The following is a 57,045-nucleotide window of genomic DNA, read 5'->3' as shown; positions in this document are numbered from 1 at the left end:
ACGGCGAGCGGCATGGCCGCGGTGTTCGTGGCGCTCGGTGCGCTACTGAAGGCGGGCGATCGCCTCGTCGCGGCGCGCAGCCTGTTCGGTTCGTGCTTCGTGGTGTGCAACGAGATCCTGCCGCGCTGGGGCGTCGAAACGGTTTTCGTCGACGGCGAGGACCTCGACCAATGGGAGCAGGCGCTGTCGACGCCGACCGACGCAGTGTTCTTCGAGACGCCGTCGAATCCGATGCAGACTCTCGTCGACGTCGCGAAGGTTTCTGAGCTTGCTCACGCTGCGGGCGCAAAGGTGGTGTTGGACAACGTCTTCGCCACACCACTACTGCAACGTGGGTTCGACCTCGGCGCCGACGTGATCGTCTACTCGGGTACCAAGCACATCGACGGCCAGGGCCGCGTGATGGGCGGTGCGGTGTTGGGAACCAAGGAGTACATCGACGGTCCGGTGCAGACTCTGATGCGTCATACCGGTCCCGCGTTGAGTCCGTTCAACGCGTGGACGCTGCTCAAGGGGCTCGAGACCATGCGCCTGCGCGTCGACGCATCGGTGGCGTCGGCGTTGCGGATCGCCGAATTCCTCGAGGCCGACCCACGCGTGCGGTGGACCAAGTACCCGTTCATCACATCGCATCCGCAGTACGACCTCGCGACCAAGCAGATGTCGGGCGGCGGCACCGTCGTGACGTTCGAACTCAATGACCACGACGGCGTCGACGGCAAGAAGCGGGCATTCGAGGTGCTCAACGCGTTGCAGGTCATCGACATCTCGAACAATCTCGGCGACTCCAAGTCGCTCATCACCCACCCCGCCACGACGACGCACCGCGCGATGGGTCCGGATGGTCGGGCGGCGATCGGGCTCAGCGACTCGGTGGTGCGACTATCGGTCGGGCTCGAGGGCGTCGACGACCTGCTCGGCGATCTGGATCAGGCGCTGGGCTGACTCGTCGCCCGTAGGTCGCGCAGCACTTCTCGAACCATGCGCACCGATGCGTCGTCGAGGACGTTGCCGAACTCGATGACGCGTACCCGCTGCGAGAGCCGGTCGGCGAGTTCTGCTGTCTCGCTGGGGATCACGACGACGTCGAGTCCTGCGAGCTCGTCGTCGGAGGTCCCGTCGAGCATCGTGACGTCTGTGATGCCCGCGGCTGAGAGCGAATCCCGCACGCTCGCAGCCTGATCGGCGGTGTTGTACCAGAGCCCGACCTTCTGCTCGGGCGGGACGTCGGCGATCTGCATGAGCGTGCGGACGTGCGGCGCGACGACAATGGCCACCACCTCGGCGCGATCACTCATCAACCCGCGGACCTGCGCGAGGTGGAAGAACGTGGTGAGTACCAGGTCTGCTGGGACGGCGTCTGGGTCGAAGTGGTCGAGCACGAGCGGAGTGACCCGAATGCCGAGCTTCTCGGTGAGTTCGTCTGCGAAGTAGTCGGCGCGGTCGTCGTTGCACTCGACGAAGTACACGCGAGGTGAATCGGATTGTGTGACAGCGAGATTCAGCGCGAGATCGCCGATTTCGGTGGGGGAGAGCCCGAGCTGCAGGCACTCGTCGACCGCGAGTTGCAGTGTCTCGCGGGCGGTATCGCGTGCTTCGGACCGCGGCTGCGTCGACGTCGCGGCGAGCACGACCATCCCGCCGCGGCCCCGCGATTCGACAAGCCCGGCCGCGCGTAGGTCGCCGTAAGCCCTGGCGACGGTGTTCCGGTTGATGCCGAGATTGTCGGCGAGCATGCGGGAACCGGGTAGGCGGTCGCCGGCGCCGAGCTGGCCCATCTCGATCATGAAGGTCAACTGGGTGACGATCTGCCGATAAATGGGCATGTCAGAGTGCTCGCTGACGCTGATCGGCGGTTGAGGTCCCATCGGGGTCGTGTGCTCCTGAAAGATGAATGTCCTAACCGACTATGCCATAGTTGGATGATCCGCACGACCGATCTGAGGACGACCATGACAGACGACGCCTTCTGGGATGCCGCCCAGCGACACCTGATCCGCTACATCCCTGCGTTCACTCCGCGCATCATCGAACGCGCCTCGGGGTCGTACGTCTACGACTCCGACGGCAACGCGATCCTCGACTTCACGTCGGGTCAGATGAGCGCCGTGCTGGGCCATTCGCATCCCGCGATCGTCGAAGCGGTATCGAATTCGGTTGCCACGCTTGACCATTTGTTCAGCGGCATGCTCAGCAGGCCCGTCGTCGACTTTGCTTCGCGGCTATCTACGACGCTGCCCGACAACCTCACGCGCACAGTGTTGTTGACCACGGGAGCCGAATCGAATGAGGCGGCGATCAAGATGGCCAAGCTCGCTACGGGACGCTACGAGATCGTCTCGTTCGACCGGTCGTGGCACGGAATGACCTCTGGCGCAGCGGCTGCCACGTTCTCGGCGGGGCGGCGCGGCTACGGCCCGACGCTGCCGGGCAACTTCACGCTTCCCACCCCGAACGCCTACCGCTCGCCGTTCCGCAACGCCGACGGGTCCTACGACTGGGAAGCCGAACTGGAGTACGGGTTTGCGGCCGTCGACACGCAGTCGAACGGCTCGCTCGCCGCGTGCATCGTCGAACCGATCTTGTCGTCGGGTGGCATCATCGAACTGCCCGACGGATACCTCGCGCGGCTGCGGCAGATGTGCGACGACCGGGGCATGCTGTTGATCCTCGACGAGGCGCAGACCGGACTCGGCCGCACCGGCACGATGTACGCATTCGAGCGCGACGGAGTTGGGCCGCACATTCTTACGCTCTCGAAGACTCTCGGCGCGGGCCTACCCGTCGCGGCCGTCGTGACGAGCGCGGAGATCGAAGACCGTTGCGCAGAGCGAGGATTCCTGTTCTACACCACGCACGCGTCCGACCCCCTCGCCGCGACCGTTGCCCTCACGGTGCTCGACGTGATCGAACGAGAGGGACTCGTCGAGCGTGCAGCCAAGCTCGGAGATGTTCTGCGCGAGAGGCTGATCGGGCTGCGCGACGACGTCGAGGTTGTCGGCGACGTCCGCGGCCGCGGACTACTGCAGGGCGTCGAGCTCGTGACCGACAAGGCGTCGCGCACACCTGCGGATGCGTTGGGCGCCAAGGTGACTGCCGCCTGCCTTGAGCGCGGACTGCACATGAACATCGTCCAGCTACCCGGCATGGGCGGCATCTTCCGCATCGCTCCGCCGCTGACGACCAGCGACGACGAACTCCACCGGGGCCTCGACATCCTGACCGACTCCCTCGCCGCGTCGCTCTGAGTGCGGGTGGTTCGGCGCGGGGGTGTGGGCTCCACGACGCGGGCACGCACCCACTACCCCGACGTCAACCGAGCTCGTCGACGCCGAGCGCGCGCAGGACGGTCGCGAGCTTCGCCGACGTCTCGTCGAGCTCCGCCTGCGGCTCCGACCCGGCGACGATGCCGCCGCCGGCCCAGGTGCGGACATGGCGACGGTCGTCGGACAGTTCGAGCGAACGGATGGTCACCATCCACTCGCCGTCGCCCGCGGAGCCCGACCATCCGACGGCGCCCGCGTAGAATCCACGACGCTCCTCGTGATTCGAGATGAACTGTGCTGCAACATCTCCCGGTGTTCCGCACACCGCTGGTGTTGGGCTCAGCAGCAGTGCGAGGTCGAGGGCGGTGATCGTCGGATCGGTCAGTACCCCGCGAATCGGTGTTGTCAGGTGCCACATCTCGCCGGTCGAGACCAGCGACGGCTGGTCAGGCACGTCGAGTTCGCGACAGATCGGCTCGAGCGCGTCGCGGAGATGGTCGACGACGAATGCGTGCTCGGCCCGGTCCTTCGTCGAGGCCAGTAGTGCCCGGCCGGCAGCATGATCGACGTCGGGGTCTGCTGAGCGAGCCGCCGATCCCGCGTAGGGGCGGCACGTAACCTCGAGACCTTGCTTGCGCAGCAATACTTCTGGGCTCGCTCCGATGAGCCATCGAGCTCGCGGGTCGGTGTGCTCGTCGACGCTGAGGTCGACGAGAAACGCAGAGTGCTCGGCGTTTCCGTACGCCAGGGCTTCGAGAAGTCGGTCCGGGTCGACGGGAGGTTCGACGTCGAATTCGACGGCGCGCGCGAGCACGACCTTCGACAACGCCCCCGCGTCGATCTCGTCGATGGCACGTGCGACCCGGTCCCGATGCGTCGCGGCGTCGGGAATCAATGTGACGCACTCGGCGTGAGCAGGCTCCGGCGCTTGCCCCACGATCGCCGAACCGCTGTGCGTGATGGTTTCGGGAACCAGCAGCGCGGCGTCGTCGGCGGCTGTGAACCCGATCGCCCCGGTGACGGCGCCGATGCGCCCGGAACGCAACGCCTCGGCAGCCTCGGTGGCGTCGGTGAATCCCGCGGACGCGCCACGTGCTCGAACGGTGCCGTGCGGCCTGGACAGGACGAAGACCTCCGAAGCTGGCATGGATTCACGCTACCGGTTGCGTGGAAGCGCAACCGCGCACAGACCGGCGAGGCCGGCGTACAGAATCGGAGTCATTAGCGCGCTCGGTGATCGCGCCCTCGGCGGCCTTTCGTGCACGCTGAGTGAAAGTTGACAGCTCAGCGTCGCGTCGGTGATCCTTGGAACAGGTCATGAGTGCCAGCGACAAGCCCCGGCTAGCTGGTCGGCAACCCTCCTCCGCGGTGGGGTGCTCCGGGTGACGACCTGGCCGTGTCCAGGGTGGGTACGGCAAGCGTGGATTCCAAGGAGACTATTCGATGACTGCTGTCGTCACCCGTTCGCACACCGAGTTTTCGCAGGCCAAGGCTGTTTCGCCTGTGCAGACCCCAACTATCGCCCCACTTGCCGACGTCGTCGGAGCCGCCGAATGCGCGCCGCTTTCCGACGGTACGACGGTGCGCTACGCCAACTTCGACTACGCCGCCAGCGCCCCGGCGCTCACCGCGGTGGCGCAGGCCGTTGCCGACTCGCTGAGCACTTACGCCAGCGTGCACCGTGGTGCGGGGCATCTGTCGCAGGTCACGACGCGTCGCTACGAGGAGTGCCGCGAGACAGTTCGACGCTTCGTCCGTGGTCGCGCCGACGACGCCGTCGTGTTCACTCGCAACACCACCGACGCGATCAACCTCGCGGCGCATGTGACGCCCGGCGACGTTGTCGTTCTCGACATCGAGCACCACGCGAACCTGCTTCCATGGGTCGAACGCAAAGACAAGTGGACGCGCATCGTCGAAGTTGCATCGACCATCGACGAGACTCTCGCCGCCGTCGAGCGTGAACTCGCGGCCAAGCCCGCCGCGCTACTTGCGGTGACCGCGGCGTCGAACGTGACCGGCGAGGTCCTCCCGATCTCGCGACTCGCGTCGATTGCGCACCGGCACGGCGCCCGAATCCTCGTCGACGCCGCGCAACTCGTTGCTCACCGCCCGGTGTCGATCGTCAGTCACGGCATCGACTACCTCGTCTTCTCGGGCCATAAGCTCTACGCGCCGTTCGGCGCGGGTGTGCTGATCGGACGCACCGACTGGCTCGACGCCGCGCAGCCGTACCTGGCGGGCGGCGGTGCAACTGCAGACGTCGACGTCGAGGCCGGTTGCGCGTCGGTGTCGTGGCACACGGGTGCAGCGCGTCACGAAGCGGGATCTCCTAATGTGTTGGGCGCCATCGCGATCGCCGCCGCATGCGACGCGATCACCGACCTCGGACACGAGTGGATCGGCGCACACGAGGCGTACCTGTGCGCACAACTCGACGCCGGACTCGCCGAGATCGACGGAGTCACCCCCTTGCGTGTCTTCGACGACGACCTCGAGCGCGTCGGCATCGCAGGCTTCACCGTCGACGGCCATAGCCCGCGCGAGGTGGCGGAGTACCTGAGTTCGGAACACGGCATCGGTGTGCGCGACGGAAAGTTCTGCGCGCACCCGTTGCTCGACCGACTCGGTTATCCCGACGGCGCTGTACGCGCGAGCTTCGGACTCGGCAGCTCGTCCGACGACGTCGACCGCCTGCTCCACGCGCTGCGCTGCCTGAGCGATCGCGGCGCCGACGCCCCCGACATCCACCACCGAAAGGCACACTCGTGACGATCCAATCGAGTTCTCCGACAGACGTTCTCGCCGACCAGCTCCTTGCTGCCGACACCGGCGTCATCACCATCGGCCGCCCGGCACTGCGGGTTGCGATCGTCGGCGACGCCGGTGCCGCCGAACTGCCGATCGTCGTGCGACGTTCGACGCTGCGCGACGCCCAGCGCACTCGCTCGCTACTGCGGGCAGGCACCCGTGACACCGCGAACTTCTCGGTAGCACTGGCAGTCGAGGTTGCGATTGCACCGCATCCGGGGTCGGCGCGCGCGTCTGTCGCCTCGGTGTCGGTTGCGGGCTCGGCGGTGACGTCTGCCGGCGATCCCGCAGAAACCGTGCGTTACGTCGGCACCCCGCACGGCCTGGCCACACTGATCCGCGACATCTACGCGGCCGAGGTCGCCGACGCCGTGCTCATCGTTCCGATCGACGGCTCGGCCACCGAGCACCGCGTGCGCGCAGAGGTGCTGCCGCAGTTCGAGTCTCGCCGCGCTGCGTGATCTCGACAAGCTCGATCAGCGGGTAACAAGCTGATCAGCGGGTGGTGATCTCGACAAGCTCGATCAGCGGGTTGGGCTGGATCGGCGGGTTGGGCTCGGTCGGCGGTTGGTGATCTCGACAAGCTCGATCAGCGGGTGGGGCTCGGTCAGCGGGTTGGGCTCGATCAGCGGGCGGCGTAGGCGCGGGCCAGGTCGAGGCGCTGCCACGACTGTGCGCCGGGGTGCTGGTCGTCGAGTGGGTATCCGGCCGGGTAGGCGGTGCGGCTTAGTAGGTCGGTGGCCTGCGCGCGGGTGAGGCGAGGATGTGCGCGCAGCACGAGGTCGACGGCTGCGGGCGGTACGACAAACGCTGCACTCGGCGAGCCGATGCGCGAGAGTCCGTAGGACATGCGCGCGTCGTAGTCGGCCAGGGCGCCGGGTGTGCTGCGATACGGTGTGTCGCGCGCGATGCACGTCGATAGTGCTGCGCGGCAACGCCATTCGAGTTCTGCGCGGAGTTCCTGCCCGGCGGCCACGATCAACGGTCGGAAGCGTGGGTCGGCGTATCGGTCGGCGACGGCGGCGTCGGCGACCATGCGTCCGGCGATCACGTCGAGCGGGTAGTGCACGCCGAGGACGACGCGGTTGTACCCGGCCTCGCTACCGCGCGCAAGAAACTGTGGTGCGAGTTCGGGAATCATCAGTGCGAGCAGCCCGGTGCGGATCATTGCCGAGGCGGTGTGCCCGGACGGGTACGACGAGCCGTCGGATTGCACGTCGCTCTTGGACCTGCCGGGCCGGTTGTACACCGTGATGCGGTCGGGTTCGGCCACATACGGACGGTCGTTGTCAGACAGGGCCTTCTCGACCGCCGTGGACGCAGCGATGCCTTGGCCCCGGGCGAATAGTGTGTCGAGCAGAGCCGAGACCTTGGGCAGTCGTTTGTCAGCAAGGGCCTGACGGAAATCGCTACCGAGGTTGGCGCCGAACGCATCCGACATTGTGTAGAGCTGTGTCTGCGACAAGCCGTCAATCGCGTAGCCGTCGTCGAGTGCCCGTTTCTGACGTGCCGGATCGTTCTTCGCCGACTGATTGATCGCTGCGGCCCTGTCCGAGTTCTCGGCGATCGTGTCAGGGTGATTTTTGCGAATGTCGGTGAAGCTCGAGATCACCGGCCAGTAGATGATGTCAGAGCCGTGGACGTCGGACTGGTACACCGTCGCGATCGCACCCGCGGGGAACGGCGTCGGGTTGGGTCGAGGCGGCGCCGCGACGGCCGTGGGTACCTGTGCGCCGAGGAGTGCGCAGGCGGTCAGAGCGGTGGCTGCGACGACGCGCCTGAGCGATCTGACGGGAATGTGGATCGATGACATCGAGTGTTTCCTCACTTGCCCAGGTAGACGGTCTTGTCGGCGCCCGGGTAGGGCTTACCTTCATCGGTGGTGCGGCACAACGCTTTTGTAGCACCCTGTGCGCTCGCAAGCGCCCATTCGGGTGTTGATTTGAAAGTTCGGAGGTCGTTGACGGCACGGCCCCCGTTGAACACCGCGTTGACCGAGACATCTGACAACGGGATGTAGTGGTTGAGTTCGCCGCCGGCCGTGAGGTTCTGCAGCACTCCGGCAGCATAGGTGAGGCCGGGACCGCCGATGACGGGCAGACCTGCGACCGTTTCGAACACGCCGATCAGCTCGTCCTTGTCCTTCGGGACGAAGGCGTTGCTGAGGTACACCTTGTGTAGGTTGGCTCGGACGCTCTTGACGCTCGCCGCAAACGACGCCTGTTGCGATTTCGGCAGCGTCGAACCATGCGTCGCGCCGACGTAGACGATGGCCTCGTCCAGGCTCAAGCCCGCCAGCGGGCGACAGTCGCCACTCGACGGACTCAACGACTTCGCGAAGGTGGTCAGCTCAGGGCTGACGTTCACGGCGAAGGCGTTCTTGACCCTCTCCCGTTGGACCGGTTTGGTGCCGTCTCCGGCCGCCAAACACGTGCTGTCTGCCTTGTCTCCGAGGGCGTTTCCGCCCTTCTCGGCTGCGGTCCCCGGCAGCTCGACGACCGTTTTCACGATCTTTCCCGCGATGGAGCCGATGATGCTGCTGACGATCGGCACACCGACGGCACCCGAGACGGCCTTCGATGCGACCTCGTCGAGGATGGTCGCGATGTTGTCGAGGACGATCGCGTCGTTTGCCTCGATCCCTACGAGAACGGTCTCGATCGCGTCGTTGAGCGTGATCGAGGAGAGTCGGTAACCGTCACGGTAGGTGCCGTTCTTGATCGACAACACCTGCTGGACCAGCGCATTGGCGCCGTGGGTGGCCTGGACGCCTTGACCGGGACTCACTTCCGACCCGCGCTGAGTTACCACGAGCGTGCTGACGGTGCTGTTGTGCAGTTGCGTGGAGAAGCGGCCGGCGGCGCTGTTGATCGTCGTTGCGGCTCCGGGCGCTCGGGCGTCGAGCGACTTGGCAACGATCGGCACGAGTTCACCGAGCGTCAGTGTGCTACCCGACCTGCATTCGGTGGGGAACGGCGCAGACGGTTGGCCGAGGGGTGCGGCATGCGCGGACGTCGCGCCGACGGTTACCGTCGCGGCCACGGCAACCGCCGTCAGCCCCGCAGCGAGGGCCAGTGTGCGCCGTGGAGTAACGGCGGAGTGCTCAGAATGCATGAGAGTCCAATCGTTGCGGAAAGTCGGCCGTCGTGAGTGTCGGTCGGGTTGTCAGAGATGGCGAATAGTTCAGGCGCGCCGTAGTTTTGGCTGTCCGACGCGCGTGTACCAACTGAAGGCGGGGTACACCGACGACGCCGGGTTCGTCACGTCCTTCACGTAGAACCAGTTCATCTGCGCGCGTGACCTGTCGATCTCCATGACTCCGAAACCGTGTGTGGTGAGCTCGACGTCCTTGATCCAGGGGTTCGCGGTCTTGATGGTCTCCTGGGCGACGTCCATGGTCGTCGTGACGGGCGCCGCGAGTGCCCTGTTGATGGCGATGGTGTCGTAGCCGCTGGCCGCGGTGATGCTCGGCGGGGTGAATTCGCACGCGACCACGCGCCCGCTCGCATCCTTGCCGTAGTGGGGCGCGTTGAGGGGAATCTCGCTGGCCCACGAGCTGTGGATGTCGCCGGTGACGAGCACGACACTCTTCTTGCCCGCCTTGTCGATCGCCTGCAGCAGCGCACGACGTTCGGCTTGATATCCGTCCCACTGGTCGTTGTTGATCGTGATCCCGTCGGCGGGCAGGCCGATCTGATTGTGCAGCCAGTCAGCGACGCGCGGGTCGGTGGTCTCGGGAATCACCAGCGGAGCCATCATCACCTCGTTGCCGATCACCTGCCAGCGCGCTGACGACGTCGTGATCGAGGTCTCGAGCCACTTGTATTGCGTCTTACCGGTGATGCTCTGGTTGGGATCGTCGACCTTGAGGTAGGACTGCTTGTCGCGGTAGGAGCGTAGATCGGGGATGATCAGCTCGGCGAGCTGACCGAAGCGGAACCGGCGGTAGAGGTGTTCGCCGTTGTCGATTGAATTGGGGCGCACCGGCATCCACTCGAAGTACGCCTTGTCCGACGCACGTTTGCGAGCGCTCCAGCTGCCCTGGGTGAGAGTCTTGTGGTTCTCGGCGCCGTCTCGGTAGGAGTTGTTGGCGGATTCGTGGTCATCCCACATGCAGATGAAGGGGTGAGCGGCATGTGCGCGGGCGAGATCGGGATCCTGGTGGTACTTGCCCTGCCGGATCCGGTAGTCGTCGACGGTGACGGTCGCGTGGACCGGAGCGGTGGTGCGGACGGTCTCGTTGTAAGCGCCGGGATATCCGCCGGTCTCGTATTCGTAGGTGTAGTCGCCGAGGTGAAGCACGAAGTCGAGGTCATCCCGCTGAGCCATGCCGCGGTAGGAGATGAAATGGCCCGCTTCGTAATTCGCGCACGAACAGACCGCGAACCGAAGCTTGTCGATGTCGGCCGACAGCGCTGGTGCGGTCTTGGTGCGCCCAGTCGGTGAAACAGTGCCTGCCAGTGGGCCGTCGGCCACGACGAAACGATAGAAGTACCGGGTCGACGGTGACAGGCCGGCCGCGTCGACCTTGACGGTGTGGTCGCGATCGACAGAGGTGGTGAAGACGCCTGACGACACGATGCGCGCGAAGCCCGGGTCTTGGGACACCTGCCACCGGACGTTCGTCGGTTCGCCGAATCCCGACCCGGGTGTTGCCCGCGGCTCAGGAGTGACCCGGGTCCACAGGATGACGCGGTCAGACAGCGGATCTCCGGATGCCACCGAGTGCAGGAAAGCCTGATGGCGCGGTGCGGCAACCGCTTCGGATACACCGGATGCGAGCGCGGCCGCTGTGCCGGCCGCGGCGGCAGCGGTCTGCATGAGCCGCCGACGCGACATCGACGGAACAGCAGAGGTCTTCGAATCGGGCAGGCTGTGAAGTTCGCGGGTCACGAGAAGTTAGCGAAGCGGTCTTTGTTGTCCAATAGGCGAACAGCAGGCAAAGAAGACCTCATGAGACGCGTATGTGAATCCCCACTCAGTTTGTGCCGCAGCGAGTTGCCGGACGGGCGCGCGACTATGTGCTTGCGACCACACGATCACGTGGCCGTGCCGATGAGCACCGCGTGGGCGCAGAGGCGTTGCCGCAGTTTGGGTCTCGGCGGGGTTGGTGATCTCGACAAGCTCGATCAGCGGAGTGGGCTCGATCAGCGGGTGGGGCTCGATCAGCGGGTGGGTGATCTCGACAAGCTCGATCAGCGGGTAACAAGCTCGATCAGCGGGTAACAGTCTCGATCAGCGGCTCGGGCTTAGCCAGCGGCTCTGGGTCTCAGCGGGCGGCGTAGGCGCGGGCGAGGTCGAGCCGCTGCCACGACTGTGCGCCGGGGCGTTGGTCGTCGAGCGGGTATCCGGCGGGATACGCGGTGCGTCGCAGCAGATCGGTGGCTTGCGCGCGGGTGAGGCGAGGATGTGCGCGCAGCACCAGGTCGACGGCCATCGGCGGTACGACAAACGCTGCACTCGGCGAGCCGATGCGTGAGAGTCCGTAAGACATGCGCGCGTTGTAGTCGGCCAGAGCGTCGGGCGTGCTGCGATACGGAGTATCGCGCGTAATGCACGTCGAAAGTACTGCGCGGCAACGCCATTCGAGTTCGGCGCGGAGTTCCTGGCCTGCCGCTACGATCAGTGGGCGGAAGCGTGGGTCGGCGTATCGGTCGGCGACGGCGGCGTCGGCGACCATGCGTCCGGCGATCACGTCGAGCGGGTAGTGCACGCCGAGGACGACGCGGTGATAGCCGGCCTCGCTACCGCGCGCGAGGAATTGTGGTGCGAGTTCGGGAATCATCAGTGCGAGCAGCCCGGTGCGGATCATTGCCGACGCGGTGTGCCCGGACGGGTACGACGAGCCCCCGGAGAGCACGTCCTCGTCGGTCTTGCCCGGCAGGTTGTAGACCTTGATCCGGTTCGGCGCCACCTTGTACGGCCTGGGGTTGTCGGAGATTTCCTTCTCGACGAGCGTCGACGACGCGATGCCTTGGCCGCGTGCGGCGAGTGTGTCGATGAGTGCGGTCACCTTCGGCAGGCGCTTCTCGGTGAGCGCTTGGCGCACATCAGCGCCGAGCTCGGTCCCGAACGCATCGGTCATGGCGTGTAATTGCTTCTGCGACAACCCGTCGATCGCGTACGCGTCGTCGAGTGCGCGCTTGCGCAATGCCGGATCATCCTGTGCCGCATTGTTGATCGCGACCGCCTTCTCCAGGTTCTCCGACATCGTGACGGGGTGGTGCGCACGAATGTCGGTGAAGCTCGAGATCACCGGCCAGTAGATGACGTCAGAGCCGTGGACATCCGACTGATAGAGGGTGGCCAACGCTCCGACCGGGAATGCGGTGGGTGTCGGTTTCGGCGGCGCTGCCTGCGCGGTCGCGGGGGCGCCGAACACCGCACACATCACCGCTGTTGTTGCGACGAGTCCGCTGGCGAGTTGTCGCGGGAGTCTCATGTCGTGGTTCCTGTCGATAGAAGGTCGGGGTCGGGTTCCGGCGAAACGAGTTATGTGCGAATCAGTTTCGGGGTACCCGCCCGCGTCGACCAACCGAATGCTCGCCGAGTCGTCGAACGCGGGTCGAATACATCCGCGACGTAGAACCATTCCATTGTGGCCCGCGCGGGCGTCACGGTCATCACCCCGAATCCGTGTGTCGTCAGTTCGACATCCTTGATCCACGGGTTGGCCAATTTGATGGCCTCCTGACCGGCGGACAGCACCGCGACCGTCGGGGCGTCGAGTGCGCGGCTGACCGCGATGCTGTCGTGCGCACTCGCGGCCGTGATGCTGGGGACGGTGAACTCACACGCGACGGCACGTCCCGAGCGGTCTTTTCCATAGTGAGAAACGTTGAGCGGCAACTCACTTGCCCACGAGCTGTGGATGTCTCCCGCGACCAGAACCACGTTTCGCTTGCCCGCCTTGTCGATCGCGGACAACAGTTGTCGACGCTGCGCCGCGTACCCGTCCCACTGATCGTTGTTGACCGGGAAGCCGTCTCGGGGGACTCCGACCGTGTCGTGTAACCACTCGGCGAGTCTTGGATCGGTCGACGCGGGAATCGTCAGCGGCACCATCATCACTTCGCTGCCGATCACCTGCCAGCGGGTCGACGACGTCGTGATCGAGGTCTCCAACCAGGTGTACTGCTGTGCTCCGGTGATCGACTGCTTCGGATCATCAACGCGCGCAGTCGATTGCTTGTCGCGATACGAGCGGAGATCGGGAATGATGAGCTCGGTCAGTGTGCCGAAACGGAGGCGTCGATACAGGTGCTCGCCGTTCTCGAGCGAGTTCGGACGTACCGGCATCCACTCGAAGTACGCCTGTGTTGCTGCACGTTTGCGAGCAGTCCAACTGCCCTGCGTCCGCGGGTCGTGGTTCTCCGCACCGTCGCGGTAGGAGTTGTCGGCCGATTCGTGGTCGTCCCATATGCAGACAAACGGATGCGCGGCATGGGCGCGGGCAAGGTCGGGGTCCTGGTGGTACTTTCCCTGCCGGATGCGGTAGTCGGTCAGGCTCACCGTCGCGTGTCTCGGTTCGACCTTGCGAACAATCTCGCCGAATGCTCCTGTGTAGCCGCCGGATTCGTACTCGTAGGTGTAGTCGCCGAGGTGCAGGATGAAGTCGATGTCGGTGCGCTCGGCCATGGCCCGGTACGAGATGAAGTGTCCTGCTTCGTAATTCGAGCACGAGCAGACTCCGAACCGCAGACGGTCGATGTCCGCCGAGGCCGCGGGGGCTGTCTTCGTTCTGCCCACTGGTGACACGGCGCCTGCCGCGGGACCGTCGAGCACGGTGAAGCGGTAGAAGTATCGCGTCGCGGGAGCAAGTCCCGCGGCGTCGACCTTGACCGTGTGGTCGCGCTGGGCCGTGGTCGTCACGCTTCCGGACGCGACGACACTGCCGAATGCGTTGTCGTGCGCGACTTCCCAGCGCACCGCGGTCGGGTCGCCAAGGCCGGAGCCGGGTGTCGCGCGTGCGTGGGGTGTGACGCGCGTCCACAGGATCACGCGGTCGGGGAGCGGATCACCCGAAGCCACCGAATGCGCAAAGACGCCGGAGCCTCCCGGGGCCGCCGCTGCCGACGGAATCGCCGCCGACGCGACGGCGGCGGTGCCCGCAGCCACCGTCGCCGACTTCAGGAACGTCCTGCGCGTCACATGTGACATCTGCGAAGACTGTGTCAACTGCGGAGTCTGTGACAACTGCGAAGGCAATGGTGTACTGACCGGTTTGGGAAGTCTGTGAGCCACGAGGAGTCAGTCAAAACCCGCCATGTGACCGGATTGGGTGTTTCAGGTGAACGGCGGGTGTCGACGCTCAGGCCTCGCCGCGCTCCCACTGCTCGATCAGGCCCGCCTGCGACTCCTCGGTCAGCAGTCCGTAGAGCTTGAACCGTGCCATGCCGCCGTCGGGGAAGATGTCCATCCGCGCTTCGGTCATCGGCCGGTCGAGATCGATGACGAAGCGGTGGCGAGTGTCGGGTTGCAGCTCGGTGCGCGGCAACACATCGAACCATTCACCGTCCTCGCCGTCTCTGCCACGCACCGTCGCTGCTCCCGGCGCGTTGCCGATGAAGTAGCTGGTGTCGAGTTCGACGAGACTGACCCTGCCCTGGCCCGCGAGGCGCACCTGCACCCAGTCGTTGCCGGAGTCACGACGGCGGCTGGTCTCCCATCCCTCGCCCATGTGCCGTGCGCGACCGGGCATCAGCAGGTTGTTCGGTGAGCTGTAAAACATGTTCGAGCATGCCGTGATCAGTCCGCCGTTCTCGAGGGCGGCGAGATCGAAGTGGCCGTAGCGGAAGAAGTGCGGATTCGGCACACCGCGGCCGTGAACACGGAAGCGTGCGACACCGCCGTCGGGATGCATGGTGAGTCGGACGTGCGTGAAGCGGCCCTTTGCGTCGACCTTGAACGGATTGCGGGTGTCGCCGTCGACCTGAGTCCTCTCGACGATCGTTGTCCACTCGGCGTCGTCGACGAGCTGTTGCGCCGACACGACGCCTTCGACCGCGGTGGCCTCCACCGAGATCTCGGGCGGATAGTTGCCCTTGAACCACGACGTGTCGACGACGACGCCGTAGATCACGCCGGGCGCCCCGAGTCGGATGATCGCCTGGTCGACGCCGTCGCGGCGTCGACGTCGTGTCTCCCAGCCGTCGTAGACCTGGCCCTTGTGCCCGAACGTCGCGGGGCGGTACTCGGCCGGACCGGTCTTGATCAGGTTCTGGACCTCAGCGAACAGATCGTCGTTGGTCCAGACCACCGCGCCGCCGAGATCGCGCAATGCGAGGTCGGGCATCGAGGTGAAATGGGGGCGGCTACCTGACGGTGGTGGAGGCTGAGGAGTCACGAATGTCCATGTTAGTGGGCTGTTTGCGTACCGCAGAACTCGAGCGCATACTTGCGCTCGGCATTTGCTTGCAACATGCAACTACTTGCAGTAGGCAACATCTGTCGGCTTTGTCCGTTAGGTAGCGAAAGGCGGTGACCCGTGCTCGAACCGGAGTCGATCGACCAGCTCTTCGATTCGCTCAGCCGATACATGCGTGTCCGGGATCGCGCGGTCCACACCACGTTCCGCACGAAGGATGGAGAGTTCGAGACCGCAGCATTCCGCGGGTTGTTCCACCTCGACCGTGCGCCCATGCGGTCCAGCGAACTCGCCGCAGCGCTCAACGCCGATCCGTCGACCGTGTCGCGGCACGTCGCGCAACTCGTCGACCTCGACCTGGTGCGCCGCGAAGCCGACCCGGCCGACGGACGCGCGACGCTTCTCGTGATCACCGACGCGGGACGTCGACGCGTCGAGGGCATGCGAGCGATGCGTCGTGAAGCGTTCGAGTCCGCGATGACGGACTGGAGCCAAGACGAACTGTCGACGCTGGTGGTGTTGTTCGACCGCTTCGTCGACGCCGCGGAGCAGTTAATTGCGCCCGCAGGCGAACATTCCGGGAAAGGAACGAGATGACAGACGAGACGCAGGTGTCCACGCCATCTGACGAGGTGGCGGGCGCCGGTCTGACCCACCGGCAGATCCTCACGATCCTGGCCGGCTTGATGCTGGGCATGTTCCTCGCGGCGCTCGACCAGACCATCGTGTCGACCGCGATCCGCACCATCGCCGACGACCTGCACGGCTACGACATGCAGGCATGGGTGACCACCGCCTACCTCGTCACGTCGACCATCGTCACTCCGCTCTACGGCAAGCTCTCCGACCTCTACGGCCGCAAACCCTTTTTCCTGCTTGCCATTTCGATCTTCATCGTCGGATCGCTGCTGTGCTCGCTCGCGACGTCGATGTACGAGCTCGCGGCGTTCCGCGCTCTGCAGGGGCTCGGCGCAGGCGGTCTGTTCACCCTGGCGCTGACGACGATCGGCGACATCGTCCCACCGCGTGAGCGCGCGAAGTATCAGGGCTACTTCCTCGCGGTGTTCGGCACGTCGAGTGTGCTCGGTCCGGTACTCGGTGGTTTCTTCGCCGGTCAGTCGACGATCCTCTGGGTGTCGGGGTGGCGCTGGGTCTTCTTGGTGAACGTTCCGATCGGCATCCTCGCGCTGATCGTCGTCGCCAAGGTGCTCAACTACGACCAACAGAAGGGTCGGGGCGGCCGTACCGACTACTGGGGTGCGTTCGCGCTCGCCGTCGGCATCGCGCCGCTGCTGATCGTGGCCGAGCAGGGCCGCGAATGGGGCTGGTTCTCGGGTTGGGCATGGCTCTGTTACGGCGTCGGAGCCTTCGGCATCGCGCTGTTCGTCTGGATCGAACACAAGATGGGCGACGACGCGCTGATCCCGTTGCGCGTCTTCAAGAATCGGGTGTTCGCGCAGGGCATCGTGATCTCGATGGTCGTCGGTGCGGTGATGTTCGGCGGGATCTCGATGTTGCCCCAGTACTTCCAGGTGCTGCGCGGCTCGAGCCCGATGGTCGCGGGCCTGCAGATGCTGCCGATGGTTGTCGGTCTGATGATGGGTTCGATCGCGTCGGGTCAGATGATCTCGCGCACAGGCAGATACAAGGTGTTCACGATCGTGGGTGCGGTGCTCATCACCGTCGCCACGTTCCTGTTGCACCTGGTGAGCACGTCGACACCGGTTTGGATCGTCATGCTCATGGCGTTCCTGCTCGGCTTCGGACTGGGCAACCTGATGCAGCCGATCACGCTCGCGATGCAGAACATCCTGCCGCCCAAGGACATGGGCCTGTCGACCGGCACCGCGACCTTCTTCCGCCAGATCGGCGCGACTCTCGGTGTGGCCGTGTTCTTCTCACTGCTGTTCAGCATGATGGGACCGAACATCAAGGACGAGATGGTGTCCGCGGCGCAGACTCCCGAGTATCGCGCCGCAGTCGTGCGGGCAGCGGGCAGTGATGATCCGCAGGTCAGCGAGTTCGCCAAGGGTCTCATTGCGGCGTCGCAGAATCCAGGGGGAGCGTCGGGGTCGTCGGACGCGGTGATGAGCGACACGTCGATCATCGAGGAGTTGCCCGCCGAACTGGGCGATCCGATCAAGGAGGGCTTCGCGAACTCGATGGACACGGTGTTCTTGACGGTGTCGATCGTCTCGCTGCTCGCGATCATCGGCACGGTCACGTGGAAGGAACTCCCACTGCGTCGCGGGAAGCCGGCCGCCGAAACTGTGGCTGCCGAGTAGGGCAGCGACTAGTACCAAAGAAAATCCACCTCATCTGTGCCGGTTCACCTTCGGCAGTGCCGAAGGTGACGCGCAACAGATGAGGTGGATTTTTCAGTATGTAGCGGCAGGGGCGTCGATCAGTGTCCCGGGAAGCGCTCGACGGCGGCCTGTGCCACCTTCTCCGCCTCGTCCTTGCCGACCCAACCGCCCGGTGTGACCGACTTGCCGGGCTCGAGATCCTTGTAGTGCTCGAAGAAGTGCGAGATCGCGTTCAGCTCGAACTCCGACACGTCGCCGACGTCCTGGATGTGGTCCCAGCGCACGTCCTTGGCGGGCACGCACAGCAGCTTGTCGTCGCCGCCTGCCTCGTCGGTCATCGTGTACATCGCGACCACACGAGCCTTGACCACGACGCCCGGGTACACCGACTCGGGCAGCAGGACCAGCGCGTCGAGCGGGTCGCCGTCTTCGCCGAGTGTGTTGTCGATGTAGCCGTAGTCGGCGGGGTAGCCGAATGCGGTGTAGAGATAGCGGTCGAGGAATACCTTTCCGCTCTCGTGATCGACCTCGTACTTGTTGCGACTTCCCTTGGGGATCTCGATGGTCACATCGAATTCCACGGTTCCTCCTTGATCGTGGCGCCTCGGACGGGATCGGTGCGCCGTCGGCAGGTGTCGACAGCCGCGGTCCGGCTGTGCGAATCGCCTCAACGATACTGTGGGGCGTCGGAAGAGATGGGTCGAGACCGGAGGTCGAGTGGGCGCGAGGAATCAGGACGGTCGGTTGCGCGGTCGACGTCGCGCGGTTGTGTGGACCCTGGTGTCGGTGATCGTGCTGGCATTGGTCGCATCGAGCGTGCTGTTCGTGGCGTTGCGCATGAACAAGTCCGACGACCTCCCGGCAGGTGTGCCGCCAAGGCCTGCGCCGATCGCCGCGACGCCTGAGATCAACGCGGTGTCGGCGACGGCGCCACAGCCGACGGCATCCGGCGTGACCAGGCAGATCGCCGCAGCGGCCCGCGCGCCGCAGCTCGGCGAGTTCACCGGCCAGGTCAGCGACTCGTTGACCGGCGCAATCCTGTGGTCGAAGAGCCCGAGCACCCCACGGGTGCCCGCATCGAACACCAAGATCCTGACCGCGGCTGCCGCGCTGCTCGGACTCCCGCACGATGCGCGCCTGACGACGACTGTCGTGGTCGGAACCGACGGCCAGGTGATCGTCAAGGGCGCAGGCGACCCGACGCTATCGGCCCAGTCGAAGCGGTCGCAGACGTTCTACACCGATCCCGGTCGGATCAGCGACCTTGCCGACCAGGTCCGTAGATCGGGGGTTCCGGTCACCTCCGTCGCCGTCGACACCAGCGCGTACACCGGTCCGACGATGGACAGCAGTTGGAGCCGCGACGACATCAAGGGCGGCGACATCGCTCCGATCGAGGCATTGATGACCGACGGCGCGCGCATAGATCCGCTCAACGAATACTCCCCGCGCGTCGACAACCCTGCGATAACCGCCGGAGAACAACTCGCCAAGGCGCTCGACGTCGACGCCCCGGTCACGAACGTCACCGCTCCCGCTGGCGCGCGGACCGTCGCGACGGTCCGCTCTGCACCGCTCGTCACCAGGGTCAACGACATGCTCCGCTACTCCGACAATGTGCTCGCCGAGGCGCTCGGCGTCGAACTGTCCGTCGCTCGTGGTGGACCCGCAACGCTTGCGGGCGGTACGTCGGCGGTGAAGCAGACGCTCGCCGACAACAAGTTCGACGTCTCGAACGTGACGCTGCGCGATACGTCGGGGCTGTCGTACCGCAACCTCGTGCCCGCAGCACTGCTCGACAAGCTGATGGCCGCTGCCAGCGGACCGACCGGAAGCGATCAGCCGATCGATTCCAAGATCCGCCCGATGCTCGACGGACTGCCGGTCGCAGGCGGCACCGGCACACTCGCCGACCGTTTCACCGTCGGCGAGAACCCCGGCGCGGGGTGGGTGCGCGCGAAGACCGGAACACTGACCGGCGTCAGTTCGTTGACCGGCATAGTTCAGACGGTCGACGGTCGGGTGCTGTCGTTCGCGTTGATCTCGGGAGGCACATCTCCCGCGGACGCGCGGCCGGCCCTCGACAACGTCGCGGGCAAGTTGAGGGAGTGCGGGTGCCGATGACCGAGCCGACCGACGTGGGAAGTGGTCTCGACAAGCTCGACCAGCGGGGTGGAGCTGACCAGCGGGGTGAGCTCGACCAGCGGGGTGAGCTCGACAAGCTCGACCAGCGAGACCAGCAGGAGGAGCGCGGCGAGTCGATCGGTGCGCGCATCGATTGGTCGCTTGCCGCGACGGTCGGCAAACGGCTGGTGCGCCCGGGACCCAAGGTCACCGAGTACACGCTCGGCGCCGCGCAGGCCGAACTGGCCGACGCCGCAGTGCGGGCTGAGGGACCGGTGCGCGAGGTCACCGGACTCGCGGACGGGCTGCGCGTACCGAGTGCACTCGTGGTCGATCGGCGCGGCTGGGTCGACGCCGCGTCGCAGTCGATGCGATCGATGCTCGACGGCGACGACGACGAGTCCGGTGGCGGCCTGTCGGGGAAGGTCGGCGGCCTCCAGGCAGGCGGTCTCCTCGCGTTCCTCGCGGGCGCCATCCTCGGGCAGTACGACCCGTTCACGCCGAGTGGTTCGGACGCGAGCGGGCCGAGTGACCCCGGCGTGCTCATGCTGGTGACGCCGAACATCATTGCGGTGGAGCGCAGTCTGCGCGTCGTGCCGTCGGATTTCCGTCTGTGGGTGTGTCTGCACGAGGTGACCCATCGCGTGCAGTTCTCCGCCAACCCCTGGCTGCGTCAGTACATGCTCGACAACATCGCGGTGCTGACCTCCGATGCCGGAGAGTCGGTGGCAGACGTTGTCGCACGGATCAATTCGGCTGTGCGCGGTGGTGCCAAGCGGGAGAAGGGCGTCATCGGTGTGATGCAGATGTTGCAGACGCCCGAGCAGTACGAGGCGTTCACCCGCATGATGATGCTCGGCACCCTTCTGGAGGGGCATGCCGACCACGTCATGGATGCCGTTGGCCCAGCACAGGTTCCGACCGTCGAGCAGATCCGCGCATCGTTCGACAAACGACGCACCGCACCGCGAAATCCCGTGCAGCGCATCATCAGAGCGTTGATCGGTATGGATGCCAAACTCGCGCAATACATTCGGGGCAAGGCTTTCGTCGACGAGGTCGTCGGGACCGTCGGAATGGAGCGTTTCAACACCATCTGGACCGATGCGGAGACGCTGCCCCGGCCAGACGAGATCGACGAGCCGTCGCGATGGATTGCACGCGTGTTGTGACCCGCGCGGTCGCAGATTTTGCGACCGCTCACCTGGCCGGACGCACCGAGGTGTGCGTCGGGTTGTCCGGAGGGCCGGACTCGTTGGCGCTCACCGCAGGAGCGCTTCGTGCGGGTCTGACGGTCCGCGCGCTCATCGTCGACCATGCGCTGCAGCCCGGCTCTGATGCTGTTGCGGCCGATGCGGCGCGGACCGCCGTGGGCCTCGGTGCGTCGGCGCAGGTGCTGCGCGTGAGCGTCGGTACCGCCGGCGGCATGGAAGCGGCGGCACGAGAGGCCCGGTATGCGGCACTCGACGCCGCCCGCGACGGGCTGCCGGTCCTGCTGGCCCACACCATGGACGATCAGGCCGAGACTGTCCTCCTCGGCCTCGGGAGGGGTTCGGGATCGCGTTCGCTGGCTGGTATGCGTGCGTGGCGTGAGCCGTGGGGTCGGCCGCTGCTGGCTGTACGTCGTTCGCAGACGGTCGGAACGTGCACAGAGCTGGCACTGCCAGCGCATGCCGATCCGCACAACCGCGACCCGAGATTCACTCGCGTGCGGCTACGAGCAGAGGTGATCCCGTTGCTCGACGATGTCCTGCACGGTGGGGTCGTCGAGGCGCTGGCGCGCACCGCGACTTCCCTGCAGGCTGACGTCGACGCTCTCGACGACGTCGCGGACGAGATCTACTCGACGTCGTCGCGGATCGGCGATCACGCCGAACTCGACGTTGCTTCGGTCGCCGACCTTCCCGCCGCGGTGCGAACCAGGGTCGTGCGGCGCTGGCTGCGGGAGGTCGGAGCGACAGAACCCACGACGCGGGTGATCGAGGCCGTCGACGAGCTACTTCGGGGTGTTCGGCCGGGCCAGGTGGCGATCGGCGGAGCGCCTGATCACCGGCTGGCGGTCGAACGGACAGCCGATGGGATGAGGGTGACGCGCCTTCCGCGGTGACCCGGTCACCAAAGCGTGGCCGGGTCACCGCGGAGGGATCGCTTTTAGCCGTCCTAAACGGGTGAGTTGATGGTCTGGAAGTACTGGATCGCGGAGAGGATCAGCGTCCCACCTCCGCCGAGGATGATTCCGACGATCGACCCCACTGCTGCACCAATCTCGATGCCGGGGAAGAAGCACCCGATTATCGCGCCAATGGCGCCCACCAAGCACCCGATCGTGCCCCCGATGATTGCGCCGATGGTGAGTCCGACCAGAGAAGAAATGGTCATTCCGGCCGACAGCTGACCGTTGAAGCGGGTGAGCGCCTCGTTGTCGCGTTGTTGCTTCGTCTGCTTCGGTGGGGCTTCCTTGGCGGCGACCGCGCGCGTCGCGTTCACCTGCGCCGGGTCGGCGAGATGTGCACGTAGTTTGTCGCGGGACGGCACCAAAGTCGCGGATGTCGGGGTCACTTGCGCGTCGATGGGCAATTCGAGAAATTCATCCCGATACCACAAAGCCATGCGGAAAAGGGGCTTTCCCGCGCCGTTCTTGATGACCAGGTCAGAGCCCTCACGAGCTATCGTGCCGTCGGTGACGGAGAGGCTCACCGACGACGGTCCAGCGGAAAGGCGGTAGTGAACCGATTCCGACGACGGCGCAGCGTGGGCAGTTGCCTGCAGCAGGGGGATCGCGAGCACAGCGGCGGCGAAGATTGCAATCGCACGTATCAAATACTTTGTCGGCAAATATGTTTCGCCAGGCAAATGTGCTAGTTGAGAGGGTGGCTTCGGGTTGTATCGCCGCTGTTGGTTCATTGTCGTCCTCGTCCTTGATCCGACGTTGAGTTTGCTTGTCATCGGCGATTACGCCGCTCCGTGATCCTCAAATAAAATCCGAGAATCGTTAGTGAGTGATACCGATCACTACGATGCCCGAAAATAGATAGTGGCTGCTTTTCTTGGGGCGTGGGCACAACCGCGCCCGCGGGTGACGCATGTTTCGATCCGTTATTCTCTTGTGATGGATTCGTCCTGTTTTCAGACGACATTTCCTTGGGTGGGTAATGGTGTTCAGACGCAGCGGACGGCACCGCGGGCATCGGCCGGTTCGGTGGACGTGTCAAGCTGGTATCCGTGCATTCCGAGATCGAGATCGAGCACCACTACGGCGACGACATCGAAGCTGTCCTCATAACGGAGGAACAGATCAAGGCGCGGACCGCGGAGCTGGCCCAGTCGGTGGCGCAGCGCTACACGGATCTGCAGGACGATCTGGTCCTGATCGGCGTCCTCAAGGGCGCGATCATGTTCATGACCGATTTCGCCCGCGCGCTGCCCATTCCCTCGCAGATGGAGTTCATGGCGGTGTCGAGCTACGGGTCGGCGACGTCGTCGTCGGGCGTGGTGCGCATCCTCAAGGACCTCGACCGCGACATCGCAGGTCGTGACGTCCTGATCGTCGAGGACATCATCGACTCGGGGCTGACGCTGTCGTGGCTGATGAAGAACCTCGCCACCCGTCAGCCACGGTCGTTGGCGGTGTGCACCCTGCTCCGTAAGCCGGAGGCGGTCCGCTCGCCCGTCGACGTCGCCGATGTCGGCTTCGATATCCCCAACGAGTTCGTCGTCGGCTATGGCCTCGACTATGCGGAGCGCTACCGCGACCTCCCCTTCATCGGCCGCCTGCGCGCGTCGGTCTACGAGAACTAGCCCGCACAGCGCGCGAGGGGAGCCCGCGCAGATAAACAGGGAACGGTTTCACCTGCGTGATCGTTGACCGGTAGCCTCAATGTGTACGACCGAACCCTTGGGTGGCGTTCACATCGTTCACGAACCGATGGGAAGGACAGTGGTAACGGCGCCGGGCGGCCCCACGTAGCCTGGACCTCCACCAATGCGCATGAACCGAAAGACAGTCTTCCGTAACCTCGCGATCCTCGCGGTGCTGGTGCTCGCCCTGTGGGGCTGGAGCGCGATGCGCGATGGTGATCGCGGCTATACCGGGGTCGACACCTCTGTCGCGTTGACGCAGCTCAACACAAAGAACACCAAGTTCATCCAGATCGACGATCGCGAACAGCAGTTGCGGATCGAGACCAAGGATGCAATCAAGGTCGACGGCCAGGACGTCACGAAGATCTCGACCAAATACCCGGCTTCGGCGGGTGAGCAGGTCTTCGACTCGGTCAAGTCGACCGGGGCCGGCTACCAGACCAACGTGACGCAGCAGTCGGTGTTCTGGCAGATCATGATCTTCCTGCTGCCGATGCTGCTGCTGTTCGGACTGTTCTTCTTCGTCATGAACCGCATGCAGGGTGGCGGCAAGGGCGGCGTGATGGGCTTCGGCAAGTCCAAAGCCAAGCAGTTGTCCAAGGACATGCCCAAGACCACCTTCGCCGACGTCGCGGGTGCCGACGAGGCCGTCGAAGAGCTCTACGAGATCAAGGACTTCCTGCAGAACCCCGCGCGCTACCAGGCTCTCGGCGCCAAGATCCCGAAGGGCGTGCTTCTCTACGGTCCGCCGGGAACGGGCAAAACGTTGCTCGCGCGGGCAGTCGCGGGCGAGGCGGGCGTGCCGTTCTTCACCATCTCGGGTTCCGATTTCGTCGAGATGTTCGTCGGTGTCGGTGCGTCGCGTGTGCGTGATTTGTTCGAGCAGGCCAAGAACAACAGTCCGTGCATCATCTTCGTCGACGAGATCGACGCCGTCGGCCGTCAGCGTGGTGCTGGTCTCGGCGGTGGTCACGACGAGCGTGAGCAGACGCTGAACCAGTTGCTCGTGGAGATGGACGGCTTCGGGGACCGCTCGGGTGTGATCCTGATCGCGGCGACCAACCGTCCCGACATCCTCGATCCGGCGCTCCTGCGTCCCGGACGTTTCGACCGGCAGATTCCCGTCGGCAACCCCGACATCGCTGGTCGTCGGGCCATCCTCAAGGTGCACGCCAAGGGCAAGCCCATCGCCGAGGATGCCGATCTCGACGGTTTGGCCAAGCGCACGCCAGGAATGTCGGGCGCCGACCTCGCCAACGTCGTCAACGAAGCCGCACTGCTCGCCGCGCGCGAGAACAAGACGCAGATCACGGCGGAAATGCTCGAGGAGGCGGTCGACCGCGTCATCGGCGGACCGCGTCGCAAGAGCCGGATCATCAGCGAACACGAGAAGAAGGTCGTCGCGTACCACGAGAGTGGACACACGCTCGCCGCGTGGGCGATGCCCGATCTCGACCCGATCTACAAGGTGACGATCCTCGCTCGTGGACGAACGGGTGGTCACGCGCTCGCCGTGCCCGAGCAGGACAAAGACCTGATGACGCGTTCGGAGATGATCGCTCGTCTGGTGATGGCCATGGGCGGTCGTGCATCGGAGGAGTTGGTCTTCCACGAGCCGACGACCGGCGCGTCGTCGGACATCGACCAGGCGACCAAGATCGCTCGCGCGATGGTCACCGAATACGGCATGAGCGCCAAGCTCGGCGCGGTGCGCTACGGGCAGGAGCAGGGCGATCCGTTCCTCGGCCGCAGCATGGGCGCGCAGAGCGACTACTCCGCCGAGGTCGCGAGCGAGATCGACGACGAGGTGCGCCGACTGATCGAGGCCGCACACACCGAGGCGTGGGCGATCCTGTCCGAGTACCGCGACACGCTCGACGTGCTTGCCAGCGAACTCCTCGAGAAGGAGACGCTGACCCGTAAGGATCTCGAGAACATCCTGTCCGACGTCGAGAAGCGTCCGCGGATCACGACGTTCAACGAGTTCGGCGAGCGCACCCCGAGCGACAAGCCCCCGGTGAAGACCCCGGGCGAGTTGGCCATCGAGCGCGGCGAGCCGTGGCCTCCGCCGCCGCCGGAGCCGGTGCGCGAGCCGGTCGGTGCAGGCAGTGCGCCCGCCGCCCCGGGTTACCCCGGTGGGCAGCAGCCCTACTACGGAACCCCTCATCAGGGTCAGGGTTCCTATCCGGGCCAGGGTTCGTACCCGGGTCAGGGTTACGGACAGCCCTATCCGCAGCAGGGCTACCCGCAGGGTTCGCAGGGTGGCGGCACTCGCCCCGACTACGGTGCTCCGCGTGACTGGTCGGCGCCGGGTTGGCCGCCCCAATCGCAGGGGAATCCACCGTCGCAGGGATATCCCCAGTCGCAGGGATATCCGCAGTCGCAGGGGTACCCGCAGAACGGAAACCCGAACGGCGCCAACGGAAATCAACCAAACGGAAACCAGCCCAACGGGTATGGCTATGGCAACGGTTCGTACGGCGGCCAGCACGGCGCGGGCAGCAACGGCGGGCAGCATCGCGATGATGCCGGCGACGGGTCGCAGCGCAACAGGTCGCACGGGGATACCGGCTCGCACGGAGACAACCGTTCACCCGGAGACGGAGCCTGAGGGCCGGATCGATGACAATCAGCGAGGGTCACGACATCGCGACTCACGACGACGCGTCGCGTGAATTGTCGACCGGTGGTGGGCGCTTCTTCGACCAGGAGCGAGCAGAGGCGGCTGTGCGGGAGTTGCTGATCGCGGTCGGTGAGGATCCCGACCGCGAGGGGTTACGGCGCACACCGACCCGCGTGGCGAACGCGTACCGCGAGATGTTCGCCGGTCTCTACACCGACCCGTCGGAGGTGCTCGCCACCATCTTCGACGAAGATCACGACGAGTTGGTGCTGGTCAAAGACATCCCGATGTACTCGACGTGCGAGCACCATCTCGTCTCGTTCCACGGTGTCGCCCACGTCGGCTACATTCCCGGCCCGACCGGCCAGGTGACCGGGCTGTCGAAGTTGGCGCGCGTCGTCGACCTGTATGCCAAGCGTCCGCAGGTGCAGGAGCGGTTGACCAGCCAGATCGCCGATGCCCTGGTTGAACGGCTCAATCCGCGCGGCGTGATCGTCGTGATCGAAGCAGAGCACCTGTGCATGGCGATGCGTGGTATCCGCAAGCCGGGCGCTCGCACGACGACGTCCGCGGTGCGCGGCATCTTCAAGACAAGCGCCGTTTCGCGCGGCGAGGCACTCGACCTCATCACCCGGTGACCGCTCACCCGGTCGCCGCCGACACGGTCGATGCCGCACGCACGAAGGTGATGGGCGTCGTCAACGTCACCGCCGACTCGTTCTCCGACGGTGGTCGCTACCTCGACCCCGACCGCGCCGTCGAACACGGTGTGCGTCTCCTCGCCGACGGCGCCGACATCATCGATGTCGGTGGTGAATCGACCCGCCCGGGTGCGGTGCGCGTCGATGAGTCCGTCGAGATCAAGCGCGTGGTTCCGGTGATCTCCGCACTCGCTGCCGAAGGCGTGCAGGTCTCGGTCGACACGATGCGCGCAGGCGTGGCGGCGGCCGCCATCGAGGCCGGGGCGACGATCGTCAACGACGTCTCGGGCGGTCGTGCAGATCCGGGCATGGCAGCGCTCCTCGCCGACGCCGGACTGCCCTGGATTCTGATGCACTGGCGTCCCGCGGCAGCCGAATCGGATGCCGGTCGACGATTCACCCACCGGGTCGACGACACTGGTGGATACCGCGACGTTGTCGCAGAGGTGAGTCGTGAACTGCTCGGCCAAGTCGACGCCGCCGTCGACGTCGGCGTCGATCCCGACAACATCATCCTCGATCCCGGTCTCGGATTCGCCAAGACCGCACAACACAATTGGGCGCTACTGAACGCGTTGCCGACGCTGGTCGATCTCGGTTTCCCGGTGCTCGTCGGGGCGTCGCGCAAGCGCTTCCTCGGCACGCTGCTCGCCGCGGACGGCCTAGATCGTGCGCCGGAGGGCCGCGAAATCGCCACGGCGTCGATCAGCGCGCTCGCCGCGGTGCACGGTGCGTGGGGGGTTCGGGTACACGACGTGGCAGCCAACCGTGATGCGGTGACGGTCGCTGCGGCGTGGCGCACAGGTGGGCGCGACCGGCACGCCGTCCGACGGGAGCATGGAGATGGCTGACCGCATCGAACTGCGCGGTCTGCGCGTGCGCGGCAACCACGGCGTCTTCGACCACGAGCGCCGTGACGGGCAGGACTTCATCATCGACGTGACGCTGTGGGCCGATCTGCGTGCTGCTGCGGCGTCGGACGATCTGGCCGACACCATCGACTACGGATCGCTCGCACAGCAGGTCCACGACGTCGTAGCCGGTGACCCCCGCAATCTGATCGAGGCCGTCGGTGGGGAGATCGCCGAGAAGGTCATGCTCGACGACCGCATCCACGCCTGCGAGGTGGTGGTGCACAAGCCGTCCGCGCCGATCCCGCTGGATTTCGCCGACGTCGCCGTCGTGACCCGACGCTCTCGCAAGTCGGCCGGTGGTGTGCGGTGACTCGCGCCGTGCTGTCCGCAGGTACCAATCTCGGCGACCGCGAGGCCCGGCTTCGCGAGGTCGTCGACGCCTTCGCCGATGACCTCGTCGCGGCGTCGAGCATCTATTCGACGGCCCCGTGGGGCGGCGTCGAACAACCCGACTTCTACAACATCACGCTGATCGTCGACGCCCCGATTTCGGCGCGCGACTGGTTGGAGCGGGGCTTCGAACTCGAACGTGCTGCCGATAGGACCCGTGACATTCGTTGGGGGCCAAGGACACTCGACGTCGACGTGATCTGTGCGACCGACGCAGACGGACAGCCGGTCATCAGCGACGACGAGGTGCTGACGCTGCCACATCCGCGTGCCGCGGACAGGGCCTTCGTACTCGTTCCGTGGCTGGAGATCGAACCCGACGCGACACTGTGGACGCCCGACGGTGTCCGGTCGGTCGTCGACCTGGTTGCGGCGCTACCCGCGAGTGAACGCGCGGGCGTGCATCGACTGTCCGCGCGTCCCGGGAACTCGCAGCCGGGCCGATCTGGGAGTGAGGTGTCGAGGTGACCGTCCCGCAGCCGTCGACGCCACCGGAGTCCGACGAACCCGGCCTGGGTCCGACGCGACCACGCGATCTGTTGATCATTGCGGTCTTCGTCGCCGTGGTCTCGTGGATTCTGGTGCGTTACAACTACTCGGCGCTGCCCCCGCTGCCGCTGCTTGCCGGAATCGTTCTCTACGTGCTCGCCGCGATCGAGACGGCGATGGCTTTCGTGGTGCGCGCACGTGTCGCCGACCGTCAGGTGGGTCGGGCTCGCGGGCAGTTGCACCCGCTGACGGCCGCGCGTGTGCTCGCCCTGGCGAAGGCGTCCGCGATCCTCGGCGCTGTTGCCGTCGGCGTGTGGGTGGGGATGCTGGTGTTCCTGTGGAGTCAGCACGGCGTGAATGCCGCCGAGCACGACAGGCCTGGCGCGATCGTGGGCGCCTTCGGCGGACTCGCGCTCGTCGGTGCGGCGCTGTGGCTCGAGTACTGCTGCCGGGCACCCGATGACCCGACCGACCAGCCGACGCAGCCGCGGGCCGACGGTCATCCCGGACCCGCGTGACTTGCGTGTGTGACGCGATCGGACGACTTCTTATGGGTCCAATCGTGACTCTCCGCACCAGCCTGGCGGTCGTGGCGGCTGTCAGAGGGTAAGTTCACGATCATGACGACCTCGACTGGCCGTGCCGCCGACACACGCCGTTCCGGTCGCGTCGGGCAGTGGTTGGTGGGTCTCCTGATCGTGCTGGCCGTTGTGGCCAGCGTGCTGATGCTCTTCACTGATCAAATCTCGGTGCTCGGATCGCTGGCGGTGATCGCTGCGCTGTGGGCGGCGGTGATCGCGGCGATTCTAGTCACGCGCTACCGCAGGCAGGCCGAAAGCGCCGAGAGCAAGAGCCGCGACCTGCGCCTGGTGTACGAACTGCAACTCGAGCGCGAGATCGCCGCGCGCAGGCAGTACGAGCTCGACGTCGAGTCGACGATCCGCAAGGAGATCAGCGACGAAGCGGGCGTCGAACTGGCCGAACTCAAGGCGCAGGTGCTCGCACTTCGATCGAGCCTCGAGATGCTGCTGGGTGAGTCGCTGCCCGATCAGCGCGCGGCTCTTCCCAACGAGAAGCTGCGTGAGCTGGCTTCGGGCCTCGGTGGTCTCGGCGCCGAGTCGGGTCAATCCCATACCGGGTACGGCAACGGGGGTTACGGCGACTCGGGCTATTCCGGCGGGTACGGCACGACCGACTACACCGCTCACGACGACGGCGCCGTTGCCGCGCGCGACTTCGAGCAGACCGCTCCCGGCGCTGAGCATCGTCGACGCGACTCCCGCCCGTTCGACGCTCCGCGACGCTTCGGGACCGACGTCGACCCCAACGAACTGACCGAAGTGCTCCCGGTGGTTCCGGGTGACGCCCCCATCTCCGGGCGGATCGCCGCCGAGGTTCCGCTCGACGACATCCACGCCGAAGACACAGCCGTTGAGTACGGGGCGGTTGAGTATGGCGCGGTTGAGTATGCGGCCGTCGAGGACGTACACGCCGACGAGGTCGAGACGGTCGCTGTCGACGAGGGGCTTGCGGCGCAAGCTGAGGCCGAGCAGCAGAACGTTGGCACAGAAGGATCGGGCACAGAAGCATCGGGCGCAGCGGGATCGGGCCCAGAATTCGGCCCGGAGGATTTCGGTGCAGAAGAGGTGAGGGCTGACGAGGTCGTCGTCGATGTGGTCGACGAACAGCCACGGGCGCCCTACACCTCGGGATACGACGAGGAACCCCCTGCAGGATCGACCTCGGCGTCACCGTTCTCCGGCGGGTTCTATGTCCCCACCGCGGAGACGACCCCTTCAGCCGCCGACACCGTCGCGGCGCCGGAGCAGGACGCCCAGGCTGAGACGGCAACGTCGGCGCCCGAGTCCGGTGACTCCGAAACGGTCGACACCCCGGACTCCACGGCGGGTCGTCACGAGACCGGCGACGGTGCGCCCGCAAGTACCTACAGCGGTGGCCGACGACGTCGTGAGGACGACGAGGACCACGACGCCGCGCACACCGCTGGACTGCCCGTCGCAGAGCTGCTCAATCAGCTTCGCCAGTCTCCCGGTGGCAGTGGCGGCGGACGTCGTCGTCGCGAGGACTGACTTTCCCCTTCGGCCCACCTGGTCAGAGCCGTCGAGCGTCTCACCCGTGTCGTCGACGATCCGCTTGGGTGACCCGCCTCACAGGCATTGGCCCGACGATGCGTCGAGCGCCTAGCATTGCGGTGCACGTCCGGTACCCACGCTGCAGTTGGGACTGGAACGATCTGGGAGGACACCGGTGACCTCACCGAACGGCGATCCCGCCGTGTCGAATCAGCCACCCCGCGACGCGGGGCGAGCAGGCCATTCCGGATCCTTCTCCGCCGAATTCGCAGGGGTCAGCAATCTGCCTACGCCCGCGCGCCTGACCATCGGCATCATTTCGGCGGGACGTGTCGGAACCGCACTCGGCGAGGCACTCGAACGTGCAGGCCACGTGGTCGGAGCGGTCGTGGCCAGGTCGCCGCAGTCTCGACGCCGCGCCGCGCAGCGCCTTCCCGAATCGCAGATCCTCGACCTTCCCGACGTGGTCGCCCGCTCGGAGCTCCTGATCATCGCCGTACCCGACGACCGCATCTCCGACGTGGTCGCCGAGATCGTGGACAGCGGACGGCTACGTCCTCGGACGCTCGTCGTACACACGGCGGGCGCGCACGGCGTCGACATCTTGACGCGCCTCACCGCGCTCGGGGCGCTTCCGCTCGCCATTCATCCCGCGATGACGTTCGTCGGAACCGACGACGACACCGCCCGGCTGCCGCAGGCTTGCTTCGGCGTCACCGCTTCCGACGAGGTCGGTCTCGCGATAGCGTCGGCCCTCGTGCTCGAGATGGGCGGTGAGCCTGTCCGGATCGCCGAGGCCGATCGCACGCTTTACCACGCCGCACTCGCGCACGGTGCCAATCATCTCGTCGCACTCGTCAGTGATGCGGTCGTGGCGATGAACGCGGCCATCGAGGGTGGTGCGGGGGAGTCCGGTCGGGACGCGGCAACAGTCGACGGATCTTCGGAACGGTTGGCCGAACGCATTCTCGCGCCGCTTCTGACGGCAGCTCTGCACAATGTGCTCGACCTCGGTCCCTCCGCGCTGACCGGCCCCGTGGCGAGGGGCGACGCGCAGGCCGTCGCAGACCACCTCGACGCTCTCCGAGCACTACCCGGCGGTCATCGACCGGACGCGATCGCCGAGGCGTATCGCATCCTTGCGCGTCGGGCAGCCGCATACACCGACGCACCCGCACCACTCCTCGACGTATTGGAGCAGTGAGTGAACACCGAACAGATGTCGACAGATGTTGTGATGCACGGCCTTTCGCGCCGTATCGGAGGAGAACGATGACCGCGCCGCTGAGTCCAGACGCCTACGCCCGAGGTGAACTGACGGTGCATCGCGACCCTGCGACGCTGCACCGGGTGAGCCAGGCGTTGCGTCGCGCGGGTAAGCGCGTGGCGTTGGTACCGACGATGGGTGCGCTCCACGCGGGCCACTTGCAGTTGATCGACGCCGCCAAGAGCGTCGGCAACGTGGTGGTCATCGTGTCGATCTTCGTCAACCCGCTGCAGTTCGGCGAGAGCGAAGACCTCGACGCATACCCGCGGACCTTCGACGACGACGTCGAGCTGTTGCGTTCCGCCGGTGTGGAATTGGTGTTCGCGCCGACCGTCGACGACATGTACCCACTCGGTCCGCGCACCACGATCGTGCCGGGACCGGCGGGCGACATCCTCGACGGCGCCGTGCGCCCGGGACATTTCGCGGGGATGCTGACCGTGGTGTGCAAACTCCTCAACATCGCGGCACCGCACGCCGCGTTCTTCGGGGAGAAGGACTACCAGCAGTTGGTGTTGATCGCGCAGATGGTCGCCGACCTCAACCTCGACGTCGACATCGTCGGGGTGCCGACGGTGCGCGAGGCTGACGGCCTGGCGCTATCGTCGCGCAACCGCTACCTGACACCGGAGCAGCGTGAGATCGCCACCACGCTGTCCGCGGCGCTCACCGCAGGCGCGCACGCCGCTCCCGGCGGCAAGGATGCGATTCTCGCTGCCGCACAAGCAGTTTTGGCGACATCGCCGGACATCGAACTCGACTATCTCGCGCTACGCGGCCGCGCCCTCGGCGAAGCGCCCGACAAGGGCGACGGACGCCTGCTTGTCGCCGCCCGCCTCGGCGCCGCGCGGCTGATCGACAACGTCGGCGTATCGATCGGCATCGAGCCCGAGGACATCGGGAATCCCGATGCGTACTGACCCACACCGGCTCTCGTTGGTCGAGCGTCGTTCCCCGCTGATCGAGCTTGTCGAGATCACGCCCCCACAGACTCTGCAGCCCGCCCGCAATGCACGCCAACACAGAGGAATGACAGCATGTTTCGCACCATGATGACGTCGAAGATCCACCGGGCGACCGTCACTCAGGCCGATCTGCACTACGTCGGATCGGTGACCATCGACGCCGACCTGCTCGACGCCGCGGACCTTCTCGAAGGCGAACAGGTCACCATCGTCGACATCACCAACGGCGCCCGTCTCGAGACGTATGCAATCGCGGGCGACCGCGGTACCGGCGTCATCGGGATCAACGGCGCGGCAGCACATCTCGTTCATCCCGGTGATCTGGTGATCATCATCGCCTACGGGATCCTCGACGAAGCGGAAGTGCGTGCCTACAGCCCGCACGTGGTCTTCGTCGACGAGGCCAACCGCGTCGTCGAGAACGGTACAGATCCCGCGCACGCACCAGAAGGATCAGGACTACTCGACCCCCGCCACCCCGAAACTGACTCGGCGCGAACCGACTTCGCAGATTCAACGGTGTAGGTCGTCGATGCTGCTCGCCGTCGAGGTCGGGAACACGAACATCCATCTCGGGGTGTTCGCGGGGTCGGGTGAGCACGCCACCCTGGTGCGGGACTGGCGGATTCACACCGACCCACACCTGACCGCCGACGAACTCGCGATGGCTATTCGCGGGCTACTCGGCAGCGACATCGAGCAGATCACCGGCGTGGCCGCGTTGTCGACGGTGCCGGCGTTGTTGCGCGAGCTCCGCGTCATGGTCTCGCGCTACTACGACGGCGTCCATCACGTGCTCCTCGAACCGGGTGTGCGCACCGGGGTTCCGCTGCTCGTCGACAATCCCAAAGAGGTCGGCACTGATCGTGTTGCCAATTGTCTTGCCGCGCACCATATCTACGGCGGACCGTGCATCGTCGTCGCATTCGGCACGGCCACAGTTGTCGACGCGGTGTCTGCGAAGGGCGAGTTCCTCGGCGGTGCCATCGCACCCGGAGTGAACCTCGGCGTCGAGGCCCTCGCCGAGCACACGGTGACCGTTCGCCGCGTCGAGCTCATGCCTCCGCGCAGCGTATTGGGCAAGAACAGCGTCGAAGCGTTGCAGTCGGGAATCCTGTACGGATTCGCCGGGCAGGTCGACGGACTCGTCGACCGGGTGCGCGGCACCGTCGACGGCTTCGACGGCCGGGATCTGACTGTCGTAGCCACCGGGTCGCTGGCGCCGCTGATCTTCCCGGAGAGCCGTACGCTCACCACGCACCACTCGTATCTGACTCTCGTGGGGCTCCGGTTGGTGTCCGAGCGGGCCAAACAGCAGGGCCGTGGGCGCGGGACCCGCTGACCTGGCACTCCCAGCGCGGCGTCGAACTTCTTCTTTTTGCGCGCCGGAAGCACAAAACTCCCGCAGGCCTGGCCCGCGGCGGTGCACTGTGGCAAACTTGTCGCCGTGATCAAGAGCTGTCAGGAGTGTTGTCAGGGCTGAGTCCGCATCATGCGGCCGCCCTTCGTCGACGCCCCCGCTCGTTTCGATCACTCTCGAGGTTTCTCTCATGACCGCATCACCGCTGGTTAACGCACTGGTCCAGGTTCACGCATTCGCACAGGCGCCGGTCACACAGCCCGTCTCCGACGTTCCGCTCTCGCTTCAGCCCACGGCCTACCGCGCCGCGATCGCTGCAGGAGCAGTGCCGGTCGACATCCGTAGTCACCGCAAGCGCAGGCTCGACGGCGCGCTGCTCGGTGCGCTGGCGGTCGACGCCGCGGAAGCGCTCGACCTGCTGACCCCTGGCTCACCGACCTCGCTGCGCACGGCAACCGCCGATCGGCGCTGGGTCGTCGTGAGCGACGACGGCCACGAGGCCGAGTGGCTGGCCTGGCACCTGCAGGCACGCGGTGTCAGTGGTGCTGTGTTCGTCGTCGGCGGGTTCCGCGGCCTGCGTCGCGACGGCATCAACGGCCAGATCAGCGCGGGCGAACTGGCGGTCTTCTCCGCGCACTGAGGGCGCAGGCCCGGCGATTTTCCCCTATCCCACCCCGGCCGATAGTCTTCGAGGTGTGAGCGAACCCCTGACCACGGCGAATACGGCTGCAACGACCACGGCTGGCGACAACGACGACCAGACGCCCGAGCAACTGCGTATCCGTCGGGAGAAGCGCGACCGCATCCTCGACGAGGGACGCGAGGCTTACCCGGTGTCGATCGGCCGTACGCACAGCCTCGCCGAGATCCGCGAGGCACACCCCGACCTCGAGGCGGGCACCGAGACGGGCACGATCGTCGGCGTCGCCGGGCGTGTGATCTTCCTCCGCAACAAGGGCAAGCTGTGCTTCGCCACGCTGCAGGAGGGCGACGGTACGCAGCTCCAGGCGATGATCAGTTTCAACGGGGTCGGCGAGGAGTCGCTCGCGCGATGGAAGTCCGACGTCGACCTCGGCGACATCGTCTACGTCCACGGTGAGGTCATCAGCTCGCGCACCGGCGAACTCTCCGTGATGGCCGACGACTGGGCGATGGCGTCGAAGTCGTTGCGCCCGTTGCCGGTTGCGCACAAGGAGATGAACGAGGAGACGCGCGTCCGTCAGCGCTACGTCGACCTCATCATGCGTCCGGAAGCACGTGAGACTGCGCGGACCCGGATCTCGGTGATCGCCGAGCTGCGCAAGGCACTCGTGACCCGAGGATTCCTCGAGGTCGAGACCCCGATGCTGCAGACGCTGCACGGCGGCGCGGCGGCACGGCCGTTCGTGACGCACTCCAACGCCTTCGACATCGACCTCTACCTGCGTATCGCGCCGGAACTGTTCCTCAAGCGGGCCGTAGTCGGCGGAATCGAGCGCGTCTTCGAGATCAACCGCAACTTCCGCAACGAGGGCGCCGACTCCACCCATTCGCCCGAATTCGCGATGCTCGAGACCTACCAGGCCTACGGCACCTACGACGACGCCGCGACGATGACCCGCGAGATCATCCAGGAGGTGGCACTCGGCGCGATCGGCACGCTCACGCCGGAAATGCCCGACGGCACCACCTACGACCTCTCCGGCGAGTGGACCTCGTTGGAGATGTACCCGTCGCTCTCGGAGGCGCTCGGCCAGGAGATCGTTCCCGACGGCGGCCCGGAGCATCCCGGGACCAGCGTCGACGAGCTGCTCGCCATCGCAGCCCGCGTCGGCCTCGAGGTGCCCAAGGACAAGGGTTACGGTCACGGGAAGCTCGTCGAGGAACTGTGGGAGCACATGGTCGGCGAGAAGCTCTCGCAACCCGTGTTCGTGCGGGACTTTCCCGTCGAGACGTCGCCGCTCGTTCGCGCGCACCGCAGCGTGCCGGGCGTCGTGGAGAAGTGGGACCTCTACGTCCGCGGCTTCGAGCTGGCCACCGGCTACTCCGAACTCGTCGACCCGGTCATCCAGCGTGAGCGCTTCGTCGACCAGGCACGCCTCGCTGCCGCCGGCGACGACGAGGCCATGCGACTCGACGAGGAGTTCCTCGCCGCGATGGAGTACGGCATGCCCCCGACGGCGGGCACCGGCATGGGCATCGACCGTCTGCTGATGGCGCTGACTGGCCTGGGCATCCGCGAGACGATCCTGTTCCCACTGGTCAAGCCGCTGCGCGACTGAGGCTTGGTCGGGCCGCTGCGCGGCGGGGCTGCCGGTCGGGCCGCTGTGCAGCGTGGCCAGACGCCGTCCTCAGCCGCGATCAGCACCCAGCCCGCTCGCAGCGACCACGGATTCGACGCCGCCAGACGCCTCGACGCGCCGCCAGCGCTCGCCGGGCAGTTCGAGCGTCTCACTCTGCCTGCGCGCGACGGTGGCGTCGGCGTCGGATGCGTCGAGTCCGCGATGTTCGATACGTGAAATGCGCTCGGCCTCAGGTAGTTCCAGCCAGATTCCGGTGAAGTCGACGCCCGCGCGCTCGGCTGCGTCGGCTATTGTCGAGGACTGACTTCTTCGGCCGAACACGGCGTCGGCGATGACGCTCATTCCGCCGCGCAGGTCTGCTTCGGCGAGCCGGAACAGCTCGGTGTACACCGCTGCCCGAGCGGCGTCGGTGTAGGCCGACCGCGGGAGCCTGTCCCCGATGCCCACTCCCGCAAGACGTTTGCGCAGCACGTCGGTGCGCAGGATGCGGGCGCCCGGAGCGGGGTCGAGACTGCCTCCGACCGCCCGCGCTATCGTCGACTTCCCGGTACCGGAACCGCCCCCAATCGCGACAAGTTGCGGCAGCGAAGAATCGGTGAAACCCAGTGCAAGCGCGAGGTATTCGTGTGCGCGTTCGACGTCGTGCTCGGCTGCCGCGACGTGTGCGCGCACGGTGGCACGTACCGCGAGCAGTACCGGCAGCAGGCGGAACGCCTCCTCGTCGTCGATAGAACCCTCGAACGTCGCATGATCGAAGTAGGTGTTGACGACGACGTTGGCTTCGTGTCGTAGCCCGCGCGCCCACAGGTCCATCACGAGGAACGCGAGATCGTAGAGGACGTCGGTCGTGGCAAGCTCCGCGTCGAACTCCAAGCAGTCGAACGGAATCGGCTCGCCGTCGATGATCGCGACGTTCCCGAGATGCAGGTCGCCGTGACAGTGGCGAACGCGTCCGCCGCGTGCCCGATCGTCGAGAAGGTCGCGATGCTCGGTGATGAGTGCAGTGATTCGGTCGGTGAGTTCCTGTGCCACAACGGGTTCGATGATCTCCGGGAACGCCGCCATGCTCGCGAGGTTTCCGTCGACGACCTCCTGCAATCGTTGCGCCCCATGGGAATCCGCACTGATTTCAGATCCCTGATGTAGTTCGACGACGCGCATCGCGAGTCGCTGCAGCAGGTCGTCGTCGAGGCCACCTGGATGTGCGTAGTTGACCATCAGTGCGTCGTCGTCGAAGCGCGTCATCTCCAAGACGTGGTCGACGATCTCGCCCGCGCCGTCGAACGAGAGCGAACCGTCCGCGGTGCGTCGGATCGCGTGTACCGCGATGTAGAGATCGGGAGCGAAGCGCCGATTGAGTCGGAGTTCGGCGTCGAGGGCTGCTCGACGCAGCTGTGGCGTACTGAAGTCGAAGTAGCGCAACCGAACCGGCCGTTTGAACTTCCAGGCGCGGTCACCGTTGAGGACGATCACCGCGCCGTGCGTGACGATGCTTCTCGTTGAGGCATCAGGGTCGAGGGCGCCGACCTGTGCCAGCAGGTCCTCGGCTCGTGCCGTGTCGTTCATGAGTCCGTACCGGATTCGGCCACGGCGCGGCGGTATTCGCCTGGAGGCATGCCGAGGGTCTGCCGGAAGTCGGCGGAGAAGTGCGCCTGATCGGTGTACGCGAGGTCGGCGGCGACGTCGGCGAGGGTGATCGTCGGGTCGTCGCGCAGTCGTTCCGCGGCCTCCTGCAATCGATATCGGCGGATGACCGCCAACGGGGCGAGACCGATGTGGCGGTCGGCGATGCGCTGCAGTGTGCGTACAGACATCGACATCTCGCGTGCGAGGTCGTCGACGCGGACGATGCCGCGATCCGCTGCGATCAGGTCCTGCATCTCGTTCGCGAGCAGCGCCGACTCCTGGGGTGGCGTCGCGTGTTCACGCAGCCACGACGCGAAGCGTGATGCTGCGTCGGAGACGTCGGGTTCCTCGACAGCCATTGCCGCAGAGATCGATTCGAACAGATCGGGCGCGCGGAACGGTTGCGCGGCGTCGCGCAGAGATCGTGGCGAAACATCTAGCGCGACAGCGCCTGCCGGTCGCAGCAACGCCCCGACGGCCCACCCCGAGCCGGTCAGATCGCGGTGTGTGCGCTGAGTCGACGGCCCGACAATCAGCACCGCATCAGGTTCGACGACGAGGTTGCATGCGGGAAACGGCAGAATGTTCTGCCGCGACGTCCGTCCGGGCGCAAGGCTCCACTGGGGTATCCAGAACCACGAGACCATCGACGCGAGGTCGTCGGGCGCGACAACGCGGTCGAAGGTGGGCAGGCGAGCGGGGTAGAGCACCCCGCGGGTGTCTGCGGTGTCCGTGACTGGGGTGTCTGGGGCGCGGGTGTCTGGGGCGCGGGTGTCTGGGGCGCCGGAGTGGTCGGCTCCGCTGACGGGCATGCGTCCACGATAGTCGTCGCAAATCTACAAGCCGCGCACCGCACACGATCCCTAGCGTGAAACGCATGACAACACAGCAGAACACCACCACCGAGCCGACGACTGGCGTCACCGGCGACCACACCACCGACGGCATCCCGCACGGCCTGACGAGTCTCACCCCGTTCATCGCCGTGTCGAATGCCAAGCAGGCAATCGAGTTCTACACCAGCGTCTTCGGGGCGAGACTGGTCGATGCCACGGAGTTCAGCGGCGTGGTCGTGCACGCCGACCTCGACTTCGGCACCGGCCACCTGCAACTCGGCGAGCCCAACGAGGAGTACGGCCTGATCGCCGCGCCCGACGGGCCTGCCGCGTGCTACTCGTTGGGCCTTTACTGCCCCAGCGCCGACGAGGTGGTGGCCAAGGCCGAATCCGCCGGCGCCACGGTCCGTGAGCCCCTCTCGACCTTCGTCTCGGGCGACCGGTTCGCGTCGATCCTCGATCCGTTCGGGGTGCGCTGGTCGGTGATGACTCGCGTCGAGGATCTTTCCGAAGAGCAGAGCGCCCAACGCGTCGCCGAATGGGCTGCATCGCAGTCCGATTCGTGAGCGGGTTGGAGTTCAGCGCAGTTCGCGTTTGAGTATCTTGCCCGACGCGTTGCGGGGAAACGCGTCGACGAACACCACGGATCGGGGAACCTTGAAGTTCGCGAGATGTGTGCGCGCATAGGAGAGTACGTCGTCCTCGGAGAGGCGGGCGTCGTCGTGGATGGTCACGTAGGCCCGCCCCACCTCGCCGAGTCGGTCGTCGGGAACTCCGATCACAGCGGTTTCGGTGACTCCGTCGAGGCGTGCGAGCGTCTGTTCGACCTCGGCGGGGTACACGTTGAACCCTCCACAGATGAACATGTCCTTGAGCCGGTCGGTGATCCGGAGATTCCCCCGCTCGTCGATCACACCGACGTCGCCGGTGTGTAACCACCCGTCGGCGTCGATGGTCGCTTCGGTCGCCGCGGGATCGTCGAGGTAGCCGCGCATGACCATCGCGCCACGGGTGAGCACCTCACCCTGGTCCGACAGCGCGATCTCCATGCCGTCGAAGGCTCTGCCGCACGTTGTCGCGACCGTGACGTCGTCGTCATCGGGGGTGCACGTGGTGATGAAGCCGCTGGATTCGGTTTGGCCGTAGGCGGTGATCACCGTGTCGACGCCGAGGTCGCGCTGGATACGCTCGATCAGCACCACCGGCACGATGGCCGCGCCGGTCACCACCAGGCGAAGCGACGACAGGTCGTGGGCTGCGCGCGCGGGGTCGTCGAGGATGGTTTGGAAGATGGTCGGCGCACCGGGAAAGACTGTTGCACGCTCTGATTCGACGACCCGCATGGCTTCGGTGGGGGAGTAGACCGCGAGTGGAATCATCGTCGTTCCGAAGAGAATCGACGGCAGAATGCCCGCCTTGTATCCGAACGTGTGGAAGTACGGGTTCACCATCAGGTAGCGGTCTGATGGACTCAGGAGTCCGTTGGCTCCCCACGCCCGCGCGCCCGCGATGGTCTGCTGGTGCTCGGCCAGAACGCCTTTCGACTTCCCGGTGGTTCCCGAGGTGAACAGAATGTCGGAGATGTCCTCTGGCGCAACAGCATCTGCTCGACGATCCGCTTCGGCACGCGTCTCGTCGGTGGCACGCGCGACGAAGTCCGACCAGTCGACGCTGCCCTCGGGTGCTGGCGCCGACCCGTTGAGCGGTACCCGCACCACGAGATCGGGCAGCGAGCTGCGATGCTCGGCAAGCAGTTCCGCCGCGTGGTCGACGCCGAGGAACTCACCCGACACCACCACCGCCGACACCTGAGCTCTCTCGATCACGTCGACGGCCTCGGTTGCCGTGTAGCGGGTGTTGAGGGGGACGAGCACCCCGCCCGCGTACTGGATGCCCAATGCGGCGATCGGCCAGTGATAGCTGTTGGGCGACCAGATGGCCACCCTGTCGCCGGCCTCGAATCCCGACGCGACCAGCGCTGCGGCGAACTCACGGACGCACTCGAGCAGCTCCGCGTATGTCAGCTCGACGCTGTCGTCCCCCTCGCTCCACTGGCGGTCGAGGATCGCCTGCTGCGCCGGCCAGGTCTGCGCCGCCCGGATCAGCGCCGCGGGCGTCGACTGGGCGCTCTGTCCCGTCGACTGGGCGCTCCCTCCGGCCGACTGGGCGCTCTGTTCCGACGACTGTGCGCTCTGTCCCGTCGACTGGGCGTTCTGTCGCGCCGACTGTGCGTCGCCGTTGGTGACTATCGACTCCATGGCCATAACCTAACAAATGCTTGGTAGGTTATGCTAGCGATCATGACGTCGATCAACCTTGCCGATCGTGCCGTCGACCTGGGCGAATGGGCGCGAAGCACGCCCGACGCGACCGAAGAGTTCACGCGAGCGGTGCGCGAGTGGCTGGCGCAGAATCTCGTCGGCGACTTCGCCTCGCTCAAGGGTCGGGGTGGGCCGGGGAGTGAGCATGAGTTCTTCGCCGAGCGGCTGGCGTGGGATCGCCACCTCGCGGCGTCCGGCTGGACATGCCTCGGTTGGCCCACGCGGTATGGGGGCCGTGGCGCGACACTCGAGCAGCGAATCATCTTCCATCAGGAGTATGCGCGCGCGAACGCGCCTGCGAGGGTGAATCACCTCGGTGAGGAGCTGCTCGGCCCGACGCTGATCGAATTCGGCACCGAAGAGCAGAAGCAGCGCTTCCTTCCTGGCATCGTCGACGTCGTCGAGCTGTGGGCCCAGGGCTATTCCGAACCCGGGGCGGGCTCCGATCTCGCGGGCGTCTCCACGACGGCCCGACTTTCCGACGACGGCGCCCGCTGGCATGTCAACGGGCAGAAGATCTGGACGTCGCTGGCGCACGTGGCGCAGTGGGTGTTCGTGCTGGCGCGTACCGAAGCTGGTTCGTCGCGTCATAAGGGGCTCGGCTTTCTGTTGGTTCCGATCGACCAGTCCGGCGTCACGGTGCGGCCGATCCAACAACTGACCGGAACATCGGAGTTCAACGAGGTCTTCTTCGACGACGCGACCACCGACGCCGACCTCATCGTCGGAGAGTCCGGCGACGGTTGGCGGGTCGCGATGGGGCTGCTGCAATTCGAGCGTGGCGTCTCGACGCTGGGGCAGCAGGTGGGCTTCGCGCGTGAACTCGACGCGATCACCGAGATGGCAAGAGCCAACGGCTCTCTCGAGAATGCGGAGATAGCCGCACGCCTCGTTCGCGCCCGCATCCGGCTGAGCGCGATGCGTGCCAATGCGCAACGGACACTCGACGACGACGCGACAGTTTCCGGGGGGACCTGGGGTGCGGCCGCCGCTGCGGGGACAGCCTCGGTGGCAAAGCTGTTGTGGGCCAACTGGCATCGAGACCTCGGCGAGCTCGCGATGGCGGTGGCGGGTCCTGCGTCGTTGATCGGGCCCAGCGAGACAGTCGAGGGCCACCTCAACGACATTCACGATCCGGAGAACGTCGAACTCGGCGAGTGGCAACGACTGTTCCTCTTCACCCGCGCCGACACCATCTACGGCGGCTCGAACGAGGTGCAGCGCAACATCATTGCCGAGCGCGTACTCGGCCTGCCCCGCGAGGCACGAGCATGACAAAAGCGCAGCCAGGCTCAACCGCGAAACCACTACGAGAGGTGTGGACACGATGACGCAAACGACGTCGAGTCAGGTCGATGGTGCGAGGTCGCCGTTGGCAACACCTCCGGAGGAGACGCCTGGCCACGGATTGTTGTTGGGACGCAAGGTGATCGTGACCGCGGCGGCAGGTACGGGTATCGGATTCGCGACGGCGCGGCGTGCACTGCTCGAGGGCGCCGACGTCGTGCTCAGTGACTGGCATGAGCGACGACTGGGCGAGGCCGCCGACCAACTCGCTGCCGAGTTCGACGGTCAGACTGTCGGCAAGGTGGTGTGCAATGTGCAGTCCACTGCCGATGTGGATGCGCTGATCGCAAGTGCCGCAGACTTACTCGGCCGCATCGACGTGTTGGTGAACAACGCCGGCCTCGGTGGTGAGACACCCGTCGCCGACATGTCGGACGAGGAGTGGGACCGCGTCGTCGACATCACGCTCACCGGGACGTTCCGGGCCACGCGGGCCGCGCTCCGCTACTTCCGTGCCGTCGAGCATGGTGGCGTGATCGTCAACAACGCGTCGGTCCTCGGGTGGAGAGCCCAACGCGGACAGGCACATTACGCCGCCGCCAAGGCGGGAGTGATGGCACTGACGCGCTGTTCGGCCGTCGAGGCTGCCGATTTCGGGGTGCGTATCAACGCTGTTGCTCCGTCGATTGCCAAGCATCCCTTCCTTGCGAAGGTGACCAGCGACGAACTGCTCGACGACCTTGCGCAGCGCGAGGCCTACGGCCGCGCGGCCGAGGTATGGGAGGTCGCGGCCACCATCGCGATGCTCGCCAGCGACTACACCACCTATCTCACTGGCGAAGTGGTGTCCATCTCCAGTCAGCGCGCCTGAGCGTGAAGACCGTTATCTATCAGGAGTTCTCATGAGCACACCACAGGCGTACATCGTCGACGCCATTCGCACGCCCGTCGGCAAACGCAACGGCTCCCTGGCCAAGACGCATCCGGCCGACATGGGTGCGCATGTCATCTCTGCACTCGTCAGTCGGACAGGAATCGATCCCGCAGTCGTCGACGACGTCGTCTTCGGATGTGTCGACGCGATCGGTCCGCAGGCGGGAAATATCGCCCGAACCGCTTGGCTGGCTGCTGGAATGCCGCTGGAGGTACCCGGGACCACCGTCGACCGTCAATGCGGTTCGAGCCAACAGGCCATCCACTTCGCAGCGCAGGGTGTGATGAGTGGGACGCAGGACGTCGTGGTGGTCGGTGGCGTGCAGAACATGAGCGCAATCCCCATCTCGCAGGCCATGATTGCCGGTCAGGAGTTCGGATTCACCACGCCGACAGCCGAATCCGTCGGCTGGCGCGAACGATTCGGCGACGCCGAGATCTCGCAGTTCGTCGGCGCCGACCTGATGGCGCACAAGTGGGACATCAGCCGCGAGGATATGGAGGCCTGGGCGCTGCAGTCACATCAGCGGGCCAAAGCCGCGATTGCACAGGGACGGTTCGACGGCGAGACCGTCGCACTGGCCGACTGCGTCGTCGACGAATGCCCACGTGAGACGTCGTTGGAGAAGATGGCCGGGCTGGCTCCGCTCGCCGACGGTTCGCGGCTGACCGCGGCAGTGGCGTCGCAGATCTCCGACGGGGCGTCGGCCGCGTTGGTGGTCAGCGAGAAGGCGCTCGTCGAGTACGGCCTGACCCCGCGCGCTCGCATCCATCACATCTCGGTCCGCGGCGACGACCCCGTGATGATGCTGTCCGCGCCCATCCCCGCGACCAAGTACGCGCTGGCCAAGTCGGGGCTGAGCATCGACGACATCGACGTCGTCGAGATCAACGAAGCGTTCGCTTCGGTGGTCCTCGCCTGGTTGAAGGAGACCGGCGCCGACCCGGCGCGCGTCAACCCGAACGGCGGGGCAATCGCGCTCGGGCATCCTCTCGGAGCCACGGGGGCCAAGCTCTTCGCGACGATGTTGGCTGAACTGGAGCGCACCGGCGGCCGCTACGGCCTACAGACCATGTGCGAGGGCGGCGGCACGGCCAACGTCACGATCATCGAGCGCCTCGGCTGACCCAGTCGGCACGCTCGAGCGCCCAGTCGACGGTTTCGTGCGCCCAGTCGATAGTTTTGACCGCCCAGTCGGCGGTCTCGGGCGCCCAGTCGGCAGTACGGAGCGCCCAGTCGACGGTCTCGAGCGCACAGTCGACGGTCTCGAGCGCCCAGTCGACGGTTCGCCCGCGCCGACTGTGCGCTTCCTCGCGCCGACTGTGCGTCGGCGGGGTGTGCGCCGTCGACCCGCGCTCGCATTCGTGTGATCTACGGCATAGCATGTGATACACAATCGGGGCGGCGTCTCACCGACGATGCCTCTGAGTACCCGCAAATCCTCAAGGAGCCACCATGACCAAGCCTGCGGACGTGACGACCGGAGCGGGACGCCGCATCGAGAAGGGGGTCTCGTCGGAGGCTCACTCGATGGCCGAACTGCTCGAGATCCAGCAGGCCGCGTTCCTGCGTGACGGCATTCCGGATGCCAACACGCGCATCGACCGCATCGCGCGGCTCGGGTCGCTCCTGCTCGACAACTCCGACGAGATCTGCGCGGCGCTGACCGCCGACTTCGGCACGCGCCCAGCCGAATTGAGCATCACGGCCGACGTCGCCGGATGCCTCATCGACATCACCCACCAGCGCCGTGGTGTCAAGGAATGGATGAAGGAGACGCCGTCGGCGCGGGTGCAGGGGTTGATCGGATTCAAGCAGCGCGTGCGGCACGATCCGCTCGGCGTGGTCGGGATCATGGGTCCGTGGAACTTCCCGCTGCAGTTGACGTTCGTTCCCGCGGCCTCGGCGTTCGCGGCCGGTAACCGCGTGCTGATGCGGCCGTCGTCGATCACCGCGCGCACCACCGAGGTCATCGCGCGGCACGCGCCCGACTACTTCTCCATCGAAGAACTCGCGGTCATCACGCCCAAGCACGGTTCGGGCTCCGACTTCGCGAAGCTCGCCGTCGACCATCTGTTCTTCACCGGTTCGCCCGAGGTGGGGTCGTCGGTGGCGCAGGAGGCTGCCAAGAACCTCGTGCCGGTGACGCTCGAGTTGGGTGGCAAGAACCCGGCCGTCGTCGACGTCTCGGCAGACATCGGCAAGGCCGCGAAAATGTTGGCCGAGGCCCGCATGGCCAACGGTGGACAGGTGTGTCTGTGTCCCGACTATGTGTTCGTTCCCGAGGCCAAGCTCGGTGAGTTCACCGACAAGGTCATCGCCCACTGGACCAAGAGCTTCCTGACGATCTACGACAACTCCGACTACACGTCGACGATCAACCAGAAGAACTACGACCGCATCGTCGGACTGATCGACGACGCCGTCGAACTCGGTGCTACCAAGCGGCAGGTGATCCCCGGCGGCGAGCAGCTTCCGTCAGCCGAGCGCCGCAAGATCCCGCCGACGCTGCTCACCGGCGTCAAGGCAGGCATGAAGATCGCCGACGACGAGGTGTTCGGCCCGGTCCTGAGTGTCTACCCGTACCGCGATCTGACCGAGGCGATCACCCACATCGCAGCGAATCCCCATCCGCTGACCATGTACTGGTGCGGCGACGACAACGCCAACTTCAAGCGGCTTGCCGACAACACGCGCAGTGGATCGATCAACGGCAACGACTTCGCACTGCACATGTTCGGTGCGGAACTGCCCTTCGGCGGCATCGGCCGCAGCGGCATGGGCGCCTACCACGGCAAGACCGGCTTCGAGACGTTCAGCCATGCACGCGCAGTGGCATTTTCGACGATGCCGTTCACCGTCGCCGAGATGATCGCGCCGCCGTTCACCAAGCGCGACACGCGAATGGCCAACGGGCAGATCAAGTTCTGGAGCAAACTCAACAAGCGCGCCGCGAAGAAGGCGCGTAAGCGCTGAGCCACTAAGGCTCAGCGACGTCACACCCCGTCATGGGTGGGTAGATCCTTCAGGGGCTTTACCCACCCATGAACCATCTGTGCCCCTCTTGTGACTGGTGTGGCCAGTGGCTCTGCTGTTAAGTGGACGGCGTGGACCGTCGCCATTTCCTCGCAGCACTGGCGGCAGGCACCGTCGTTGCGATATCCGGTTTGTCTGAATCGAAAGCAGCTGCGGCGCCGGGACTTCCACCGAACCTCCGGTTGCCGGGCTTGCCCGAGCAGTTGCTCACGCCGCCCCTCGTTGCACCCCCACCCGTTGTTCCCAGCAAGGCGCCGCTTCCCAAGGGGCCGATCACCGCGCTACCCGGGCACGGCAACTACCTCGCGCTGACCATCGACGACGGGGTGCGGTCGGACGTCGTCGGCGCGTACATCAAGTTCGCGCAGGACACCGGTGCGCGCTTCACGTTCTTTGTGACCGGCGTCTACAAGAGTTGGACCGACCATCGGAGTTCGCTTGCGCCGCTGGTGGAATCGGGTCAGATCCAGTTGGGTAACCACACCTGGACGCATCCCTCGTTGACCTCATTGTCGGAGAGTGCGATCGCCGACCAGCTCAACCGCAACAAGCGCTTCTTGCAGAACACCTTCGGAGTCGACGGCACCCCGTTCTATCGTCCGCCCTACGGACACCGCAATGCGGCGGTCGACCGCGTCGCCGCCGACCAGGGCTACACGGCGTCGACCATGTGGTACGGGACGTTGGGGGACGAGCGGGTACTCCGCGAGCAAGACATCATCGCCAACGCGCGCACCTACTTCCACCAGCAAGCCGTGGTGATCGGGCACGCCAATCACCCTGCGGTGACGCACATTTACCCACAACTGGCGGAGATCATCAGAGAACGAAAGCTGACCATGGTCACCCTCGACGACTACTTCGTCACCGGATGAGTCCGCGCTCGAACGCAACTCGCACGGCCGCGGCACGGTCGGCGACACCGAGCTTCGGGTAGAGCCGCAGCAGGTGCGTCTTCACCGTCGCCTCGCTGATCATCAGTTCGGCGGCGACCTGACGGTTGGTGCCGCCACCGGCGATGGCGTGCAACACTTCTCGCTCTCGTTCGGTGAGGGTGTCGGCTCGGTTGCGGCTCATCAGGCTTCCCGCCACGCTCGGGTCGAGAACGCTGTGACCCGCTGCCGCACGACGCACCGCTGAGATCAGATCCTCGCGCGGGGTTGCCTTGAGAAGGTAGCCGTCGGCTCCCGCGTCGACGGCCGCGTGAATGTCGGTGTCGGTGTCGTACGTCGTCAGCACCAGGATGCGCGGCCAGTCGCGGTCGGCTGCGCGCAGAGCGCGAATCGCCCCGACACCATCGGATCCCGGCATGCGCAGATCCATCAACACGACGTCGGGTGTCAGCGCGGCCACCTGGGTGAGTGCCTCGTCGCCACTGGTCGCCTCGCCGACGACGGTGAGGTCTGCTTCGCGCTCGAGCATCCCGCGAATCCCGTCGCGCACCACCGGATGATCGTCGACGACGAGGATGCTGATCTGGTCCGACCGCGAGCTCATTGCGGTACTCCTTTCGGCACATCGCTTCGCTCGGTGGGAATCGACCGCTCGGTGGGAATCGACCGCTCGGTGGGAATCGACACGGAGACAACGCAACCCGCACCGGGATCGGATTCGACGACGACGGTGCCGCTGAGCAACTGCGCGCGTTCGGACATGCCGGTCAGCCCGAAGCCGCTGTGAGCGGATCGTCGTACCGCGTCGACGTCGAAACCGTCTCCGTCATCACGGATGTCGAGCAGCAGTTCGTCGTCGAGGTAGGTCAGCGTCACCACGACCTGCTGCGCACCCGCGTGTTTGGCGATGTTCGCCAGTGATTCCTGCAGGATGCGCAGTACGGTGTCGTCGCTGCCGCCGAGGTCTTGGGCGTCGCCGTCGACCCGCAGTACCGCGGTGATGTGATTGCGCTTGGAGAAGGCGGTGAGCTGATCCTGTACAGCGGTGGGTAGCGGTTGTGCGTCCAGTGTGAGCGGTCGGAGTGCGTTCACCGCGCGTCGTGCTTCGCCGAGTCCTTCGCGCGCAAGCATTTTCGCGTTGTCCACACGGTCGCGGGTGGCGTCGGACAGTTCAGTCTCGTCGACGGATTCCAACTGCGTGACCACCGCGACGAATCCCTGTGCGACGGTGTCGTGCAATTCGCGGGCGAGGCGGGAACGCTCGTCGCGGATGCCTACGAGTCGTGCTTGCTCGAGGAGTTCGGACTGCAGTCGGGCGGTGCGGGAACGTTCTGCGAGGAGGTCTTCGGTGAGCTGGTTGCGCCGTATCACGGATGTCTCGCGTGCGTCGGTCACGACTACGACGGCGACGCCGATCACGAAGTTCAGAATCCACGCGAGCACCGACGCCCACCAGGGATTGGCGAGGTTCTCCCAGCCATAGCGTTGCGTCGCCGTCATCAGCACGCACGACACACTGATGGTCAGCACCATCGGGAGCCCGGTGAACAATGACGCGTAGAGCATGTAACCCGCCCACGACGCGATGCCTGCGATCGGTGTCGCGGCGATCGCGACGGCAATCAGCGTGGTGGTGACAGCGAAGATCCCCACACGCCGCCACATGGGCCCGATGTTGACGCGAGTCCAGATCTCGGTGAAGACCATCAGCGCGATCAACGCCGAGGCACTCACCAGATGCTGCGTCGACGACGCGGGCACGAGTTGGGCGACGACAAGCGCGACGAGATAGAGAACCCGAAGCGTCCACACCTCGGCACTGGGGGGCACGATGATGTCCGGCCAGGTCAGCTCGTGCCGACAGTCGCGCCAGCGTCCCTGCGGTTCACGCTCGAGGTTGCGTCGGAACAGGCCGTGCGCCAGCGCAGTGGTGGTGAATGGGCTGTTCACTCCCACTTGAAGGTCCGGACCGCGATCGCGGTGGTCACTGCGCCCCACACCAGTAGTGTGCCGAAGTACCCGATCGCTGGCCAGCCCGTCGTCGCGGTATCTACGAGTGCTTGTGTGCCCGCTCCGGAGGGAGTGAGGTTCGACGTGACGTGCAACCACTCGGGCATCGTCGCCCGGGGTACCCACAATCCGGCGAAGAACATCAACACGAAGAACACCAGTGAGCCGAATCCCGCAGCGACCTTCGCGTTCCGGAACAGCGACGCGATCACCATGCCCAGGCCGAGAAACGCCCAACCCGTCAGCACATAACTGACGATGAACCCGACGGGATGTTGCGGCCACTGCCCCGCGATGATCCCCGGTACGACGACGATCAGCGCGAGACACATGATCGAGACGGCGGAGGTCAACACGAACTGCGCGACCAGCAGGAGACTCGGAGATGCCGGAGTAGTGCGTAATCGCTTGAGAATGCCCATCTCTCGGTATCTCGTAAGTACGTCCGGTAGCGCCTGGACGGCGAGCAACGCCACGACGAACAGCACCAGAATCGGCTGGTACACCTGAAACACGCTCAGGCCGCCGAATTCGTCGAGCGGTTGGCGCGCGGCGGGGATCGACGCGATGATGATCGACGCCGCGACGGGCAGGATCACCGTCCAGATCACAACCCCCGGGTTACGGGCCAACAGCTTCGCTTCGGAACCGATCATCGCGGTGGTGGCGCTCATCGTCGTACTCCTTCGGAATCGTTTTCGGTTGTGGCGGCAACATGAAGGTCTGGCGCGTGCGTCAGCGCGAGAAACGCGTCGTCGAGGCTCGGTTGGTCGACGCGGAGCTTGCCGCACGCGATGCCGTGCTCGTGCAGCGCGATGATGACGGCGGAGGCCACGTTGTCGGTCCCGGTGACGAGAACCCGCTCTCCTGTGCGCTCGACGCGGTGAACGTCGGGAAGCGCTGCGAGCGCGTGGAGGTCGACGGCGGCCGTCGGGATGAACGACATCCGTTGGTCGGCCTGCACCGCGGTCGCGAGATCTGCCGGGGTGTCGAGGGCGACGACGCGCCCGTCGTCGATGACGGCGACGCGGTCGCACAGCCGTTCAGCTTCCTCCATGAAGTGGCTGACCAGCAGGAGCGTGACGCCGGTGTCCTTGAGGTCTTCGAGCAGACCCCACACCTCGCGGCGCGCGCTCGGATCGAGTCCGGTGGTCAACTCATCGAGAATGGCCACCTTCGGATTGCCGATGAGTGCCAAAGCCACCGACAGACGCTGCTTCTGCCCGCCCGAGAGCTTGCCGAAGTAGGTCGCTTCGTGGCCGCTCATACCGAGTCGGTCGAGTAGTTCACGCCAGTCACGCGGTGCCGAGTAGAAGCTGGAGTACAGCCGCATCGCCTCGCCGACGGTCTGCTTCTCGGGCAGGCGCGACTCCTGCAGTTGGATGCCGAGGGCCTCGCGGAGTCCGCGTCCCTCGTCGGCCGGATCGAACCCGGCGACACGCACATGGCCGCCGTCGCGTCGGCGAAGTCCACCGATGCACTCGACGGTCGTCGTCTTACCTGCCCCGTTGGGGCCGAGGATGCCGAAGATCTCGCCTTCGGCGATCTCGAGGTCGACGCCACGGACCACCTGCTTGTCGCCGTAGCTCTTGGTCAGTCCTGCCACTTCGATCATTGCCATGCGTACAACGATCCGCCGCGCACGCCGCGTGCGGATCCACCGCTCGACTACATTCGACTCAGCCGATCGGTGGACCCACGTCGACGCCCAAGCAGTTGCTAGGGTTGGCGAGTGGCGACGCGCAACGGGTCAACCAGGCGAGACGAACTGCTGGCGACGGCAGGTCGGATGTTCGCTGAGCAGGGACTGCGGTCGACGACGGTGCGCGACATCGCCGATTCCGCCGGCATCCTGTCGGGAAGCCTGTACCACCATTTCGATTCCAAGGAGTCGATGGTCGACGAGATCCTGCGGAGCTTCCTCGACTCCCTCTTCGCGCGATACCAGGAGATCGCCGCCGCAGACCTCTCCGCGACGGAGACGCTGCGCGAGTTGGTCGTCGCCTCGTTCGAATCGATAGGCGCACAACGCCATGCGGTCGCCATCTACCAGGACGAAGCCAAACGCCTTGCAGGACAAGAGCGTTTCGCGTACATCAACGAGCGCAACGTCGAGTTCCGTGAACTGTGGCACTCGGTGCTCGCGCGCGGCGTCGCCGACGGTGAGTTCCGTGCCGACCTCGACATCGAGTTGGCGTACCGCTTCTTACGCGACACCGTCTGGGTCGCGGTCCGCTGGTACCGGCCGGGCGGCTCGCTGTCGGTCGACGACATCGCCAAGCAGTACCTGTCCATCGTGCTCGACGGGATACTGCCGCGCTAAATCCTTACCCACCCAGTCCTCGAGCTGACTTCAAGCTGCCGATTCGCGTCCATATACTTGGATGACCTAGTAATTTGGGTGTCGTTCGGCAGGGACGAAGGAGCGCGCGGTGAGTACAGGTAACGGTGAGTCGACCTTGAAGGAATTGATCTCGAGGGAATCGTCCTTCACTGAATCAACACAGGCGGCGGTGGCGACGGCACGCGGCAACACGATCAGCGACATGTTGCATCGCACGGCTGCACGCACGCCCGACAAGGTGGCGATCATCGACGGCGATGTGCGCCTCACCTACGTCGAGTTCGACGCTGCGGTCAACCGCTGCGCCAGCGCGCTCACCGCGCGCGGACTCGATCGTGGCGACCGGTTGGCGCTGATCAGTCACAACTCGTGGCAGTTCGCCGTGCTGAACTTCGCATGCGCGCGCATCGGCGCAATCCTCGTACCGATCAACTTCGGGCTCGGCGTCTCCGAGATCGCCTTCATCCTCGACCACAGCCAGGCGTCGGGCGTCGTCGTCGAGGATGCGCTCGGGCCGACGGTCATCGAAGCGATCGCGACCGCGGGTACGCCCATCGACATCCGCGGGTGGATTCCCCTGGCGGGAGTACAGGCACCGCAGGGGTTCGAGCCGGTCGCAGAATGGATGACGACCGGCGACGCGTCTGCCCCCGGCATTGTCATCGACGACGACGAGCCGGTCCGCATGATGTACACATCGGGCACCGAGTCACGGCCGAAAGGTGTTCTGCTGTCGAGCAAATCGCTGATGACGCAGTACGTCTCCTGCATCGTCGACGGTGGGATGGAGGGCTCCGACGTCGAGATCCATGCACTCCCGATGTACCACTGCGCCCAGTTGGACTGCTTCTTCTCGGTCGACGTCTACCTCGGTGCGACCAGCATCATCCTGCACGCGCCGGACGCCGCAACGATGTTGGCCACGATCGAGGCCGAGCGCGTTACCAAACTGTTCTGCCCACCCACCGTGTGGATTTCGCTGCTGCGCCACCCCGACTTCGACACCCGCGACCTCTCGTCGTTGCGCAAGGGCTACTACGGCGCCGCGGCGATGCCCGTCGAGGTCCTACGTGAGCTGGCACGTCGGCTTCCCGACGTTCGCCTCTGGAACTTCTACGGACAGACCGAGATGTCGCCGCTGGCAACCATTCTGCAGCCGCACGAGCAACTCGACCGGGCGGGATCGGCGGGGCGCGCGGCACTCAACGTCGAGACCCGCGTCGTCGACGACGAGGACAATCCGGTGCCCGTCGGCGAGGTCGGGGAGATCGTGCATCGCAGTCCGCATGCGGCACTGGGCTATTACGCCGACGAGGACAAGACCGCCGAGGCTTTCCGCAACGGCTGGTTCCACTCCGGCGACCTGGGCGTGATCGACAAGGACGGGTACCTGTCGGTCGTCGACCGCAAGAAGGACATGATCAAGACCGGCGGCGAGAACGTCGCGTCCCGCGAGGTCGAGGAGGCGATCTACCTTCACGACGGCGTCGCGGAGGTGGCCGTCTTCGGTGTGCCGCACCCGAAGTGGATCGAGGCCGTCACGGCTGTCGTCGTTCCCAAGGACGGTGTGGTCCTGTCAGAGTACGAAGTGGTGGAACATCTTTCGTCGATCCTCGCTCCGTACAAGCGACCCAAGTTCGTCGTGTTCGCCGAGGCGTTGCCGAAGAACCCGTCGGGCAAGATCCTCAAGAAGAACCTGCGCGTCGAGCACGCCGAGATCGCGGGATCGAGCTAGTTCACTTCAGCACGAAGGGATTCCCGGAAGGTGAGCCGGTGTTGATCCACACGCTCTTGGTCTCCAGATAGTCGTCCACCGCCGAGATGCCGTTCTCGCGACCGAGGCCGGACTCCTTGACGCCGCCGAACGGCATCATGTAGCTCACCGCACGATACGTGTTGACCCACACCGTGCCCGACTCGATCGCCGCAGTCATCCGGAATGCGCGCGCCATGTCGGAGGTCCAGACGCCTGCGCCGAGACCATATCGGGAGTCGTTCGCAATGGCGATCGCCTCGGCCTCGTCGTCGAATCGGATCACCGAAAGCACAGGACCGAAGACCTCTTCCTGCGCGATGCGCGAGGAGTTGTCGACACCGGTGAAGATCGTGGGTTCGACGAACCAGCCGTCGCCGCACTCGGGTCGGGTTGCGGCCGATCCGCCCAGACTCAGTTGTGCGCCTTCTGATCTCGCGATCTCGATGTAGGAGAGGACCTTCTCGTACTGGTCGCGTGTTGTCACCGGTCCCACCTGTGTGTCCGGATCGGCCGGATCTCCCATGCGCGCGGTCTTCGACAGTTCGACGACGTGTCTGACCACCTCGTCGTGGACAGACGACTGCACCAGCAGTCGTGATCCGGCGATACAGGTCTGACCGGTTGCGGCGAAGATCCCCGACACCGCCCCGTTGACCGCGGCATCGAGGTCGGCGTCGTCGAAGATGATGTTGGGCGATTTGCCACCCAGTTCGAGGCCGACATGTTTGATGCCGCCCGCGGCCTGCGCGCCGATCCTGCTGCCGGTCGCGTCCGAGCCGGTGAAACTGACCCTGCGCACCAGCGGGTGATCGACCAGGGGGCTGCCGACTTCCTGTCCGAACCCGGTGACCACATTGACCACGCCGGCCGGTAGGTCCGCTTCCTCGAGCAGCGCAACGAATTCCAGCGTCGAGGCGCTCGTATGTTCGGAAGGTTTGATGACAACGGTGCAGCCCGCAGCGAGAGCTGCCGCCAGCTTCCAGGTGAGCAGCAGCAGCGGTGAGTTCCACGGTGTGATGATGCCGACGACCCCGACCGGAGCCGACGTCGTGTAGGCGAAGTATCCCTTCTTGTCCAGTGGCACAACCGATCCCTCGATCTTGTCTGCCAGACCGCCGTAGTAGTAGAACCACTCCGGAATGTAGGCGGTCTGTGCAGACATCTCGGCGAACAGTTTTCCGTTGTCGCGCACCTCGGTTCGGGCGAGCTCGGCACTGTTGGCGGCGATTGCGTCGCCGAGTCGATGCAAGAGCTTGCCCCGTGCGCTCGCCGTCATCTCCGACCACGCACTGTCGGTGAGAGCGTCGTGCGCCGCGTGGACGGCATCGTCGACGTCGGCGGCACTACCGCGGGCCACGCTTGCCCACGGTTTCCCGGTGAAAGGGTCGAACGAGTCGAAGAACTCACCGGTGCTGCTGTCGCGCCAGCAGCCGTCGATCCGGAGCTGATAGGTCTGCATGGTGCCGTCCTTCCTCAGAATGTGGTCAGGCCGAGTGCTGCGCGAAACTTGTTCTTCACGGCGACTCCGTCGCGTGGCGGAAGAGCGCGCGGCGGCTCGCCGGTGTCGATGTGCACCTGCACGAACGAGAGTCCGTTGCGCGCGTTGATGTTCGACGCGACGTCGGCTACCTGGCCGAGCGAATCGACCTCGCGGCAGTGACGGATCCCGAAGCCGTGCGCGACGTCGAGAAGGCGTGCGCAGAGCCCGGAGTGGCTGCGCTGCATCCCCGTTTCGCCGAAGTGTCCGTTGTCGAGCACGACGACCGTCAGATTGTCGGGCGCGCGCACCGCGGCGGAGCCGAGCGATCCGATCCCCATCAGCATCTCGCCGTCGCCGGTCACGACGACGACGGATTTGTCGGGCCGCGCCAGTGCCAGCCCGAGGCCGACGGGAACAGCGCCGCCCATCGCACCCCAGAGGTAGAAGTTCTCGTCGCGCTCACCGTGGGCGAAGACGTCGTACGACGCCGAGCCGAGCCCGGTGACTATGAGAGCGTCGGGAACACGATCGATCAATGCAGACACGAACTCGCGGCGGTCGATCGGAGCGGTCTCTCGTACGGCGGTGAAATCAGTTGCGGTCATGTCAGTTTCGCTCCCACTTCTTGCGGCCGATGAGGCTTTGTCCGAGTAGTACCGCGGTGCGCTCGCCCGCGAGGAAGGTCGATTCCAGGGCTGCCTGCGCGACCTCACGAACCTCGTCGGGTTTGTCGGCACGCAGCACGGTGATGCCGCCGAGTTCGAGTGCGCGCTGGGTGGTCGAACCCATCGGGATCTGCCATGGATTGAATTCCGCGTACTCGCCGCGCATTGTCACGAGGGTCAGGAACGGAAATCGGCACATCTCCAGCAACGAAAACATGTTCACGCAGTTGCCGACGCCGCTGCTCTGCATCAGCAACGCTGAGCGCACACCACCGAGCCAGGCTCCGGCCGTGACTCCGACGCCCTCCTCCTCCGTCGTCAGCACGACGTCGGTGATGTCGGGGTCGGCGATCGCTGCACGAATCGCGTAGGAGTGACCGGCGTCGGGGACGTAGGCGATCTGCGACACCCCGCCTTGCTTGAGCACCTCGAAGACATCGCGTTGCCAGCCGGGGCCGACAATCTCGACCGGTGCCCCGTCGGTTGATGCCCCGTCGTTGGTCAATTCACCGTGGTTGGTTAATTCACCGTCGGTAAGCGCGCTGGTCATGGGCAGAACCTTTCGTTGTTGAGCTGCCAACGATTCTCTATCGTTATGGGAATGAGTGGGTAATAGAATTTCGGCATGGCTCCGCATTCCGTGCCGGAATGCCGGCGGACAGCGCTGACCGACAATCGACGACCTCGTGCGACGGCGGGGCGAGTGGAGATGACGTGGAGATCAGACAACTACGGGCGTTGCTGGCAGTGGCCGATACCGGAAGCGTGACCGCGGCCGCGAAGACACTGCACATGGTGCAGCCGGCTGTCACGAAGCAGATCCACGCGTTGGAATCGGAACTGGGCGTCGAGTTGTTCGAACGAAGCCGGTCGGGGATGTCGTTGAACGCCAGCGGCAAGCTGGTCCTCGAACGTGCTCGACGGGCGCTCGAGGAACTCGACCGGGCACGGGCGGAAGTGCTCTCGGGTACCGGTGAGGATGTCCGCGGGCGGGTCAGTATCGGGTTGTTGCCCTCGACCGTCGGGCTGCTCGCTGCC

General features: G+C 65.7%; 53 protein-coding genes and 1 riboswitch (2 of these 54 cut by a window edge). Of the genes, 32 read left to right on the top strand and 21 right to left on the bottom strand.

Annotated elements, in window-relative coordinates; translation table 11 throughout:
• On the top strand, positions 1–945 hold the 3' portion of the coding sequence (locus ACRVY7_RS09040) for an O-succinylhomoserine sulfhydrylase (RefSeq protein ID WP_049700107.1). Its footprint begins 255 nt before the window's first position; only the last 945 of its 1,200 coding nucleotides appear in the window; the start codon falls outside the window, past its left edge; the stop codon is at positions 943–945.
• Here the strand turns inward: ACRVY7_RS09040 and ACRVY7_RS09035 are convergent.
• The gene (locus tag ACRVY7_RS09035) at positions 930–1,826 is read right to left on the bottom strand and encodes a GntR family transcriptional regulator (protein ID WP_431816806.1); all 897 of its coding nucleotides are present in this window, start codon (positions 1,824–1,826) and stop codon (positions 930–932) included. The two genes, ACRVY7_RS09040 and ACRVY7_RS09035, sit on opposite strands and share 16 nt — an antisense overlap.
• A 126-nt stretch (positions 1,827–1,952) precedes the next feature.
• Here ACRVY7_RS09035 and ACRVY7_RS09030 point away from each other — a divergent pair, with 126 nt between their 5' ends.
• Complete coding sequence (locus ACRVY7_RS09030; RefSeq protein ID WP_431816805.1) at positions 1,953–3,248, top strand: aspartate aminotransferase family protein; 1,296 nt, start codon at positions 1,953–1,955, stop codon at positions 3,246–3,248.
• Between the two features lie 64 nt (positions 3,249–3,312).
• On the opposite strand, the gene ACRVY7_RS09025 is transcribed toward ACRVY7_RS09030, so the two are convergent.
• Complete coding sequence (locus ACRVY7_RS09025) at positions 3,313–4,413, bottom strand: isochorismate synthase (RefSeq protein ID WP_431816804.1); 1,101 nt, start codon at positions 4,411–4,413, stop codon at positions 3,313–3,315.
• 166 nt (positions 4,414–4,579) lie between these two features.
• Positions 4,580–4,693, top strand: a riboswitch (SAM riboswitch).
• Positions 4,694–4,709: 16 nt separating this feature from the next.
• Between ACRVY7_RS09025 and ACRVY7_RS09020 the strand changes: the two genes are divergently transcribed.
• Positions 4,710–6,038, top strand: a complete 1,329-nt coding sequence (locus tag ACRVY7_RS09020) for an aminotransferase class V-fold PLP-dependent enzyme (RefSeq protein WP_431816803.1) — start codon at positions 4,710–4,712, stop codon at positions 6,036–6,038.
• The gene (locus ACRVY7_RS09015; protein WP_431816802.1) at positions 6,035–6,538 is read left to right on the top strand and encodes a hypothetical protein; all 504 of its coding nucleotides are present in this window, start codon (positions 6,035–6,037) and stop codon (positions 6,536–6,538) included. Before ACRVY7_RS09020 ends, ACRVY7_RS09015 begins: the two co-directional genes overlap by 4 nt.
• A gap of 164 nt (positions 6,539–6,702) precedes the next feature.
• Here ACRVY7_RS09015 and ACRVY7_RS09010 read toward each other — a convergent pair whose 3' ends face one another.
• The 6 genes from ACRVY7_RS09010 to alc form a co-directional block, all read right to left on the bottom strand.
• Complete coding sequence (locus tag ACRVY7_RS09010) at positions 6,703–7,890, bottom strand: phosphatase PAP2 family protein (RefSeq protein ID WP_431816801.1); 1,188 nt, start codon at positions 7,888–7,890, stop codon at positions 6,703–6,705.
• Positions 7,891–7,901: 11 nt separating this feature from the next.
• Positions 7,902–9,191, bottom strand: a complete 1,290-nt coding sequence (locus tag ACRVY7_RS09005; RefSeq protein ID WP_431816800.1) for a hypothetical protein — start codon at positions 9,189–9,191, stop codon at positions 7,902–7,904.
• 69 nt (positions 9,192–9,260) lie between these two features.
• Positions 9,261–10,970: an alkaline phosphatase D family protein gene (locus ACRVY7_RS09000; protein ID WP_431816799.1), complete on the bottom strand. Its 1,710-nt coding sequence runs from the start codon at positions 10,968–10,970 to the stop codon at positions 9,261–9,263.
• 376 nt (positions 10,971–11,346) lie between these two features.
• Positions 11,347–12,519 (bottom strand): phosphatase PAP2 family protein, encoded by a 1,173-nt coding sequence (locus ACRVY7_RS08995; RefSeq protein ID WP_431816798.1) that lies wholly within the window; start codon positions 12,517–12,519, stop codon positions 11,347–11,349.
• Between the two features lie 50 nt (positions 12,520–12,569).
• Positions 12,570–14,237, bottom strand: coding sequence for an alkaline phosphatase D family protein (locus tag ACRVY7_RS08990; RefSeq protein WP_431816797.1), 1,668 nt, complete (start codon positions 14,235–14,237; stop codon positions 12,570–12,572).
• A 151-nt stretch (positions 14,238–14,388) separates the two neighbouring features.
• On the bottom strand, positions 14,389–15,372 hold the full coding sequence (alc, locus tag ACRVY7_RS08985) for an allantoicase (RefSeq protein ID WP_331436689.1): 984 nt from the start codon (positions 15,370–15,372) through the stop codon (positions 14,389–14,391).
• Positions 15,373–15,615: 243 nt separating this feature from the next.
• Here alc and ACRVY7_RS08980 point away from each other — a divergent pair, with 243 nt between their 5' ends.
• The gene (locus tag ACRVY7_RS08980) at positions 15,616–16,041 is read left to right on the top strand and encodes a MarR family winged helix-turn-helix transcriptional regulator (protein ID WP_431817061.1); all 426 of its coding nucleotides are present in this window, start codon (positions 15,616–15,618) and stop codon (positions 16,039–16,041) included.
• Positions 16,038–17,729, top strand: a complete 1,692-nt coding sequence (locus ACRVY7_RS08975) for an MDR family MFS transporter (protein WP_431816796.1) — start codon at positions 16,038–16,040, stop codon at positions 17,727–17,729. The genes ACRVY7_RS08980 and ACRVY7_RS08975 overlap by 4 nt, the downstream gene beginning before the upstream one ends.
• Before the next feature lie 119 nt (positions 17,730–17,848).
• On the opposite strand, the gene ACRVY7_RS08970 is transcribed toward ACRVY7_RS08975, so the two are convergent.
• On the bottom strand, positions 17,849–18,331 hold the full coding sequence (locus ACRVY7_RS08970) for an inorganic diphosphatase (protein ID WP_005207556.1): 483 nt from the start codon (positions 18,329–18,331) through the stop codon (positions 17,849–17,851).
• Between the two features lie 136 nt (positions 18,332–18,467).
• Here ACRVY7_RS08970 and dacB point away from each other — a divergent pair, with 136 nt between their 5' ends.
• From dacB to tilS, 3 genes are read left to right on the top strand one after another with little or no spacing between them, the layout of a single operon-like run.
• Entirely contained in the window at positions 18,468–19,874 is a 1,407-nt protein-coding gene (gene dacB / locus ACRVY7_RS08965) for a D-alanyl-D-alanine carboxypeptidase/D-alanyl-D-alanine endopeptidase (protein ID WP_431816795.1), read from the top strand.
• Entirely contained in the window at positions 19,871–21,046 is a 1,176-nt protein-coding gene (locus ACRVY7_RS08960; protein WP_431816794.1) for a zinc-dependent metalloprotease, read from the top strand. The genes dacB and ACRVY7_RS08960 overlap by 4 nt, the downstream gene beginning before the upstream one ends.
• A complete protein-coding gene (gene tilS, locus ACRVY7_RS08955) occupies positions 21,025–21,981 on the top strand; it encodes a tRNA lysidine(34) synthetase TilS (protein WP_431816793.1) in 957 nt (318 codons plus the stop codon). The genes ACRVY7_RS08960 and tilS overlap by 22 nt, the downstream gene beginning before the upstream one ends.
• Positions 21,982–22,034: 53 nt before the next feature.
• Here tilS and ACRVY7_RS08950 read toward each other — a convergent pair whose 3' ends face one another.
• Positions 22,035–22,694, bottom strand: coding sequence for a DUF8020 domain-containing protein (locus ACRVY7_RS08950; protein WP_431816792.1), 660 nt, complete (start codon positions 22,692–22,694; stop codon positions 22,035–22,037).
• 402 nt (positions 22,695–23,096) lie between these two features.
• Here ACRVY7_RS08950 and hpt point away from each other — a divergent pair, with 402 nt between their 5' ends.
• The 14 genes from hpt (at position 23,097) to lysS (ending at position 36,798) form a co-directional block, all read left to right on the top strand.
• Positions 23,097–23,672, top strand: coding sequence for a hypoxanthine phosphoribosyltransferase (hpt, locus tag ACRVY7_RS08945; protein ID WP_049699953.1), 576 nt, complete (start codon positions 23,097–23,099; stop codon positions 23,670–23,672).
• Between the two features lie 190 nt (positions 23,673–23,862).
• Positions 23,863–26,346 carry an ATP-dependent zinc metalloprotease FtsH gene (gene ftsH / locus ACRVY7_RS08940; RefSeq protein WP_431816791.1) on the top strand — a complete coding sequence of 828 codons (2,484 nt, stop codon included), beginning with the start codon at positions 23,863–23,865 and terminating at the stop codon, positions 26,344–26,346.
• 11 nt (positions 26,347–26,357) lie between these two features.
• Complete coding sequence (folE, locus tag ACRVY7_RS08935) at positions 26,358–26,996, top strand: GTP cyclohydrolase I FolE (RefSeq protein WP_431816790.1); 639 nt, start codon at positions 26,358–26,360, stop codon at positions 26,994–26,996.
• A gap of 50 nt (positions 26,997–27,046) precedes the next feature.
• Positions 27,047–27,910 carry a dihydropteroate synthase gene (gene folP / locus ACRVY7_RS08930; protein WP_431817060.1) on the top strand — a complete coding sequence of 288 codons (864 nt, stop codon included), beginning with the start codon at positions 27,047–27,049 and terminating at the stop codon, positions 27,908–27,910.
• Positions 27,903–28,283 (top strand): dihydroneopterin aldolase, encoded by a 381-nt coding sequence (gene folB, locus ACRVY7_RS08925; RefSeq protein ID WP_431816789.1) that lies wholly within the window; start codon positions 27,903–27,905, stop codon positions 28,281–28,283. The genes folP and folB overlap by 8 nt, the downstream gene beginning before the upstream one ends.
• Positions 28,280–28,831, top strand: coding sequence for a 2-amino-4-hydroxy-6-hydroxymethyldihydropteridine diphosphokinase (folK, locus tag ACRVY7_RS08920; RefSeq protein ID WP_431816788.1), 552 nt, complete (start codon positions 28,280–28,282; stop codon positions 28,829–28,831). The genes folB and folK overlap by 4 nt, the downstream gene beginning before the upstream one ends.
• Positions 28,828–29,370 carry a DUF3180 domain-containing protein gene (locus ACRVY7_RS08915; protein WP_049699949.1) on the top strand — a complete coding sequence of 181 codons (543 nt, stop codon included), beginning with the start codon at positions 28,828–28,830 and terminating at the stop codon, positions 29,368–29,370. The genes folK and ACRVY7_RS08915 overlap by 4 nt, the downstream gene beginning before the upstream one ends.
• Positions 29,371–29,472: 102 nt before the next feature.
• The gene (locus ACRVY7_RS08910; protein ID WP_431816787.1) at positions 29,473–30,942 is read left to right on the top strand and encodes a DUF6779 domain-containing protein; all 1,470 of its coding nucleotides are present in this window, start codon (positions 29,473–29,475) and stop codon (positions 30,940–30,942) included.
• 178 nt (positions 30,943–31,120) lie between these two features.
• Complete coding sequence (locus tag ACRVY7_RS08905) at positions 31,121–32,149, top strand: Rossmann-like and DUF2520 domain-containing protein (RefSeq protein WP_431816786.1); 1,029 nt, start codon at positions 31,121–31,123, stop codon at positions 32,147–32,149.
• Positions 32,150–32,217: 68 nt separating this feature from the next.
• Positions 32,218–33,132 carry a pantoate--beta-alanine ligase gene (gene panC, locus ACRVY7_RS08900; protein ID WP_431816785.1) on the top strand — a complete coding sequence of 305 codons (915 nt, stop codon included), beginning with the start codon at positions 32,218–32,220 and terminating at the stop codon, positions 33,130–33,132.
• Between the two features lie 117 nt (positions 33,133–33,249).
• Positions 33,250–33,702, top strand: coding sequence for an aspartate 1-decarboxylase (gene panD, locus ACRVY7_RS08895; protein WP_049699944.1), 453 nt, complete (start codon positions 33,250–33,252; stop codon positions 33,700–33,702).
• A 7-nt stretch (positions 33,703–33,709) separates the two neighbouring features.
• The gene (locus tag ACRVY7_RS08890; protein ID WP_431816784.1) at positions 33,710–34,519 is read left to right on the top strand and encodes a type III pantothenate kinase; all 810 of its coding nucleotides are present in this window, start codon (positions 33,710–33,712) and stop codon (positions 34,517–34,519) included.
• A gap of 208 nt (positions 34,520–34,727) precedes the next feature.
• The gene (locus ACRVY7_RS08885; protein WP_431816783.1) at positions 34,728–35,177 is read left to right on the top strand and encodes a rhodanese-like domain-containing protein; all 450 of its coding nucleotides are present in this window, start codon (positions 34,728–34,730) and stop codon (positions 35,175–35,177) included.
• A 55-nt stretch (positions 35,178–35,232) separates the two neighbouring features.
• Entirely contained in the window at positions 35,233–36,798 is a 1,566-nt protein-coding gene (lysS, locus tag ACRVY7_RS08880) for a lysine--tRNA ligase (protein ID WP_431816782.1), read from the top strand.
• Positions 36,799–36,867: 69 nt separating this feature from the next.
• Here the strand turns inward: lysS and ACRVY7_RS08875 are convergent, their stop codons facing one another.
• On the bottom strand, positions 36,868–38,385 hold the full coding sequence (locus ACRVY7_RS08875) for a bifunctional aminoglycoside phosphotransferase/ATP-binding protein (protein ID WP_431816781.1): 1,518 nt from the start codon (positions 38,383–38,385) through the stop codon (positions 36,868–36,870).
• Positions 38,382–39,257, bottom strand: a complete 876-nt coding sequence (locus tag ACRVY7_RS08870; protein WP_431816780.1) for a helix-turn-helix domain-containing protein — start codon at positions 39,255–39,257, stop codon at positions 38,382–38,384. The genes ACRVY7_RS08875 and ACRVY7_RS08870 overlap by 4 nt, the downstream gene beginning before the upstream one ends.
• A 65-nt stretch (positions 39,258–39,322) precedes the next feature.
• Between ACRVY7_RS08870 and ACRVY7_RS08865 the strand changes: the two genes are divergently transcribed.
• Positions 39,323–39,847: a VOC family protein gene (locus ACRVY7_RS08865; RefSeq protein WP_431816779.1), complete on the top strand. Its 525-nt coding sequence runs from the start codon at positions 39,323–39,325 to the stop codon at positions 39,845–39,847.
• A gap of 12 nt (positions 39,848–39,859) precedes the next feature.
• Here ACRVY7_RS08865 and ACRVY7_RS08860 read toward each other — a convergent pair whose 3' ends face one another.
• Positions 39,860–41,539 carry a FadD3 family acyl-CoA ligase gene (locus tag ACRVY7_RS08860; protein ID WP_431816778.1) on the bottom strand — a complete coding sequence of 560 codons (1,680 nt, stop codon included), beginning with the start codon at positions 41,537–41,539 and terminating at the stop codon, positions 39,860–39,862.
• A 42-nt stretch (positions 41,540–41,581) separates the two neighbouring features.
• Here ACRVY7_RS08860 and ACRVY7_RS08855 point away from each other — a divergent pair, with 42 nt between their 5' ends.
• From ACRVY7_RS08855 to ACRVY7_RS08845, 3 genes are read left to right on the top strand one after another with little or no spacing between them, the layout of a single operon-like run.
• Positions 41,582–42,877 carry an acyl-CoA dehydrogenase family protein gene (locus ACRVY7_RS08855; protein ID WP_431816777.1) on the top strand — a complete coding sequence of 432 codons (1,296 nt, stop codon included), beginning with the start codon at positions 41,582–41,584 and terminating at the stop codon, positions 42,875–42,877.
• A 52-nt stretch (positions 42,878–42,929) separates the two neighbouring features.
• Complete coding sequence (locus ACRVY7_RS08850) at positions 42,930–43,760, top strand: SDR family oxidoreductase (protein ID WP_431816776.1); 831 nt, start codon at positions 42,930–42,932, stop codon at positions 43,758–43,760.
• A 31-nt stretch (positions 43,761–43,791) separates the two neighbouring features.
• Positions 43,792–44,949: an acetyl-CoA C-acetyltransferase gene (locus tag ACRVY7_RS08845; protein WP_431816775.1), complete on the top strand. Its 1,158-nt coding sequence runs from the start codon at positions 43,792–43,794 to the stop codon at positions 44,947–44,949.
• On the opposite strand, the gene ACRVY7_RS08840 is transcribed toward ACRVY7_RS08845, so the two are convergent.
• Positions 44,930–45,208 carry a hypothetical protein gene (locus ACRVY7_RS08840; protein ID WP_431816774.1) on the bottom strand — a complete coding sequence of 93 codons (279 nt, stop codon included), beginning with the start codon at positions 45,206–45,208 and terminating at the stop codon, positions 44,930–44,932. The genes ACRVY7_RS08845 and ACRVY7_RS08840 overlap by 20 nt on opposite strands.
• A 70-nt stretch (positions 45,209–45,278) precedes the next feature.
• On the opposite strand from ACRVY7_RS08840, the gene ACRVY7_RS08835 reads away from it, so the two are divergent.
• Together ACRVY7_RS08835 and ACRVY7_RS08830 are read left to right on the top strand one after the other, a co-directional pair.
• The gene (locus tag ACRVY7_RS08835; protein WP_431816773.1) at positions 45,279–46,799 is read left to right on the top strand and encodes an aldehyde dehydrogenase family protein; all 1,521 of its coding nucleotides are present in this window, start codon (positions 45,279–45,281) and stop codon (positions 46,797–46,799) included.
• Between the two features lie 131 nt (positions 46,800–46,930).
• Positions 46,931–47,734 (top strand): polysaccharide deacetylase family protein, encoded by an 804-nt coding sequence (locus ACRVY7_RS08830; RefSeq protein ID WP_431816772.1) that lies wholly within the window; start codon positions 46,931–46,933, stop codon positions 47,732–47,734.
• Here the strand turns inward: ACRVY7_RS08830 and ACRVY7_RS08825 are convergent.
• From ACRVY7_RS08825 to ACRVY7_RS08810, 4 genes are read right to left on the bottom strand one after another with little or no spacing between them, the layout of a single operon-like run.
• Positions 47,724–48,356, bottom strand: coding sequence for a response regulator (locus ACRVY7_RS08825; RefSeq protein WP_049699927.1), 633 nt, complete (start codon positions 48,354–48,356; stop codon positions 47,724–47,726). The genes ACRVY7_RS08830 and ACRVY7_RS08825 overlap by 11 nt on opposite strands.
• Positions 48,353–49,702, bottom strand: a complete 1,350-nt coding sequence (locus tag ACRVY7_RS08820) for a sensor histidine kinase (protein ID WP_431816771.1) — start codon at positions 49,700–49,702, stop codon at positions 48,353–48,355. The genes ACRVY7_RS08825 and ACRVY7_RS08820 overlap by 4 nt, the downstream gene beginning before the upstream one ends.
• Positions 49,699–50,436 carry an ABC transporter permease gene (locus ACRVY7_RS08815; RefSeq protein WP_431816770.1) on the bottom strand — a complete coding sequence of 246 codons (738 nt, stop codon included), beginning with the start codon at positions 50,434–50,436 and terminating at the stop codon, positions 49,699–49,701. Before ACRVY7_RS08815 ends, ACRVY7_RS08820 begins: the two co-directional genes overlap by 4 nt.
• A complete protein-coding gene (locus ACRVY7_RS08810; RefSeq protein ID WP_431816769.1) occupies positions 50,433–51,383 on the bottom strand; it encodes an ABC transporter ATP-binding protein in 951 nt (316 codons plus the stop codon). The genes ACRVY7_RS08815 and ACRVY7_RS08810 overlap by 4 nt, the downstream gene beginning before the upstream one ends.
• A gap of 111 nt (positions 51,384–51,494) precedes the next feature.
• Between ACRVY7_RS08810 and ACRVY7_RS08805 the strand changes: the two genes are divergently transcribed.
• Both ACRVY7_RS08805 and ACRVY7_RS08800 read left to right on the top strand, forming a co-directional pair.
• Positions 51,495–52,085 (top strand): TetR/AcrR family transcriptional regulator, encoded by a 591-nt coding sequence (locus ACRVY7_RS08805; RefSeq protein ID WP_039856320.1) that lies wholly within the window; start codon positions 51,495–51,497, stop codon positions 52,083–52,085.
• 109 nt (positions 52,086–52,194) lie between these two features.
• Positions 52,195–53,841 (top strand): acyl-CoA synthetase, encoded by a 1,647-nt coding sequence (locus ACRVY7_RS08800; RefSeq protein ID WP_431816768.1) that lies wholly within the window; start codon positions 52,195–52,197, stop codon positions 53,839–53,841.
• Position 53,842: 1 nt separating this feature from the next.
• Here the strand turns inward: ACRVY7_RS08800 and ACRVY7_RS08795 are convergent, their stop codons facing one another.
• Genes ACRVY7_RS08795 through ACRVY7_RS08785 form a run of 3 tightly spaced genes read right to left on the bottom strand, consistent with a single transcriptional unit; the run spans position 53,843 to position 56,557 of the window.
• On the bottom strand, positions 53,843–55,321 hold the full coding sequence (locus tag ACRVY7_RS08795) for an aldehyde dehydrogenase (RefSeq protein ID WP_431816767.1): 1,479 nt from the start codon (positions 55,319–55,321) through the stop codon (positions 53,843–53,845).
• Positions 55,322–55,335: 14 nt separating this feature from the next.
• Positions 55,336–55,947, bottom strand: coding sequence for a thiamine pyrophosphate-dependent enzyme (locus tag ACRVY7_RS08790; protein WP_431816766.1), 612 nt, complete (start codon positions 55,945–55,947; stop codon positions 55,336–55,338).
• Position 55,948: 1 nt separating this feature from the next.
• Positions 55,949–56,557: a phosphonopyruvate decarboxylase gene (locus tag ACRVY7_RS08785; RefSeq protein WP_231894086.1), complete on the bottom strand. Its 609-nt coding sequence runs from the start codon at positions 56,555–56,557 to the stop codon at positions 55,949–55,951.
• 164 nt (positions 56,558–56,721) lie between these two features.
• On the opposite strand from ACRVY7_RS08785, the gene ACRVY7_RS08780 reads away from it, so the two are divergent.
• Positions 56,722–57,045: the 5' end (the start) of a LysR substrate-binding domain-containing protein gene (locus ACRVY7_RS08780; protein ID WP_431816765.1), read on the top strand. It continues 594 nt past the right edge of the window; the window shows 324 of its 918 coding nt (coding positions 1–324); its start codon is at positions 56,722–56,724; the stop codon falls past the right edge of the window.

It is taken from the genome of Gordonia jacobaea (genome assembly GCF_965344965.1).
GTDB lineage: Bacteria > Actinomycetota > Actinomycetes > Mycobacteriales > Mycobacteriaceae > Gordonia > Gordonia jacobaea.
The sequence above is the reverse complement of the archived record's forward strand: the minus strand, read 5'-3'. Positions and strand labels throughout refer to the sequence as shown.

Excerpts from the sequence above, each read along its gene's own strand:
- ACRVY7_RS08860 (WP_431816778.1), bottom strand. The coding sequence starts at position 41,539 with ATGGAGTCGATAGTCACCAACGGCGACGCACAGTCGGCGCGACAGAAC.
- ACRVY7_RS08815 (WP_431816770.1), bottom strand. The coding sequence starts at position 50,436 with ATGAGCGCCACCACCGCGATGATCGGTTCCGAAGCGAAGCTGTTGGCC.
- panC (WP_431816785.1), top strand. The coding sequence starts at position 32,218 with ATGACCGCGCCGCTGAGTCCAGACGCCTACGCCCGAGGTGAACTGACG.
- ACRVY7_RS09005 (WP_431816800.1), bottom strand. The coding sequence starts at position 9,191 with ATGCATTCTGAGCACTCCGCCGTTACTCCACGGCGCACACTGGCCCTC.
- ACRVY7_RS08785 (WP_231894086.1), bottom strand. The coding sequence starts at position 56,557 with ATGACCAGCGCGCTTACCGACGGTGAATTAACCAACCACGGTGAATTG.
- ACRVY7_RS08845 (WP_431816775.1), top strand. The coding sequence starts at position 43,792 with ATGAGCACACCACAGGCGTACATCGTCGACGCCATTCGCACGCCCGTC.
- ACRVY7_RS08995 (WP_431816798.1), bottom strand. The coding sequence starts at position 12,519 with ATGAGACTCCCGCGACAACTCGCCAGCGGACTCGTCGCAACAACAGCG.
- ACRVY7_RS08875 (WP_431816781.1), bottom strand. The coding sequence starts at position 38,385 with ATGAACGACACGGCACGAGCCGAGGACCTGCTGGCACAGGTCGGCGCC.
- folB (WP_431816789.1), top strand. The coding sequence starts at position 27,903 with ATGGCTGACCGCATCGAACTGCGCGGTCTGCGCGTGCGCGGCAACCAC.
- ftsH (WP_431816791.1), top strand. The coding sequence starts at position 23,863 with ATGAACCGAAAGACAGTCTTCCGTAACCTCGCGATCCTCGCGGTGCTG.
- ACRVY7_RS08865 (WP_431816779.1), top strand. The coding sequence starts at position 39,323 with ATGACAACACAGCAGAACACCACCACCGAGCCGACGACTGGCGTCACC.
- ACRVY7_RS09035 (WP_431816806.1), bottom strand. The coding sequence starts at position 1,826 with ATGCCCATTTATCGGCAGATCGTCACCCAGTTGACCTTCATGATCGAG.
- ACRVY7_RS08840 (WP_431816774.1), bottom strand. The coding sequence starts at position 45,208 with ATGCTATGCCGTAGATCACACGAATGCGAGCGCGGGTCGACGGCGCAC.
- panD (WP_049699944.1), top strand. The coding sequence starts at position 33,250 with ATGTTTCGCACCATGATGACGTCGAAGATCCACCGGGCGACCGTCACT.
- ACRVY7_RS08960 (WP_431816794.1), top strand. The coding sequence starts at position 19,871 with ATGACCGAGCCGACCGACGTGGGAAGTGGTCTCGACAAGCTCGACCAG.
- ACRVY7_RS08910 (WP_431816787.1), top strand. The coding sequence starts at position 29,473 with ATGACGACCTCGACTGGCCGTGCCGCCGACACACGCCGTTCCGGTCGC.
- ACRVY7_RS09030 (WP_431816805.1), top strand. The coding sequence starts at position 1,953 with ATGACAGACGACGCCTTCTGGGATGCCGCCCAGCGACACCTGATCCGC.
- tilS (WP_431816793.1), top strand. The coding sequence starts at position 21,025 with ATGGATTGCACGCGTGTTGTGACCCGCGCGGTCGCAGATTTTGCGACC.
- ACRVY7_RS08810 (WP_431816769.1), bottom strand. The coding sequence starts at position 51,383 with ATGGCAATGATCGAAGTGGCAGGACTGACCAAGAGCTACGGCGACAAG.
- ACRVY7_RS08885 (WP_431816783.1), top strand. The coding sequence starts at position 34,728 with ATGACCGCATCACCGCTGGTTAACGCACTGGTCCAGGTTCACGCATTC.
- ACRVY7_RS09020 (WP_431816803.1), top strand. The coding sequence starts at position 4,710 with ATGACTGCTGTCGTCACCCGTTCGCACACCGAGTTTTCGCAGGCCAAG.
- ACRVY7_RS08835 (WP_431816773.1), top strand. The coding sequence starts at position 45,279 with ATGACCAAGCCTGCGGACGTGACGACCGGAGCGGGACGCCGCATCGAG.
- ACRVY7_RS08855 (WP_431816777.1), top strand. The coding sequence starts at position 41,582 with ATGACGTCGATCAACCTTGCCGATCGTGCCGTCGACCTGGGCGAATGG.
- ACRVY7_RS08890 (WP_431816784.1), top strand. The coding sequence starts at position 33,710 with ATGCTGCTCGCCGTCGAGGTCGGGAACACGAACATCCATCTCGGGGTG.
- ACRVY7_RS08790 (WP_431816766.1), bottom strand. The coding sequence starts at position 55,947 with ATGACCGCAACTGATTTCACCGCCGTACGAGAGACCGCTCCGATCGAC.
- folP (WP_431817060.1), top strand. The coding sequence starts at position 27,047 with ATGGGCGTCGTCAACGTCACCGCCGACTCGTTCTCCGACGGTGGTCGC.
- ACRVY7_RS08825 (WP_049699927.1), bottom strand. The coding sequence starts at position 48,356 with ATGAGCTCGCGGTCGGACCAGATCAGCATCCTCGTCGTCGACGATCAT.
- ACRVY7_RS08990 (WP_431816797.1), bottom strand. The coding sequence starts at position 14,237 with ATGTCACATGTGACGCGCAGGACGTTCCTGAAGTCGGCGACGGTGGCT.
- ACRVY7_RS08980 (WP_431817061.1), top strand. The coding sequence starts at position 15,616 with ATGCGTGTCCGGGATCGCGCGGTCCACACCACGTTCCGCACGAAGGAT.
- alc (WP_331436689.1), bottom strand. The coding sequence starts at position 15,372 with ATGCCCGACCTCGCATTGCGCGATCTCGGCGGCGCGGTGGTCTGGACC.
- ACRVY7_RS08850 (WP_431816776.1), top strand. The coding sequence starts at position 42,930 with ATGACGCAAACGACGTCGAGTCAGGTCGATGGTGCGAGGTCGCCGTTG.
- ACRVY7_RS08975 (WP_431816796.1), top strand. The coding sequence starts at position 16,038 with ATGACAGACGAGACGCAGGTGTCCACGCCATCTGACGAGGTGGCGGGC.
- ACRVY7_RS08795 (WP_431816767.1), bottom strand. The coding sequence starts at position 55,321 with ATGCAGACCTATCAGCTCCGGATCGACGGCTGCTGGCGCGACAGCAGC.
- ACRVY7_RS09010 (WP_431816801.1), bottom strand. The coding sequence starts at position 7,890 with ATGTCATCGATCCACATTCCCGTCAGATCGCTCAGGCGCGTCGTCGCA.
- folE (WP_431816790.1), top strand. The coding sequence starts at position 26,358 with ATGACAATCAGCGAGGGTCACGACATCGCGACTCACGACGACGCGTCG.
- ACRVY7_RS09025 (WP_431816804.1), bottom strand. The coding sequence starts at position 4,413 with ATGCCAGCTTCGGAGGTCTTCGTCCTGTCCAGGCCGCACGGCACCGTT.
- ACRVY7_RS08870 (WP_431816780.1), bottom strand. The coding sequence starts at position 39,257 with ATGCCCGTCAGCGGAGCCGACCACTCCGGCGCCCCAGACACCCGCGCC.